Source organism: Rhizobium terrae (assembly GCF_003425685.1).
GTDB lineage: Bacteria > Pseudomonadota > Alphaproteobacteria > Rhizobiales > Rhizobiaceae > Neorhizobium > Neorhizobium terrae.
This window is the reverse complement of the sequence record NZ_QJKM01000021.1, coordinates 1-55112: the sequence shown is the minus strand read 5'-3', so window position 1 is coordinate 55112 and position 55112 is coordinate 1. Positions and strand designations below refer to the sequence as shown.

The following is a 55112-nucleotide window of genomic DNA, read 5'->3' as shown; positions in this document are numbered from 1 at the left end:
AGGATCGCATCGTTGCCGACCAACGTCTTCAAGCCCGCCGCCACCCCGCGGATCAGCTTGTCGCCGGTGCCGTGGCCATAGGCGTCGTTGACCTCCTTGAAGCCGTCGAGATCGAGATAGAGCAATGCCACGTCGGAGCCGCTGCGGCGGCCTTCCGAAACGAGATCCTCGAGCGCCACGAAAAAGCCGGTCCGGTTCAGGAGACCGCTCAGCCGGTCGCTCATGGCGAGGTGCCGGGCGGCGGCCTCGTCTGCCTTCAGGCGATTGAGCGTATTGCTGCCGCTGACGAAAAGCAGCAGGAAGAACAGGCCGACCATCGCAAGCGCGCAATAGACGAGCGGCCGGACTTCGGCATATCCCATATTGCCCGGCAGACGCGAATTCCAGACGAGTCGCCCCAGCAGTTTGCCATGTAGATTGCGGATATCCACGGCGTTCGCCGTCACCTCGCCTTCCCCGGTGAAGCGAAGACCATCGATCACATAGGTCTGGGCGAGCTTCCGGACCTTCGCCTCATCGAGATGATGCGCGAAGATCAGGAAACGCCGGTCCGGCCGCGGCACGTCGAGCGCGCCGGACTTCTGCCGGATCAGGGCGAGGCCGACAGCCGCGATACCTCTTTTCGTCCTCATGAAGCCGGCCGCCTCCGGCACCGCGTCCGGCCCGGCCGAGCCTGCCTTGTCGAACAGCGTCGCAAGCGAGGCGTCGAAATAGTCCCGTGGCGACCAGGAAACCGGTACGCCGTCCTGGTAGGCCATCAATACGTTCTGCCGGCTGTCCATGACGATGGCGGTGTCGAAGAGATCGCTGTTGACGGTCATCTCGCCGTAATTGTCGACGATCCAGTCCTGATCACCCGCATAGACGTATCTCGCCGCATCGTCCCAGGCGGCATAGTCCGTCAGCGTCGCATGCAGTTGCCCCTCGAACATGTGAAGCGAGCCGGTGGTGGTTTCACGCGAGCGCGCGTCATCGAGGCGGTTCGCATATTCGGCAATGCGATCGAGAGCCGTCAGAATGAAGATGGTCACCAGCACGACGACCATCGCGAAGGCAAGCAGCATCGACGTCACGGCAGAGCGACGGCCAAGCGTGGCGGAGCGGCGGATGCGGGACGGAAGAAGCCGCATGGAGTACCTCGTGAAGAATTACATCCTTCGCGGGTATTCCTTCAGATCGGGTTAAAAAAGCGACCCGGACACGCATCAAGGCCTGGATCGCTCGGAATTTTCGAAAATTCGACTGCTCTTGCGACAGTCCCGGACATTACCAGGCGGCGATGACCGCACCCTTGAACTGGGTGTTGACGAAATCCTTGACCGGCGCGCTGTGATAGGCCTCGACCAACGTCTTGACCCAGGCGGCATCCTTGTCCTTGGCGCGCACGGCGATGATGTTGATGTAAGGAGCCTTCTCGCCTTCCTTGGCGATCGGATCGGTCTTCGGGTTGAGGCCGGCTTCCATCGCATAGTTGGTGTTGATGACGGAGGCGTCGACATCGTCCAGCGAGCGCGGCAGCTGGGCGGCGTCGAGCTCGGCGAACTCGATCTTCTTCGGGTTTTCGGTGACATCGGCGGGGCCGATCTTGAGACCTTTGGCAGCGTTCACCTTGATGAGGCCCTGGTCGGCGAGGATCAGCAGCGCGCGGCCGCCATTCGTCGGGTCGTTCGGGATGGCGACCGTGGCGCCCTGCTTGAGGTCGGCGAGGCTCTTCGCTTTTTTCGAATAGACGCCCATCGGGAAGTTGACGGTCTGGGCAACGCTGACGAGGTCGAATTTGCGGTCGGCGACCTGGTTGTCGAGATAGGGCTTGTGCTGGAAGGAATTGGCCTGCAGCTCGCCATCCGCCAGCGCCTGGTTCGGCACAACGTAATCGGAGAATTCGAGGATCTGGATGTTAAGGCCCTTGGTGGCCGCGACGTCCTTCACCTTTTCCATGATCTGGGCATGCGGACCGGGTGTGACGCCGATCTTGATGTCTTCGGCGAGTGCCGAACCGGTGGCGAGAACGGCGAGTGCGGCTGCGAGAATGAGCTTCTTCATAAGTGTCTCCTTGGGTTTCTTTTGTACGCCAGTCTTGGGAGGGCTGGATTTTGGGAATGTGGAAAATCAGGTCTTGCGATTGCGCTTGTCGAACCGGCGGGCGAGCGCATCGCCGGCGCTCTGCACCAGCTGGACGAGCACGATCAGCACCACGACGACCGCGAGCATCACTTCCGGCATGAAACGCTGGTAACCGTAGCGGATGCCGAGATCGCCGAGCCCGCCGCCGCCGACCGCGCCGACCATGGCCGAATAGCCGATGAGGCTGACGATGGTCATGGTGAAGGCGAGCGTGATGCCGGGCCGCGCTTCCGCCAGCAGCACCTTGAAGACGATCTGCAGCGGCGTGGCGCCCATGGCGCGGGCGGCCTCGATCAGCCCCTTGTCGATCTCGCGGATCGCCGCTTCCACCAGACGGGCGAAGAACGGGATGGTCGCGATGGTGAGCGGCACGATCGCCGCATTGGTGCCGATCGACGTGCCGGTGACGAGCCGGGTGAACGGAATGATCGCCACGACAAGGATGATGAAGGGCGTCGAGCGTGTCGCATTGACGATGACGCCGAGGACGCGATTGGTGACCGGCGCCGGAAAGAGTTCGCCCTTGCCGCTCGTCGCCAGAAAGATGCCGATCGGCAGGCCGATCAGCGAGCCGAGCAGACCGGCGATCGCCACCATCTGCAGCGTCTGCCCGAGCGACTTCGTGAGGAGGCCTATGAGCATGTCAAGCGACATAACCGAGCACCTCCGTGGTGAGACCGGTCTCGGCATAGAAGCGGTCGGCGCGTTCCGTGACGGCGGGATCGGCCGGGTAGGCGACGACCAGCGAGCCGTATGGCTCTCCGGCGATCTCCTCAATGCTGCCGGCGAGGATGTTGACGTCGGCTCCGAGTTCGGCGACCAACCGCCCGGTCAAAGGCTTGAACGCCGTATCGCCGAAGAAGATCAGCCGCACGAGAATGCGGTCGCCGACCGACGGCTCCGGCTTCAAGTTCGAGCGGATCCATTCCGGCAGTTGCGTGCCGAGCGCTGCGGACAGAAGCGAACGCGTCGTCTCGTGCTTGGCGCCGGTGAAGACGTCGAACGTGCGGCCCTGCTCGACGATCCGGCCCCGGTCGATCACCGCCACGTCGGAGGCGATGGTCTTCACCACCTCCATCTCGTGAGTGATGAGCAATACGGTGAGGCCGAGCTCGGCATTGATGCGCTTGAGCAGCGCCAGGATCGATTGCGTCGTCTCCGGATCGAGCGCCGAAGTCGCTTCATCCGAGAGCAGCAGTTTCGGCGCGGTGGCCAGCGCGCGGGCAATGCCGACACGCTGCTTCTGGCCGCCGGAAAGTTCGGACGGGTAACGCGCCGCCTTGTCGCCGAGGCCGACCAGATCGAGCAGCGGCGCCACCTTGTCACGGATCGCCTTCCTGTCGAGCCCTGCGATCTCCAGCGGCAGCGCCACATTGTCGAACGCGGTGCGGGACGAGAGCAGGTTGAAATGCTGGAAGATCATGCCGACCTCACGGCGCAGGTTGCGAAGCCCGCCTTCGGAAAGGCCGCCGACTTCGACGCCGTCCACCACAACCCGGCCGGATGTTGCCTTTTCCAGCCCGTTGACGAGGCGGATCAGCGTCGACTTGCCGGCACCGGAACGGCCGATGATACCGGTGATCGCGCCGCGCGCCACGGTGAGATCGACACCATCCAGCGCGGTGAACCGGTTTTCACCGTCACTGCCGAAACGTTTGGTGACCGCTTCGAAAGCGACCATCGGCGCCCGTGCGGCAACAGGCTTTGGGATGGTGTCGGCGGGCGCGGCAAAGCCGCCTGCCGGCACGGAATTCGCGGTCTGGATTGTCGGTCTCATCTTGAAGCTCTTTTCGGCTGCGCGAATGGCGCGCGCCCGGTCGTGGACAACGGATTGCTGTTTCAGCAACACATTCGACGCATTGCCCGTCGATCTACCATTCTCCAGAACCTTCTTTCAACCATCGAGTTGCATGCGAGCCATGCGAGCACTGACAGTCTTATTGCATTGCAGCACGGCCGAAGCCGAGCAACAAAATTTCCGACTTTGGGAAAAGAAGGAAAAATCCCACTCCGGAATGGATCAGGCCGCCGCAGGCAGTTCAGGCGGTAGGAACTGCTCGAAGGCGGGGCGCCCGAACACGTAACCCTGGATGAGGCAGACGCCCATATCCCGCAGGGCGGCGAGTTCGCCGACAGTCTCGATGCCCTCGCAGACAGTCGTGATCGACAGTTCTTCCAGCATGGCGACGGTATGCCTGACGATGGTGCGCTTGGCGCGGTCGGTATCGATGCCGCGGATGAGATCCATATCGAGCTTGACGATATCCGGCTGGAACTGGGCGAGCAGGTTCAATCCGGAATGACCGGCGCCGAAATCGTCGATCGCCGTCTTGAAGCCCATGTCCTTATAGACGTTGAGGATGTTCAGGAGGTGCCTGACATCCACCTTCTCGTTTTCGGTGAATTCGAAAATGATGCGGTTGAGCGGAAAGCCGAAGCGGGAGGCGGTGGCGAGCGTCAGGCGGATGCAGGCGCGCGGCTCGTAGACGGCGTTCGGCATGAAATTGATGGAGAGGTTTGCGTCCGACTGCGGCCTCAGCGTCGCGGCGAGCTCGATCGCCTTGGCCCTACACTGCTGGTCGAAGGCATAACGGTTTTTCTCGGTCACCTTCGACAGGACGCTGCCGGCGCCTTCGCCGCCGCTGCCGCGCACCAGCGCCTCATAGGCGAAAGCGGTGCCCGTATTCAGATCGACGATGGGCTGGAAAGCCATGGAAAAGGGAAGTTCAAAGGCCGCACCGTCGCGGCAGCCCTGGCAGGCGGTGGTCATGGCTTCATCTCCGTCATCGGAGACGACATATATCAGCCATACCTTAACAATCGCCCAAATTCCGTATCAGGCGCACATAGATATGAGATGAGCGGCGCGACAATTCCATACCTCTCGACCGGGCGGGGCATCCGCCGGCAAGCCGATCACTCTCCCGGCTTTGCCGGCGTGAAATTGCCCTTGGGAAACTGCGCGGCGAGCGCCCGATACCACTTGCCGCTTTTCTTGATCGTCCGCTCCTGGGTCTCGTAGTTCACATGCACCAGGCCGAACCGCATGCGATACCCTTCCGCCCACTCGAAATTGTCCATCAGGCTCCAGGCGAAGTAACCTTTCATCGGATAGCCTTGCCCGATCAGGTCTGCGACCACCGAGAGGTGATCGACATAATAGTCGAGACGCGGCTGGTCATCCACCTCGCCGTCTTTCGGCTCCATGTTGTAGCAGGCGCCGTTTTCGGTGATGTAGCAGTCCGGCAGGTCGTAGCGGCGGTAGAGGTCCTCGACGAGCAGTTTCAGGCCTGGCGCATAGACTTCCCAGCCGATATCCGTCTTCACGTCGCTGGCAGGTTTCGCCTCCACGGTCCACGGGAAATCGCCCTTGCGCTCCGCATCGTCATGGACGCGATCCGGCTTGTAGTAGTTGAGGCCCCACCAGTCGAGCTTCTGGCTGATCACCTTCAGGTCGCCCTCTTCCACGGCCGGCATGCGGTCGCCGAGCGCCGCGTGGAATTCCTTGGGATATTCGCCCTTGAAGACCGGCTCGAAGAAGACGCCGTTGTGGAACTGATGGGCGCGTTCGCCGGCCGCAAGATCCGCGGCGCTGTCGGAGCCAGGAATGATCGAGGAGGCGTTGATGACGATGCCGACCGGTACATTCGGGGTGACGTGGCGGATCGCCTCCACGCCGAAACCGTGCGCCAGATTGACATGGTGCATGGCGGCGAGCGCCGCCTGCATGTTGCGCTCACCCGGTGCATGGATGCCGTAGAGATGGCTGAGCCAGACAATGCACCAGGGCTCGTTGAAGGTTGCGACGGCATCCAGCCGGTCGCCGAGCCGTGCCATCACCACCTTGGCATAACGCTGGAAGGCATAGGCCGTCGAGCGTGCCGCCCAGCCGCCGTCGCCCATCAGCGCAAGCGGCAGGTCCCAGTGATAGAGCGTCGCATAGGTCTTGATGCCGCGCGCCTTGCAGCCGTCGATGAGGCGATCGTAGAAATCGAGCCCTTTTTCGTTGATGCGGCCTGTCCCCTCGGGAATGATGCGCGGCCAGGCGATCGAAAACCGGTAGGCCTCGACACCCATCTCCTTGATGAGATCGAGATCCTGTTCCCAGCGATTGTAATGATCGCAGGCGACATCGCCGTTATGCCCCTGATAGACGCGGCCCGGCATGTTGGAAAACGCATCCCAGATGGAAGGCTTGCGCCCATCCGCTCTGGTCGAACCCTCGATCTGGTAGGATGCCGTCGCGACACCCCAGAGAAAATCGCCGGGGAAACGGGAAGCGAAGGTTTTCGGATCGGGCGTTTTATTCATGATAATGCCAGCCTGTCTGGTTCAACCGGCTTCAAAAGCCGTCATTGCGCGGCGGTTTAACGAAGGTCGGCATGGTTGTACAGGGTAAAGGAGGGATTTCTGCAACGTTGCAGGGATGCGGCCCCGGATCTCGGGCCCACCCTCATCCAGCTGCCGCCGCCTTCTCCCGTTTTGACAGGGAGAAAGGCACAAGCTGCAGCCTTTCCGCCCGCACACGGCTGCGCGGAGGCCTATCCTCTCCCCTTCGTCACGAGGAGAGGATAGTGGTAGCGTTACAGCTTTACCCAGGCCCCGTTCTTCTTCGAAGACGCCACGCAGGCTTCCACGAAAGCCACACCCTTCACCCCGTCGTCGACAGTCGGGTAGATGACGTCCTTGCCGATCGCCGCGCCGTTCTTCACCGCGTTGATCGCGTGCGCCGCTTCCGTATAGATCGTCGCGAAGGCTTCGAGATAGCCTTCCGGATGGCCGGACGGGATGCGCGAGACGCGGGCGGCCGCGGGACCGGCGCCGGCGCCGGCACGGGTCAGCAGGCGCTTCGGCTCGCCGAACGGCGTGAACCACAGATAGTTCGGATCGGCCTGTACCCATTCGATGCCGCCCCTGGTGCCGTAGACGCGGATCTTCAGGCCGTTCTCGTGGCCCGGCGCCACCTGACTGCACCACAGCATGCCCTTGGCGCCGCCATCGAAGCGCAGCAGGACATGGGCGTTGTCATCGAGACGGCGGCCTTCGACGAAACTGTCGAGATCGGCGGCGAGGCTTTCGAGCGTCAGGCCAGTAATGAAGGCGGCGAGGTTATAGGCATGCGTGCCGATATCGCCGGTCGAACCGCCGGCACCCGATTGGGCCGGATCGGTACGCCAGACGGCCTGCTTGGCGCCGGTCTGTTCGACGGCTTCCGTCAGCCAGTCCTGCGGATATTCCACCTGTACGACACGGATCTTTCCCAGGTCGCCATTGGCGACCATCTCGCGGGCCTGGCGCACCATCGGATAGCCCGTGTAGTTGTGGGTGAGGATGAAGAGCGCCTTGCTCTCGTCCGCCACCTTCTTCAGTTTCCTGGCGTCGGCGAGGTTGGAGGTGAGCGGCTTGTCGCAGATGACATGGATCCCGCGCCGCAGGAATTCCTTGGCCGCGTCGTAATGCACATGGTTCGGCGTGACGATCGACACCGCCTCGATGCCGTCCTTCAGCCGCGCCTCGCGGATCGCCATTTCCTTGTAGGAGCCGTAATTGCGCGACGGGTCGAGCCCGAGATCGCGGCCTGAAGCGATCGCCTTCTCAGGCGTCGAGGAGAGCGCTCCCGCCACCAGCTCGAACTGATCGTCCAACCGCGCCGCCATGCGGTGCACCGCACCGATGAAGGCGCCCGAGCCGCCCCCCACCATGCCGAGCCGGATGCGCGGCTGCCGCGCCTGTTCGTCCTTACCTTCGATTGCCATATTACCTCTCCTGAACAAATTGGTTTGCGGCCGCCCCTCATCCGGCTGCCGCCACCTTCTCCCCGCAAGCGGGGAGAAGGCATGTGCCGCCCCCTCTCCGCCCATCTCGACCAATGAGCATCGCGGGCCCCCTCTCCTTGCAGGCGGGAAAAGGGATAGGGTGAGGGGCAAACTTGTTATCGGATAGACATCTTAAAGCCCCAGCATCCGCCGGTTGGCCGCTTCGTCCGTACCGCCGGAAGCGAAATCGTCGAAAGCCTTCTCCGTGACCCGGATGATATGCGCCTTGACGAATTCGGCGCCTTCGCGCGCGCCGTCCTCGGAATTTTTGAGCGCGCATTCCCATTCCACGACGGCCCAGCCGTCGAAATCGTTGGCGGCCATCTTGGAGAAGATCGAGCCGAAATCGACCTGGCCGTCACCGGGAGAACGGAAGCGGCCGGCGCGATTGACCCAGCCTTGGTAACCGCCATAGACGCCCTGCCGGCCGGTCGGGTTGAATTCCGCGTCCTTGACGTGGAACATCTTGATCCGGTCCTTGTAGATATCGATGTGGTCGAGATAGTCGAGGCATTGCAGCACGTAGTGCGACGGATCGTAGAGCATGTTGGCGCGCTTATGGTTCTTCACGCGCTCCAGGAACATTTCGAAGGTGACGCCGTCATGCAGGTCCTCGCCCGGATGGATCTCGTAGCAGACGTCGACGCCGCACTCCTCGGCATGGTCGAGGATCGGCGTCCAGCGCTTTGCAAGCTCGTCGAAGGCGGTCTCGACGAGACCGGCCGGACGCTGCGGCCAAGGATAAATGAATGGCCAGGCGAGCGCGCCGGAAAAGGTCGCATGCGCCTTGATGCCGAGGTTCATGGAAGCGCTGAGCGCCATCTTCACCTGCTCGACGGCCCAGGCCTGGCGCGCCTTCGGGTTGCCGCGCACCTCAGGTGCCGCGAAACCGTCGAAAGCCTCGTCATAGGCCGGATGCACCGCGACGAGCTGGCCCTGCAGATGGGTCGAGAGCTCGGTCACCTCGATGCCATTGCCCTTGGCGATGCCGGCGAATTCATCGCAATAATCCTTCGAGGATGCAGCTTTCTTGAGGTCGATGAGCTGGCTGGCCCAGGTCGGCACCTGCACCCCGACATAACCCTTTTCCGCCGCCCATTTGGTGATCGCGTCCCAGGAGTTGAACGGCGCGGCGTCACCCGCGAACTGACCGAGAAAGATGGCCGGGCCCTTGATCGTCTTCATCGTGTTTCCTCTTTGGCTAAGTGCAATCGGACTGCGGATGGTCCCGCATCCGTCATTCCTGTGCTCGTCACAGGCATCCAGCCAAGCGAAGCCCTTCTCGTGAAAGGACTCTCCCACGCCGCAGACGCAGCGCTGCTGGATCCCTGCCTCGAGCACAGGGATGACGGCGGTAGACGTGGTGCCCGCCTGACGAAGACGGGCACCACCTGTCGAAATCAGAACGGAGAATCCGGGAAGTAGAAGTTCTTGGCGTTTTCCTTGGTCACCAGCGTGGCGTCGAGGATGTAGGTGCCGCTGACCGGAACCTGGTCGTAGAAGTTGGCGGCGGTGAGCTGCATGGCGGTCGCCACCATCGCCGGCGGATAGAGCACGTCGACAGGAACCATCTTGTCGCCGTCCATGACCCTCTTCACCATGTCCTTGGAGCCGGCGCCGGCGACGATATACTTGATGTCGGTGCGCTTGGCCTGGGCGATGGCTTCGAGAACGCCGACGGCCATGTCGTCGTCCTGGCACCAGACCACGTCGATCTTCTGGTATTTGGTCAGGTAGTCCTGCATGACCTTGAACGCGTCGTCGCGGCTCCAGTTGCCGAACTGGCGCTCGAGGATCTTCACCTTGGAGCCGGCGATGCCCTTGTCGAAACCATCCTGGCGCTGCTGGTCGATCGGGATCGGCAGGCCGCGGATGACGACGACCTGAGCGTCCGGCGTGGTCTTGGCAATGTATTTGCCGGCGACCTCGCCGAGGGCCGGGTTGTTGCCGGCCACATAGAGGTCGCGGATCGAATTGTCGTTGACCGAAGGCGCGCGGTCGACGAGCGCGACGAACGTGCCCTTGTCCTTGATGTCCTTGATCGAGTTGACGAGCGGATCCGGATCGGTCGGCAGGATGACCAGCGCATTGAGGCCCTGGACGGCGAGGTCCTGCAGCGCGTTCGCCTGGGATGCGGCATCCGGCGAGGTCTTGACGATGACGTTGAGGCCCGGATGCTCCTTCATCAGGAGCTTGGCGACGCGTTCGGCATGGAACACCACGCCGGCGGTCCAGCCATGGTCGGCGGCAGGAATGGAAACGCCGATCGTCACCTTCTTGTCCTGCGCCTGGGCAAAGCCCGGGCCGATTGCGACGGTCGCGGCGAGTGCCGCGACTGCCAGCCCGAAAGTTCTTCTACGCATTTTTCTCTCTCCCACAAGTTATTCCAGGTCTGTTGATCGAAGACCGGACGCGACCCAGAAGCCCGGCCAATTCCTCCCTCGCCTGCCGTCGGCGCAGAAGCCTCCCGCTTTGCCCGGCAGACGTCATTTGCGCATCAGCGACCTCTGCACCAGCATGGCGATGATGATGATCGCGCCCTGCATCGCGCCGATCAGATATTCGCTGACGAAGTTCGAAAGCAGCAGGATGTTGCCGACCACTTCCAGGATGATCGCGCCGGCGACCGTGCCCCAGATGCGCCCCACCCCGCCCCGAAGCGCCGTGCCGCCGACGACCACGGCAGTGATCGCCTGCAGTTCCCAGAAACTGCCGGTCGTCGCAGACGTCGAACCGAGGCGCGGCACGTAGAGCAGCACGGCGACGCCGACGCAGAGCCCCTGGATGACATAGGTGATGGTGCGGACCCGGTTGATCGAGATGCCGGAATAACGTGCCACGTCCTCGTTGGACCCGACGGCCGTCACGTGCCGGCCGTAACGGGTGCGGTAGAGCACGAAGGCGCAGATTGCCGTCGTCACCAGAATGACCAAGATCGGCACCGGCACGCCGAGCACCGAACCGGAATAGAAGGGCCGGTAGAGCGTCAGCAGATCGCGGTCGCGCACGGTGATCGCACCGCCCTGGGATAGCCAATAGGTGAGGCCGCGATAGATGCCCATCGTACCGAGCGTGGCGATGAAGGGCTCGATCTTGCCGAGCGTGGTGATCAGCCCGTTCGCCAGCCCGCAAGCCGCCCCCAGCGCGAGCGCCAGCGCCATGGCGGCGAGCAGCATCGACATCGGATCGGCGATCGATCCCGAATTCATGAACATGATCATCAGGCTCGCCACGAAGGCGAGCATCGAACCAACCGAAAGATCAAGCCCGCCGGCGGTCATCACATAGGTCGCGCCGAGCGCGATGATGGCGATAAAGGCGCTGCGGGTGACGACGTTGCTAAGGTTGGCGATCGAGACGAAATTCGGATTGGCGAAATAGCCGAGCAATAGGAGCAGCGCCAGCGCGATGAACGGCGCGATCGCCGCCATGTCCCAGTCGCGGGAGGTCTTCGGCGCCTTGGCCGTATCGGTAACGGATGTCATGCTCAAGCGGCCTCCCCGGATTTGACGCCCGTCGCCAGCTGGACGATCTCGTTTTCGTTCATGTGTTCTCCCGTCACCTCGCCGACGATCCGGCCGGAGCGCATGACGAGGATACGATCGCAGATGCCGATCAGTTCCGGCATTTCGGAGGAAACGACGATGATCGAACGCCCCTCTTCCGAAAGCGCGGCGATGAATTTGTAGATCTGTTCCTTGTTGCCGATATCGATACCACGCGTCGGTTCGTCGATGATGACGACCTGCGGATCGAGCAGCATCATCTTGGCCAGCAGGAGCTTCTGCTGGTTGCCGCCGGAAAGCTGACCGGCGAGGATGTTCTTGGTGCCGGTGCGGATGTCGAAATCGCGGATCGCCTCGTCGAGCGCCTGGGCTTCCTTCCTGCGATCGATCTGCAAGAAGCCGGTGAACTTGCCGAGCGAGGCGAGCGTCAGGTTGACGAGCAGGTCCTTGGCGAGCAGCAGGCCCTTGCCCTTGCGATCCTCGGAGAGATAGGCGACACCGGCCTTGAGGCTCGAATGCACGTCGGTTAAGCTGACCGGATTGCCGTTGAGACGGACGGAACCGCGGCCGGAGCGCAGGCCCACCATGCCCTCCATCAGCTCCGTGCGCCCTGCGCCGACAAGGCCGGCGAAGCCCAGAATTTCGCCTCTGCGCAGCTTGAACGACGCATCTTGCGCATAACCCGGCACGTTGAAATGCTCGACGTCCAGCACCACCTCGCGGGTTTCCGCGGCATGCCGGTCCGGATAGAGCTTGGCGACGTCGCGGCCGACCATCAGCCGGGCCATGTCCGCCGGCTGCAGTTCGCTCGCCTCGTGGGTGGCGACGAGGCGGCCGTCGCGCAGCACCGTCACCCGGTCGGCGATCTCCTTCACCTCCGGCAGGCGATGGGAAATGTAGAGCACGCCGACGCCCTTGGCGCGGATTTGCCTGATGACCTTCAGCAGCGCCTCGGTCTCGTGCGGCGTGAGCGAGGCTGTCGGCTCGTCGAAGATGACGATGCGGTGTGGAACGAGCAGCACGCGCGCGATCTGCACCAACTGGCGCTGGGCGATGGAAAGGCGCGACACGATGGCGTTCGGATCGAGATCGCCGCCGAGATCGCGGATCGCCTTTGCGGCGCCCTCGTTCATGGTGCGGTCGTCGAGGGTCAAACCTTTGCGGACCTCGCGGCCGAGATAGATGTTCTGGGCGACGGTGAGATCGGGCGCCAGCAGGATTTCCTGGTGCACAAGCACGATGCCGCGATGTTCCGCGTCGACCGGGCCGGAGAACGTCACCACTTCGCCGTCCATGCGCATCTCGCCACGGGTCGGCGGCTGGTTGCCGGCCAGGATCTTCATCAGCGTCGATTTGCCGGCACCGTTTTCGCCAATGATGGCGTGAACTTCTCCTGCCCGCACGGCGATATTGATGTCCTTCAACACCTCGACGATGCCGAATGTCTTGGAAAGGCCGGTCGCTTCGAGGAGCGGCGCGGAGGCCATCGTTCCAGCCGTACTCATCGCCTGCCGCCTGCCAAACGAAGACCGCGCGCCGCCCGACACCGGACCGCCGCAACACCGACAGCGTGTATGAAAACGATAGACTGCACCCGAACTCCTCCCGAAGAGACGCTAGCCTAGATACTGAGGTACGTAAAGCAAATTTGGCGGGCAGATACGAACGGCGTAGCAATCGCTTATCGAAAATTCTTCCCTTGGTTGCCGCAGCGAAAGCCGGCGCCTTGGTGGAGGAAATTATCCTCGCCACCGGCAAGACGAAGGTGGAAATCGCTGAACTGCTCGGCATTTCCCGTCAGCAGCTCTATGACATCATCCGGGAGAGGAAGCCCGTTTCGCCTTCCGTGGCGGCGCGGCTCGGCAAGATGTTCGGCGATGGCGCGGCCATCTGGCTTCGCATGCAGGCCGCCTACGATGCCTGGCATGCGGAGAGAAGAGGACGGATGAGGAAAATCCTCACCCGCCCGAAGCGTCTCAGACGTAGCGGTTGACGACGTTTTCCAGATATTCCTGGCGGCCGGACTTCGGTTCCGGATTGATGTTCTGCTTTTCCACCCAGGAGGCGATGTCGTCGAGCTTGTATTCGCCGCGCAGCATCTTCTGGTATTCCGGGCTGTCCCACTTTTCGTAACGGGCATCGAGCGGGATCTTCAGCGCGCCGTCGTCGATCATCTTCGCGGCAGCCTTCAGGCCGCGGGCGCAGCAATCCATGCCGCCGATATGACCGATCAGCAGGTCCTCGGGGTCCAGCGACTGGCGGCGCAGCTTGGCGTCGAAGTTGGTGCCGCCGTTGACGAAGCCGCCGCCCTGCAGGATGTGATAGTAGGCGAGCGCCATTTCCGGCACATTGTTGGGGAACTGGTCGGTATCCCAGCCGGACTGCATGTCGTTGCGGTTCATGTCGATCGAGCCGAAAATGCCGAACGTGTTCGCCATGGCGATCTCGTGCTCGAAGGAATGGCCGGCAAGGATCGCGTGGCCCTGTTCGATATTGACCTTCACTTCCTTCTCGAGCCCGTTCTTCTGCAGGAAGGCGTAGACAGTCGAGACGTCGTAGTCGTACTGGTGCTTGGTCGGCTCTTGCGGCTTCGGCTCGATCAGGATCGTGCCTTCGAAGCCGATCTTGTACTTGTATTCCACGACAAGGTTCAAAAAGCGGCCGAGCTGGTCGAGCTCGCGAGTGAAGTCGGTGTTGAGGATCGTTTCGTAACCTTCGCGGCCGCCCCACAATACGTAGTTGACGCCGCCGAGGCGCTTGGTAGCGTCGAGGCAGGTTTTTACCGTCGCGGCGGCGAAGGCGAAGACATCCGGATCCGGATTGGTGGCCGCGCCCGCCATGTAACGGCGGTTCGAGAAGAGGTTCGCCGTGCCCCAGAGAAGCTTGGTGCCCGTCTCGGCCTGCTTCTTCTCGAAATAATCGACGATCTCGTTGAGGTTCTTCGTGTTCTCGGCAAAGTTATTGCCTTCCGGGCGCACGTCCGCATCATGGAAGCAATAGAAGGGCGCGCCGAGAAGCTGGAAGAATTCGAATGCGACGTCCGCCTTCATCTTGGCCGCTTCCATGGTATCGGAGAACCACGGCCTTAGGAACGTCTGGCCGCCGAACGGATCGCCGCCCGGCCAAGTGAAGGTGTGCCAATAGGCGATCGCGAAACGCAGATGGTCCTCCATCCGCTTGCCGGCGACGATCTCGTCCGGATTGTAGTGGCGGAAGGCGAGCGGATTGGTGCTCTCGGGGCCTTCGTATTTGATCTTCTGGATATCTCCGAAAAAGCCTGTGCTCATGGTGTTTTCTCCTTGGGAAAGTTCAGTCACTTCGTGGGCGGTTCCGCCCCTCATCCGCCTGCCGGCACCTTCTTCCCGCTTGCTGGGAGAAGGAAATGCACTCCAGCCCCTCCGTCCCTCTCGGATGCCGAGTGTGGCACGTCCCCTCTCCCTGCCGGCGGGGAGAGGGTTAGGGTGAGGGGCAATCCGGGTTCAATGTCCGATCGACCGGACCGCCGGATAGGCGGCGCGGTAGCGGGCATAGGCAGTTTCATAGGCCTCCGTCAGCCATGACACCGGCTCGATCGTCTCCTCCGTCTTCGGTGCCGAGCAGACGGCGACCGGGTCGGCACCCGTCGCGGCGATCAGCCCGAGGCGGGCCGCGCCGAATGCCGCGCCGAAATCGCCGTCGGACGGAATATCGACCGGCACCCCAAGCGCGGTCGCGATCGAGGCCAGCCAGTAGCGCGAGCGCGAGCCGCCGCCGATGGCGGTGACGCGGGAGATCGAGGTGCCGGCGGATTTCAGGGCTTCGAGATTGTCACGGATCGCAAAGGTGACGCCTTCGAGCACCGCCTGGGTCAGCACCGCGCGGCTGCTTTCGTGCCCGAGACCGATGAACGAGCCGCGGATGACGGCGTCGTTATGCGGCGTCCGCTCGCCGGAAAGGTAGGGCAGGAAGGTGACGCCGGCCGGCGCCTTCAGCGTCTCTCCGAGTTCCTGGGTAAGTTCGGCGGCCGTCTTGCCGGCGATATGCGAATACCAGTTGAGCGCATCGGTCGCCGACAGGATGACGCCCATCTGGTGCCAGGTCTTCGGCAGCGCGTGGCAGAAGGCGTGTACGGCGCTTTCCGGCTTCGGCAGATAGGAGGCATTGGCGGCGAAGAGCACGCCCGACGTGCCGAGCGACACGAAGGCATTGCCTTCCGCCACGGTTCCCATGCCGCAGGCAGACGCCGCATTGTCCCCTGCCCCGCCGGCGACGACGACCGTGCCGGACATGCCCCAGGCGGATGCGAGTTCGGACCGCAGCTGCCCCCCCTGTTCCGTACCTTCGACCAGCGACGGCATGTGATTTTCAGACAGACCGGTGGCGGCCAGCAGTTCGGACGACCACTTGCGGGCGCCCGTATCAAGCCAGGACGTGCCGGCCGAATCCGACATTTCGGAAATGTGCTCGCCCGTCAGCCAGAGGCGCAGGTAATCCTTCGGCAGCAGGACCTTGGCGACCTTGACGAAGACCTCCGGCTCGTGCTTCGCGACCCAGACTAGTTTCGGCGCCGTAAATCCGGGAAAGACGATGTTGCCGGTGAGCTTGCGAAAGATCGGATCGGCGTCGAGCGCCGCCGCCTCTTCATGAGAACGGGTGTCGTTCCAGAGAATGCAGGGACGCAGGACCTTGTCGTCGGCGTCGAGCAGCGTCGCACCATGCATCTGACCGGAAAGGCCGATGCCTTTCACGGCCGCAAGTTCCTTCGGAAACTTGGCCTTGAGGCCGGCGACCGCCTCTTCCGTGGCACGGATCCAGTGGGCCGGTTCCTGTTCCGACCAGCCGGAATGCGGACGCGACACGTCCAGCGAACCGCTCGCCGAGCCGATGATCTTCTGATCACCGTCGATCAGCATCGCCTTGACGCCGGACGTGCCGAGATCGAGACCGAGATACATGGGGTTCTCCTAACTCCGCCGCCTTCGCGGCCTTTTTGTTCGCGACGCATCTTTTCCGAAAACCGTTTCGCGTTTTTCGGCATGCGCCGGCACTCAGGGCAGATTGTCCTTCAGAAAGATGTCGATGCGGATGCGCTCCTGCGCGGCGAGAACCGGCAGACCGTCGGCCTTGGCCTTGAGCACCCGAATGGCGCTCCTGACCTCGTGGCCAGCATCTTGGTTGAGCACGGCGTCGATGACGTCGCCGATCAGCGCCGCCCGGGTCGAAGCCGTCAGTTCATGGGCGATGACCAGCGGGCGGCTGGCGATGCCCGCCCTCTGGACGGCACGGATGAGGCCGCGATTGCCCGCCCCGAGACTGTAGATGCCTGCGATATCCTGGTTGCGGCGCAGCGCATCCGCGATCATCGTCTCGGCAAGCACCGGATCGTCGCGGCCTTCCAGAACCGGCAGGATGTGGATATCGGGATAGGCGTCGCCGATGACAGCCGAGAAACCCTCCAGCCGTTCGCGATGGTCGCGCACCAGCATGGAACCGGCGAGCACGGCGACACAGCGCATTTGCCCCGCAGTCGAAGGCGCACTGAGGAAACGCCCCATCAGGCTTCCCGCAGTGCGGCCGGCGGCGATATTGTCGATGCCGGCGTAGTGGTCACGGGTGGAATCTGGCAGGTCCGAGACGAGCGTGACGATCGGAATGCCGGCTCCCGTCAGCCGCCCGGCGGCCTCCCGCACCTCCGGCGCATCGATCGCCACGAAGGCGACGCCGGCCGGCTTTTCCCCGAGCAACTCATTCAACGCGGCAACCAGCGCCCGCGGATCGAAGGGCGGCACGTTGACGATGCGGATGTCGGTCCGCTCCGTGCTCGAACGCACGACCGCGGCTAGGACTTCCTCGCGAAGCCCGATCATGAAGGAATTGTCGTTTTCCGGCAGGATGAACACAAAGGGATAGGTGCGGCTCTTGGCGAGGTTCGCCGCGGCGAGGTCCCGCACGTAACCGAGCGAGGCGATCGCCTCTTCCACCTTGCCCCTGGTGACGGCACGCACGCCCGGCCGCCCGTTGAGGACCCGGTCGACGGTCGCCAGGCTGACGCCTGCGATCTTCGCGATATCGTGGACAGTAGGCTTCATGAACTCCTCCGAGGAAGGTCGTAGCCCAATTTTTGAGGTACGTAAATCAGAATTTGCGGCACGTCACTCAAAACGCATGACAAAAATATTCCAGCGCCGATATCCTGAAAGAAAAAGGCCGCCACTTGCGTGACGGCCCTCTCCCGGCGGTGGAATGCGGAAATTCTAGTGGCCGCCGCCGCCGGCACCTGCGGGGCGGGCCGGCTTGGCGATCAGGAAGACGAAGAAGATCAGGCTGCCGAACAGTGCCGTCAGGATGAAGAAGACATCCATGAAGGACAAAAGCCAGGCCTGCTGGGTGATGATGCCCGAGATCTTCTGGAGCGCCACGGCGCTGCCGTCGAGACCGAAGGAATTGTAGTTGGCACCGACGTTGTCGAGCCAGTTCAAGGCGGCCGGATTGCCGTAGTTCACATGCTCGGCAAGCCGGGCGTAGTGCTCGTCCGAACGCTGGGTCAGCGCCGTGTTGATGAGCGCGAGACCCACCGCGCCGCCGAGGTTGCGGGTCAGGTTGAAGAGCCCCGACGCGCCCTGGATGCGCTGCGGCGCCAGCGTGCCGAGAGCGATATTGCTGATCGGCACCATGCACATCATCATGCCGAACCCGCGCAGGATCTGCGGCAGGAACAGTTCCCAGAAATCCCAGTCCGACGTGATGCCGGTCATCAGCCAGGTGCCCATGGCGAAGGCGCCGAATCCGACCGCCATCATCACCCGCAGGTCCACGCTGTTCGACAGCCGGCCGACGATCGGCGCGGAGACGAACATGGCGATGCCGGAGACGAACATCGTCTCGCCGATCATCAGCGAATCGTAGTGGCGGATGCGGCCGAGATAGAGCGGATAGAGATAGGTGAGGCCGTAAAGACCGACGCCCATGATGAAGGAGAACAACGAGCCGAAGGCGAAATTGGCGTTGCCGAAGGCGCGGAGATCCACGACCGGGAACTCCACCTTGAACGCCCGCCAGAAGAACACCACGGCGCCGACCACGATGAAGACCGTGCCGATGACGATATGCTCGTCGCTGAACCAGTCCTTGTTGTTGCCCTCTTCCAGCACGTATTCCAGCGAACCGAGGAAGACGCCCATGGAGACGAGACCCCACCAGTCGAACTTCTTCATCAGCTGCAGCTGCGGCTTGTCGAAATCGATCATGGTGAAGGTGACGGCCGTCACGATGATGCCCGGGATGATGTTGACCAGGAACAGCCAGTGCCAGGAGAAGGAATTGCTGAGATAGCCGCCGACGGTCGGTCCGATGGTCGGTGCGAGTGTGGCGACGAGGCCGATGATCGGCGAGACGATGCTGCGCTTCGACGGCGGGAAGATGGTGAAGGCCGCCGCAAAGACGGACGGGATCATGCCGCCGCCGATGAAACCCTGCAGCGCGCGGAAGACGATCATTTCCTCGATGCTGGTGGCCGTGGCGCAGAGCGCGCTGGCGATGGTGAACCCGGCCGCACAGATGGCAAAGAGGTAACGCGTCGAGATGATGCGCGCGAGCGTCCCCGACAGCGGGATCATGATCACTTCGGCGATCAGGTAGGAGGTCTGCACCCAGGCGATCTCGTCCGAGCCGGCGGAAAGGCCGGCCTGGATTTCGGCAAGCGAGGCCGAAACGATCTGGATGTCCAGGATCGACATGAACATGCCGAAGACCATCGCGAAGAAGGCGATGATCTTGCGGCGGTCCATGGGCTGGTCCGCGGGCATTGCCAATGGAGCACCCGCGACGGCCGTTGCACCTGCCATGGCCGTTCTCCTCTAACTCTTATCTGGCGGCCAGGGCGTTGCCGGCGGGCGCCGTGCGGGTATCGACATCGACGACGACGGAAAGGCCGGCGCGCAGATGCTGGCGTTCGAGGTCTTCCTTCGGGATCGAGATCCGGACGGGCACGCGCTGCACCACCTTGGTGAAGTTGCCCGTGGCGTTTTCCGGCGGCAGCATCGAGAAGACCGAACCTGAGGCCGGGGCAATCGACTCGACCGTTCCGGTGATGTTGTGGTCCTCATAGGCATCCACGCGCACGCGGACCTTGGAGCCCGGCTCCAGGTGGCCGATCTGGGTTTCCTTGAAATTCGCCTCGATGTAAAGCTCGGTCAGCGGCACGAGCGATGCCAGCCGCTTGCCGGTGGAGACGAGGTCGCCCGTCTGGACGGCGAGATTGCCGATGACGCCGTCATAGGGGGCCTTGAGCACCGTGAAGCTCAGGTCGCGCTGGGCCTGGTCGCGGGCAAGCTCCTGGGTGCGGATGGTGTTGACTGCCTCGTCGCGCTGCGCATGCAGGAGGCCGATATTGGCCTGGGCGGAGGCAACCGCCGCCTGGCCGGCGACGAGGTTGGCGCGGGCCTGCTCGAGCGCGATCTGGGCATTGTCGAGCGATGCGGCGGTGCCGACGGAACTCTGCTGCAGGCTCGATGCGCGCTTCTCGTTGATCTCGGCGCCACGGACGGCTGCTTCCAGCGCGCCCTGCTGGGCCTGCGCCTGCTTGAGCGTCGCCTCGCCGCCGACGATCTGAGCATCGATGCGCGAAACCGCGAGCTTGGCGGATTCGATCGCCGCCAGCGCCTTCCGCAGCGCGAGTTGATAGTCGCCGTCGTCGAGCGTGACGAGCGGATCGCCCGCCTTCACCGACTGGTTCTCGACGACGTTCACCTTGGCGACATAACCGGAAACCTTCGGGGAGATGACCGCGATATCGCCTTCCACATAAGCGTCGTCGGTGGAAACCAGAAACCGGCCGTCGATCCACCAGTTGTAGCCATACCATCCGGCACCGCCCAGAAGGGCAAGCGCGAGGATCGGCAGGAGCAGGCCGCGGCGCTTCTTCTTTTCCGGCGCCTTCTGGGCTGCCGGAGCAGCGATCGCCTCGGCGGCGGCAGGCTGTTCGGCAACCGGAGCGCCCTTGCGGGCTTCGGCCTCGGAAAGGCCGGCGTTTTCCATGGTCACGGCGCGCAGAGCGCCGGCATTTTGAGAGGCCGTCATCTTTGATATACCGTCTTGGGAGCGTCTTATTCCATCGAACCGATCGGTTCAGCGAGCTTGACATAGACCTTTCGATGACACATATCAAGGGCAATCGAACCGAGCGGTTCGAAAAGGTTAAAAAAAGGCATCAAAATGGCCAGGCAGACAAGGAAACTGGAAAAATCCGATCCCGTTCCCGCCGGACGTTTCGCAGCGGGTGAAGACCCGGCGAAACGGGAACAGATCATCGACGGCGCCAAGGCCGTGTTTATGAAACTCGGCTTCGACGCGGCGAGCATGAACGACATTACCCGCGAGGCAGGCGTCTCGAAGGGCACGATCTACGTCTACTTCCAGAACAAGGAAGATCTCTTCGGCGCGATCGTGGCCCGCGAGCGCGAACGCATCACGCTGAGAATGCGCGACATCCTCGCTGGCAGCGAAGAGGTCGAGGATGGCCTCTACCGCTTCGGCATGGGTTTCGCCACCCATATCACCGCTCCACAAGTGATCGAGGCGATGCGAACGGTCATCGGCGTCGTCGACCGCATGCCGAGCGTCTGTCGTCACTTCTTCAATTCGCCGTCGCAGAACGTGCGTACGGTTCTGGAAGATTTCATCAAGCGCCACATCGCGCTCGGCAATCTGAAGGTGGAGGATACCGATCTCGCCGCCCGCCAGTTCATCGACATGTCGAGCGGCACCTTCTTCAAGTACCGCCTGTTCGGCGACCTTGGAGACATTCCCCCGTTCAGCGAACTCGACCGGACCGTCTCGGGCGCGATCCGGGTATTCATGGCCGCCTATGGCGTCCATGACAAAACCGTGACCGAAAAAACCAAAGAACACGCCTGATTTCAGGAGGTTGGGACGCAACCTCCTCTTGTTTTTACCCGGTCGCATCTTAAATGCGGCCCGCAATTGCGCGTGTGGATTGAAAACAGGAGAAATGGATGGACATTGCAGCGCTCATAGCGGACCCGGCGGCCTGGGTGGCGCTTGTGACACTCGTGGTCATGGAAGTCGTGCTCGGCATCGACAACCTGATCTTCATTTCCATCCTGACCAACAAGCTGCCCCCCGAACATCGCGACCGCGCCCGCAAGATCGGCATCGGTCTGGCGCTGATCATGCGGCTCGGCCTGCTCGGCACTGTTGCCTGGATCGTTCAGCTCACCAACCCGATCTTCACGGCCTTCGGCCACGGCTTCTCCTGGAAGGACCTGATCCTGATCGCCGGCGGCCTCTTCCTCGTCTGGAAGGCGACCAAGGAAATCCACCATTCCGTCGATATCGAAGACCACAAGGAAGACCTTGTCGGCGCCGGCAAGGACGTGGTGAAGATGAGCTTCGCCTCGGCGATCGGCCAGATCCTGCTGCTCGACCTCGTCTTTTCGATCGATAGCATCATCACCGCCGTCGGCATGACGCCGCACCTGCCGATCATGGTCGTCGCCGTGCTGGCGGCCGTCACCGTCATGCTGCTCGCCGCGACCCCGCTTGCCAACTTCATCGAGAAGAACCCGACGATCGTCATGCTGGCGCTCGCCTTCCTGCTGATGATCGGCGGCACGCTGATCGTCGAGGGTTTCGGCGTGCACGTGCCGAAGGGCTATATCTACGCCGCCATGGCCTTCTCCGCCGGGGTCGAAGTGCTCAACATGTTCGCCCGCAACGCCCGCAAACGGAAGAAGGGCGGCGGCCAGACGCTGCATTGACAAGGATGAGAAGGGCGCCGCGGAGGCGCCCTTCCATCGGTCAAGGGGCGATCGGGTTGTCTCTGGCCTGGAGCCGGTGTTATTCGTGCTCTTCCGACAGGAATCGACCGCTGAAGGCCGTATTCAGCTCTTCGCCAGTTCCCTCTCGATCGCCTCGACCAGACGGCCATCCTCCGCCGTCACGTCCGGAGCGAAACGGGCCTTGATCTCGCCGTCACGGCCGATCAGGAATTTCTCGAAGTTCCAGAGGATTTCGCCGTCATCCTCGACGGCCATGCCGAAGCCGCGCAGCCGCTCCTTCATCGGGCCGTCCCCGGTGGTCTGCACGCCGGAGCCGGTCAGCGCCTGGTAGAGCGGGTGCTTGTCCTCGCCCTTCACGGAGATCTTCGAAAAGATCGGGAATTTCACGTCGTAGGTCAGCTGGCAGAACTCGACGATCTCGGCATCCGTGCCGGGCTCCTGGCCCTTGAAATCGTTGGCCGGGAAAGCGGTGATGACGAGGCCTGCATCGCGCTTGTCCTCATAGAGCTTTTCCAGCCCCTCATATTGCTTGGTCAGGCCGCATTTCGACGCGACGTTGACGACCAGCATCACCTTGCCCTTGAATTCGTTGAGGGAGGTCTCGCGGCCATCGGCAAGCTTCACCGGAATGTTCAAAACGTCGCTCATCTGGAAATCTCCTCGAACTGAAAATTATTTGGGCTGCCCAAACTATCCCTGCGGCTTCGATTGTCCAGTGGACAGCTGTCCCGTCCCGCACTCCGGAGCACGGAACTTTGGGAAGCGGTCGGGATTGATACACCGCGCGAGAAAGACAATTATTGCGCAAGGCGGATATCCTTCGCCCATTTCTCAGACCCGCCGGAGCCGCATGACCACCCAGCAGATCCTCGCCTTCTCCGTCATCGCCCTGATGATGACGGTCTTCATCTGGGATCGTTTCCGTTATGACGTCGTCGCCTGCTGCGCGCTGGTTCTTTCGGTCGCGGTCGGCATCGTGCCGCCGGACAAGGCGTTTTCCGGCTTTTCGGACGATATCGTCATCATCGTCGGCAGCGCGCTGGTCGTCTCGGCCGGCGTGGCGCGCTCGGGCGTTGTCGACACGGCGATCAAGAAATTCTTCCCGAACCTCAACACGCTGCACACCCAGCTCGCATTGCTGATGATCGTCGTGGCGATGCTCTCCGCCTTCATCAAGAATATCGGGGCGCTGGCGATCATGATGCCGGTCGCTTTCCAGTTCGCCAGGAAATCCGGCGCCTCCCCGTCGAAATACCTGATGCCGATGGCATTCGCCGCCCTGCTCGGCGGGCTGATGACGCAGATCGGCACCTCGCCGAATATCGTCGTCTCCAGGCTCAGGGCCGAATTGACGGGCACCAGCTTCACCATGTTCGACTTTACGCCCATGGGCGGCATATTGACGGTGGTCGGCATAACCTTCCTGCTTTTCTTCCATTGGCTGGTGCCGAGCCGCACGAAGCAGAACAGTTCGATCGAGGAAGCGGTCGAAATCAAGAACTACACGTCCGAAGTGGCGATCACCACCCAGTCGCCCCTCCTGGAAAAGCCGCTCGGCGAACTTCTGAAGCTCGGCGACGGCGAGGCTATCGCCACCGCCGTCCTGCGTGGCACGACCCGCATGTCTCCCTTCCCCGACCTCAGATTGCGCGAAGGCGATATCGTGCTGCTCGAAGGCCCGTCCACCGCGCTCGACCGCATCGTGTCCGCCGGAAAGCTGCAGCTTTCCGGCAAGCCGCTGAAGGAGAACGGCCAGGTGGTGGCGGACGTCATCTCCATCGAAGCGGTCGTCAGCCAGGAATCGCCGCTGAGGGGCCTTTCCGCCAAGGAGATGGCGCTCTCCTATACCCGCGGCGTCAATCTGCTGGCGATCAGCCGCCATGGCGAAAGGGTGAAGGAGCGGCTGGGCGACCTGACGCTGACTGCCGGCGATGTGCTGGTGCTGCAGGGCAGCCGCAAGCGCCTTCCCTTCGTATTGCAGGATTTTTCGCTTCTGCCGCTTGCCCAGCGCGAAGTCCTGCTCGGAACCCGGAGGCGGGCCTTCTTTCCCCTGATTATCCTGGCGCTTGCCATGGCCGCCACCGCGATCGGCATCGCCTCCGTGCCGGTCGCGTTTTTCACCGCCGCGCTCGGCATGGTCGTCTTCCGGGCGATCCCCCTGAACGACTTCTACAAGTCGGTGGACGGGCCGATCCTCGTCATGCTGGCCGCCCTCATCCCCGTGTCGGATTCGCTCAGGACCACCGGCGGCAGCGAGCTGATCGCCGGCTGGCTTGGTCAGGCCGCGGCAAGCCTTCCGGCCTGGGGTGCGCTCGGCCTGATCCTCGTCTCCGCCATGGCGGTAACGCCCTTCCTCAACAACGCCGCGACCGTGCTCGTCATGGGGCCGATCGCCGCGAGTTTTGCCGCCAATCTCGGTTTCCGGCCGGAAGCCTTCCTGATGGCGGTGGCGATCGGCGCCGGCTGCGATTTCCTGACCCCCGTCGGCCACCAGTGCAACACGCTGGTCTTCGGCCCCGGCGGCTACAAATTCTCCGATTACCCGCGCCTCGGCCTGCCGCTTTCCTTCCTGATCATCCTCGTCAGCGTGCCGGCGCTCCTCTATGTCTGGCCGGTAAGGTAGGGTTGATCCCAAAAACCTTGACGCTTGCGGCTGAATATGGCCTAAGCCTGCGCCAATCCGCATTCCTAAAACAGGCTCGGCGCCCATTTGCGTGCCTTGCCGGCCGCCACAGATAGAGCATTCCTCATGATCGCCACCAAGCCCCGCGTCCGCATCGCTCCCTCGCCCACCGGCGAGCCGCATGTCGGCACCGCCTATATCGCGCTCTTCAACTACCTCTTCGCCAAGAAGCACGGCGGCGAATTCATCCTGCGCATCGAGGATACCGATGCGACCCGTTCCACGCTGGAATTCGAGCAGAAGGTGCTGGATGCGTTGAAATGGACCGGGCTCACCTGGGCGGAAGGCCCGGATATCGGCGGCCCCTACGGCCCCTATCGCCAGTCCGACCGCAAGGACATGTACCAGCCCTACGCACGGGAACTGCTGGACAAGGGCCATGCCTTCCGCTGCTTCTGCACGCCGGAACGGCTGGAGCAGATGCGCGAAGGCCAGCGCGCCGCCGGCAAGCCGCCGAAATACGACGGTCTCTGCCTCAATCTGACGGCCGAGGAAGTGACCTCAAAGCTGGCGGCCGGCGAAAGCTCCGTCATCCGCATGAAGATTCCCGCCGAAGGCAATTGCGAATTCCACGACGGCGTCTACGGCGACGTATCGATCCCGTGGGACTCGGTCGACATGCAGGTGCTGATCAAGGGCGACGGCATGCCGACCTATCACATGGCGAACGTCATCGACGACCACCTCATGAAGATCACCCATGTGGCGCGCGGCGAGGAATGGCTGGCTTCGGTGCCGAAGCATATCCTGCTCTACCGCTATTTCGGCTGGGAACAGCCGGTGTTCATGCACCTGTCGCTGATGCGCAATGCCGACAAGTCGAAGCTGTCGAAGCGCAAGAACCCGACCTCGATCTCCTATTATTCCGCGCTGGGCTACCTGCCGGAAGCGCTGATGAACTTTTTGGGCCTGTTCTTCGTCCAGATGGCCGAAGGCGAGGAAATGCTGACCATGGACGAGCTTTGCGAAAAGTTCGACCCGGAAAACCTCTCCAAGGCCGGCGCGATCTTCGATATCCAGAAGCTCGACTGGCTGAACGGCCGCTGGATCCGCGAGAAGCTGACCCCGGAAGAGTTCGTCGCCCGTACGCTCGAATGGGCCTCGGAAAACAGCCGCCTGACGGAAGGCCTGAAGCTTTCGCAGAGCCGCATTTCCAAGCTCGGCGAGCTGCCGAACCTCGCCGGCTTCCTGCTGTCCTCCGACGTCGGCCTGACGCCGGCCTCGTTCGCGGGCCTGAAGACCAGCCCTGCCGAAACGCTGGAGATCATCAACACGGTGCAGGCCGATTTCGAGAAGATGATCGAATGGAACGTCGAATCGATCGACGCGGAACTGCGCGCCATTTCCGACCGGCTCGGCAAGAAGCTGCGCGTCGTCACCCCGCCGCTCTTCGTCGCCATGTCGGGCTCGTCGCGCTCTCTGCCGCTGTTCGACTCGATGGCGCTCCTCGGCCGCTCGGTCGTACGCCAGCGGCTGAAGATCGCCGCGACGGTGGTGGCACAGACGATGGGAAGCGGGAATTGATGCTTGCGGAGGCGGGACACTGCCTCTCCTCCGTCATTCCTGTGCTTGTCACAGGAATCCAGCCACGGTGCGTCTGCGCCGTAAAAGAATGAATTAAGTCTTCCGCGCCCAAAGACTTGGGCGCACTGGATTCCTGTGACAAGCACAGGAATGACGGATACAGAGACGACTGGCCGCGCGGCCACGCCGCTACAGGAATTGAACGATGACCGATACGACCAACGAAACCGCCCTCTCCTCCGACGCCACGCAGGTGCGCGCCCAGAAGCTCGCCATCCTTCGCGAGAAGGTCGGCGACGTCTACCCGGCGCATTTCCACCGCACCATGAACAATGCGGATCTCGCCGAGAAATATAAGAACCTGGAGGCGGACGTCGAGACGCAGGATATCGTGACAGTCGCCGGCCGTGTCTATTCCTCGCGCAATTCCGGCATGTTCATGGATATCCACGACGCCTCGGGCAAGATCCAGATCTTTTCCCACAAGGACGTGACGGGCCTAGAAGCCCGCGACCTGCTGCCCATGATCGACATCGGCGACATCATCGGCGTCACCGGCGTCGTGCGCCGCACCAAGCGCGGCGAGCTGACGATCAATGCCCAGTCGATCACCATGTTGACCAAGTCGCTGCTGCCGATGCCGGAAAAGTGGCACGGACTGTCGGACGTCGAGCTGCGCTACCGCAAGCGCCACCTCGACATCATGACCAACGAGGAATCCAAGCTGCGCTTCCAGCAGAGAAGCCGTATCGTCTCCGGCATCCGCCGGTTCATGGAAAACGACGGCTTCATGGAAGTCGAAACGCCGATGCTGCATTCGGTCTATGGCGGCGCCACCGCCGAGCCGTTCAAGACGCACCACAATACGCTGAAACTCGATATGTTCCTGCGCATCGCACCGGAACTTTACCTGAAGCGCACGCTGGTTTCGGGTCTCACGGACAAGGTGTTCGAGATCAACCGCAACTTCAGGAACGAGGGCGTTTCGACCCGCCACAATCCCGAGTTCACCATGATGGAGTGCTACTGGGCCTATGCCGACTACGAGGACATCATGGACCTCGTCGAACGCATGTTCTCGACGCTCGCCATGACCATCCACGGCTCGACCGAGTTCAAGTTCCAGGACAAGGAACTGTCGTTCAAGGGACCGTTCAAGCGCGTGCCGATGCCCGATGCGGTGAAGGAAGCGACTGGCATAGACTTCCTGGCCATGAAGACCGACGAGGAAGCCCGCACCGCAGCCAAGGCCGCCGGTTTCGAAGTCGAGAAAGACTGGACCTGGGGCGAATGCCTCGCCTTCGTCTTCGAGGAAAAGGTCGAGCCGACGCTGATCCAGCCGAGCCACGTCACCCATTTCCCGAAGGACATCTCGCCCTTCGCCAAGGAAGTGCCGGGCGAACCGCGCCTCGTCGAACGCTTCGAAACCTATTGCAACACATGGGAACTCGGCAACGCATTCTCCGAGCTGAACGATCCGGAAGAACAGCGCCGCCGCATGGTGGAGCAGTTGGACCAGGCCCACGCCCGCGGCGAGAAGGAAAAGCAGCTCGACGACGAATTCTTGGACGCCATGGACCAGGGCATGCCCCCGGCTGGCGGTCTGGGCATCGGCGTCGATCGTCTGGTGATGCTGCTGACGGATTCACCCTCGATCCGCGATGTCATTCTGTTCCCGGCGCGACGCAGCAAGCAGGATTGAGTGAAGCTTGCCCTCACCCTAACCCTTGCCTGGGTTGAGCCGCTTGTCTTAACCCTTCGGACCCCGCTTTAACGGGGAGAGGGACGTGCCATTCGCACCGCTCGCGGAAGGGAAAAGCGGCGCGGCATAGGTCCTTCTCCCCGCAAGCGGGGAGAAGGTGCCGGCAGGCGGATGAGGGGCAATCGACCCTCGCCCTTCAGCGCTCCAACGCAAACACTACCTCGTACAATCCCGGACTGGCCTCCCCATACGCCTTGTTGCCGTCGATCATTCCCGCGGAGCGCAGCCGCTCGATGACGCGCCTCGCCGCCTCCATGTCCTTGCTCTGGGCATAGTTGACGACCTTGGTTCCGTCGAGGCTGCGGTGCAGGCTGGCGGATATCCAGCCGGGCACGTCGCTTGCGATTTTCGCCGCTTCGCCAAGATAGGCGATCAGCGCCTGCTGCCCGCCTTCCGGCACGGTGAACACGTTGATCTGGGTGATGACGCCGCTTTCGGCACGGATGATGGGCATTGCGATCTCCTTCGTTCGGGAAGACGCAAACCCGGCGGATCAAGGAGATGCGGAACGGAGGTCCGATCGCACACCAAGCCGCCGGCGTTTGCGCCGGTTGCTTGCCGCGGGTCCGCTGAAATAGCGGTACGGAGCTTCCCCAAGGGAAGGAAACGGACTGACCGATGCCGTTTCAGGTCCTTTTCGACGATGATATTTCTAGCGCCATTCTCCGAACGCGCAAGCGGCTCCTCGCCGCCGGCGCCGGAAAGGCATCAGTGTACAATCTTTGCCGGCTTGGCGGACGCTTCCTGGTCCGGCTTGGCCGATTTCGCGGGCGCTGCCGGTGCAGGGGCCGCGGCTGCGGGCGCTTCGCCCCTGAGCTTGGCGAGCCAGGCGGCACCTGCGGCATCCGCATCGGTGGAACCATCGGCCGGCGCCGGCGCAGGTTCGGCACGGGCTGCCTCGGCTTTCCCGCCGTCGGAACGGACCGCGTCGGCCTCGGTCTGCTTGGACCACCGCTTGCCGCCTTCGGCTGAGGTGCGGGGTTCCGGCGCAGGTTCCGTTGCCTTCGCCGTCTTGGGGGCGGGCTGGGCTGCCTCCTGGGATGCGGCGGGCTTTTCCGTCTCGCCGCTGCCGAAGATCATGCCGGTGAGCGACGCGAGAAACCCGCCCTCCTCCTTCTTCAGTTCGGCCGCAGCAGCCTGCTCCTTCGCGGGAGCGGGTTTTGCGCCGTGATCATTCGCCGCCTGTTTCGCGGAGGTAGGCTTGTCCACGCCATGCTCGGCGCCTGCGGCCTGCTTCGAGCTGGCGGGTTTCTTGTCGCCATGGCCTTCCGCAACCGCCTTGCCAGGGTCGCCGGCAGGTGCATCATGGCCGGCAGGTGCCGCCGCCTGCGCTTCGCCTTCGCCCGCATGACCTTCCGCCGGCGCTTCTTCCGTCTTGGAACCGAAGATCATCCCCGTGATGGAGCTCAGGAAGCCGCCGCTCTCCTTGGCCGCTACTTCATCGCCATGACCTTCAGCCGGAGCACCGTGACCCTCCGCAGCCGGCGCCGCATCGTGTCCGGAGGGCTCGCCATGGCCGCCGCTTGCTTCGCCATGACCACCGGAAGGCTTGCCGTGATCGCCGCCGCCCTTGGCCTTCTCGCCGTGACCGGCGGCAGGTGCGCCATGCTCGCCCGCCGGCGCCGCCACGACCGGATCGGCGCAATCGGCCTTGTCGGTCAGCCGGGCGGTCAGAGCCTCGATGTCTTCCAGCGGCAGGTCGATGCGCATGCCGTAATATTCGCCGTTCGAATTGGCCGCGCCATCCAGATAATAGGCCGAAAACGGCTGCACGGCCGTCCCTTCCGGAGCCTTCTTGGGGTCGGGAATGTAGACGACCTGCGCGCCGATCGTGCGGCCGCGCATCTGAGCGCGATCCTTGGGACCGGCCTTGTCGAGCATCGCCACCTGGACGAGATCCGCCTTTTCCTTCTCCTGAACGGCTTTGGCGACGCGCAACGCGGTGCGGATGCGCGCCATGCCGTCACCCGGCTCGTCGCTCACCACGTATCTGCGCACCCAATAACGCTGGTCCCGCTTGATCTTGACCGTATCGACCGCCGTGCACTCGAGCCCGTTGATCTCCAGATAGGAAGGGCCGAGAATCTTGTCGGTGCCGATGAAGACCGCCGCCGCGCCGCTACCGCCGCCCAGCACGACGACACTGCCCATCATGATGAAAAGGAGCTTCTTCGAAAGCCGGAACTTCAGACCCTTCACTTGCCGAGCTCCGGCATGATCAACTCCATGAACGCAAAACAACAGGATGGAATATCGGCGGCATAATCCCCTATTCTCCTTGAGGAAGCTTTAACCGGACCCGATTTTTCGCCCGCGGCGGCGATGATGGGCACTCCTGTCGCGTATCATTTCGATGCATGGAATATTGTTGCGAATGAGTTGCAATTGCATTGACAACATCGAAAAGCCCACTAGATTGTGTTGCGAATGAGTTGCAATAAGGAATTTTCGAAACGATGCCGTTCCGTAGACTCGCAAGCCTTGCCGTTCTTCTCGCCATCCCCCTCCTCGCGCTGCCGGTCACGGCCCAGGCACAGGAAAAACCCAAAGTCGTCACGACCTTCACCATTATCGCGGACATGGCGCGCAACGTCGCAGGCGATGCGGCGACGGTCGAGAGCATCACCAAACCGGGTGCCGAAATCCACAATTACCAGCCGACGCCGGGCGATATCCTGCGCGCCCGCGATGCGGATCTCGTGCTGCGCAACGGCCTCAATCTCGAACTCTGGTTCGAGAAATTCCTGGCGAACCTCGGCAAGGTGCCGAGCATCACCGTTTCGGACGGCGTCACGCCGATGGCGATTGCCGGAGGCGCCTACCAGGGCAAGCCGAACCCGCATGCCTGGATGTCGCCGGAAAACGCAGTGATCTATGTGGAGAACATCCGCAAGGGCCTCGCGCAGATCGATCCGGCCCATGCCGATGGCTATGCCGCCAACGCCAAGGCCTATACGGACAAGATCCGCGCGCTGGTGCAGCCGATCCGCGATCAGCTCGGCAAACTGCCGGAAAACCACCGCTGGCTGGTGACGAGCGAGGGCGCCTTTTCCTACCTCGCGCGCGATTTCGGCCTGAAGGAACTCTATCTCTGGCCGGTCAATGCCGACAGCCAGGGCACCCCGCAGCAGGTGCGCGCGGTGATCGATGCCATGCGCGAGCACCAGGTGAAGGTCATCTTCAGCGAAAGCACCGTTTCCGACAAACCGGCCAGGCAGGTCTCCTCCGAAACCGGCGCAAGATACGGCGGCGTGCTTTATGTCGACTCGCTCAGCGAAGCCGACGGCCCGGTGCCGACCTATCTCGACCTGCTTCGCGTGACGAGCGAGACCATCGCCAGGGGTCTGGCGCAATGATGATGGGCAAGACCAAGCCCGTCGGCACGGGCCTGATGCTGGAAAACGTGACCGTTGCCTATCGCAACGGTCATACGGCGTTGCGGCAGGCAAGCTTTGCCGTGCCGAAGGGGACGATCACCGCGCTGGTCGGCGTCAACGGCGCCGGCAAGTCGACCCTCTTCAAGGCGATCATGGGCTTCGTCTCGCTGACGCAAGGCTCGGTCGAGATCCTCGGCATGCCGGCCAGGGAGGCGCTGCGGAAAAACCTCGTCGCCTATGTCCCGCAGGCCGAAGAGGTGGACTGGAACTTCCCGGTCCTCGTCGAGGACGTGGTGATGATGGGCCGCTACGGCCACATGAATTTCCTGCGCATCCCCTCGCGCCGCGACCGCGACATGGTCACGGAAGCACTGAGACGGGTGAACATGGAGGAATACAGGAAGCGGCAGATCGGCGAGCTTTCCGGCGGCCAGCGCAAGCGCGTCTTCCTCGCCCGTGCGCTGGCGCAGGAAGGCCAGGTCATCCTGCTCGACGAACCCTTCACTGGCGTCGACGTGACGACCGAGGAACAGATCATCGCCCTCCTGAAGGCCCTGCGCGACGAAGGCCGGGTCATGCTGGTCTCGACCCACAATCTCGGCAGCGTCCCGGACTTCTGCGACCGCACGGTTTTCGTGAAGGGCACGGTGCTTGCCTATGGCAGGACGGAGGATACGTTCAACGAGACCAATCTGGAAAAGGCCTTCGGCGGCGTGCTGCGTCATTTCATCCTCGGCGGACCGGAGCTGCACGACGATGCCGATACCCGCCGCGTCAAGGTGATCAGCGACGACGAGCGCCCCTTCGTCATCTATGGCGAGAACGGCAAGGAAAAGAGCGGCCCTCGGAAAGAGACCAAGACTGATGCTTCAGACGCTCGTTGAACCCTTCACCTACGGCTACATGCGCAACGCCATCTGGGTCAGTGCGCTGGTCGGCGGCGTCTGCGGTTTCCTTTCCGCCTATCTCATGCTCAAAGGCTGGTCGCTGATCGGCGACGCGCTGTCTCACTCGATCGTGCCGGGCGTAGCCGGCGCCTATATGCTCGGCCTGCCCTTCTCGATCGGCGCCTTCATTTCCGGCGGCCTTGCGGCCGGTGCCATGCTTTTCCTCAACCAGCGAACAAGACTGAAGGAAGACGCCATCATCGGCCTGATCTTCACCTCCTTCTTCGGCCTCGGTCTGTTCATGGTGTCGCTATCGCCGACGTCGGTGAACATCCAGACCATTGTGCTCGGCAACATCCTCGCCATCACGCCCGAGGATACGTTGCAGCTCGCCATCATCGGCGGCGTCAGCCTCCTCATCCTGGCGCTGAAATGGAAGGATCTGATGCTCGCCTTCTTCGACGAGAACCACGCCCGCACCATCGGCCTGAAGCCGGATCTTCTGAAAGTGCTGTTCTTCACCCTGCTCGCCGCCTCGACGGTCGCCGCGCTGCAGACCGTCGGCGCCTTCCTGGTCATCGCCATGGTGGTGACGCCCGGCGCCACCGCCTATCTGCTGACGGACCGGTTCGAACGGCTGATCCTGATGGGGCTGCTGATCGGCGCGGCGACAAGTTTTGTCGGCGCCTATCTGAGCTATTTTCTCGACGGCGCGACCGGCGGCGTCATCGTCGTGCTGCAGACGGCGCTTTTCCTGCTGGCTTTCCTGTTCGCCCCGAAACACGGCATGCTCGCCGCCCGTCGCCGCTTGAAAGCCTCCCTGGAGGAAACCGCATGAGCGAGACCCTGCAGCTGGCGCTCCTGCCCTTCCAGCTTCCCTTCATGCAATCGGCCTTCGCCGTGACCCTGATGATCGCGGTGCCCATGGCCATCCTCTCCTGTTTCCTGGTGCTGAAGGGCTGGTCGCTGATGGGCGACGCGGTCTCCCATGCGGTGCTGCCGGGCGTGGTGATCGCCTATATACTGTCCATTCCTCTGTCGGTCGGCGCCTTCGTGGCCGGCATGGCCTGCGCGCTGATGACCGGCTTCCTGAAGGAGAACAGCCGTATCAAGGAGGACACGGTACTCGGCATCGTCTTCTCCGGCATGTTCGGGCTCGGCCTGGTGCTTTACGTCAAGGTGCAGGCGGATGTGCATCTCGACCACATCCTGTTCGGCGACATGCTCGGCATCGTGCCCGCGGACCTCGTCGAAACCGGCTTGATCGCGCTTGTGTCGACGCTTTTTCTCGTCATTCTCCGCAAGGACCTGCTGGTCCATTCGTTCGACGAACAGCACGCCAAGGCGATCGGCCTGCCGGTGCGGCTCCTGCATTACGGGCAGCTCGCCGTCCTGTCGCTCACTGTCGTCGGCGCGCTGAAGGCGGTCGGCATCATCCTCTCGGTCGCCATGCTGGTGGCTCCGGGCGCCATTGCCTTCTTGCTGACACGCCGCTTCACCGCCATGCTCATCACAGCGGTCGCGATCGCCGCCGGCTCGTCGGTTGCCGGCATCTACCTGAGCTTCCTCCTCGACAGCGCCCCCGCCCCCACGATCGTTCTGCTGATGACGGCGCTCTTCGTCTTCGCCTTCGTCAGGATATCACTCGCCGCCCGCACCACCTCCTGATTTTTCGAAAGCCCCTTGCGCCGATCGAACTGCGGGTATATACCCGCGCCATGCCCAACGACACCTGCCACTGCATCCTGCTGCGCAAAGCCTCCCGAAAGGTCTCGTCCTACTATGACGAGGCGCTGGCGCCGCTTGGCGTTAATATCGGCCAGTTCAGCCTGCTGAGGAATATCAACCGGCTGGCGCCGGTATCGCTGACCGATCTTGCCGTGGAAGTGGATCTGGACCGCTCGACGGTTGGCCGCAATGCCAAGGTGCTGGAGCGCATGGGACTGGTGGCGATCGGCCACGGCGAGGACCAGCGGGAAGCGATGCTGTCCATCACGCCGCAGGGTCATGCGATCCTCAAACAGGGCGCGCCGCTCTGGGATAGCGTCCAGGAGGATATCGAGGCACGGCTGGGACCTGAGAAGACAAGGCAATTGCAGGAGCTGCTCATAGCCCTCTGATTTTTTCGACCAGAAACGGGTATATACCCGAACTCTAACGCTGCCGGTGCGGCAATCACCAGGAAAGGGAATTCCACAATGCTCTCCACCCCCGCCGCCCGCTGGATGGCGACCAGAAACCTGCACTATGGATGGGTGGTCGTCGCGACCACTTTCCTGACCATGCTGGCGACCGCCGGCGCCATGGGTTCGGCCGGCGTGATGATCCAGCCGCTGCACCAGGAATTCGGCTGGGACATCGCCGACATCTCCTCCGCCATGGCCGTGCGCCTCGTGTTGTTCGGCCTGCTTGCGCCCTTTGCCGCCGCCTTCATGAACCATTTCGGCATTCGCCAGGTCGTCACGGCGGCGCTGGTGATGATCCTCGGCGGCATCGTCGTCTCGCTGTTCATGACCGAGGTCTGGCAGCTGGTCGCGCTGTGGGGCGTGGTGATCGGCGTCGGTACCGGCATGACCGCCATGGTGCTCGGCGCCACCGTCGCCTCGCGATGGTTCTCCCAGCGCCGCGGCCTGGTCATGGGCATGCTGAGCGCCAGCAATGCAACGGGCCAGCTGGTCTTCCTGCCGCTGCTGGCACAGCTCAGCGAGAGCTACGGCTGGCGCACGGCGCTCGTCCTGACGGCCGCCGCCATCGCCGCGGCCATGCTGCTCGTGTTTTTCCTGATGCGGGATCATCCCGTCGATGTCGGCCTGCCCGCCTACGGCGAGACGACGGTCTCCAAGCCGCCGAAGCAGGATCACAAGCTGCTGACGACGCTGGTCTCGCCGATCACGACGCTGAGGAGCGCTTCGGCCAGCGGCACGTTCTGGGTCCTGTTCGGCACGTTCTTCGTCTGCGGCCTCTCCACCAACGGACTGATCCAGACCCACTGGATCTCGATCTGCGGCGATTTCGGCCTCGCGCCGGTTGCCGCTGCCGGCACGCTGGCCGTGCTCGGCATCTTCGATTTCTTCGGCACGATCATGTCCGGCTGGCTTTCCGACCGGTATGACAACCGCATCCTGCTCTTCTGGTATTACGGGCTGCGCGGCCTGTCGCTGATCTACCTCTCCTTCTCCGGCTTCAGCTTCTACGAACTCTCGGCCTTCGCCGTCTTCTATGGTCTGGACTGGATCGCCACGGTGCCGCCGACCGTGAAGCTCGCCGCCGACAAGTTCGGCCGCGAGAAGGCCGGCATGGTCTTCGGCTGGGTCTTCACCGGACACCAGCTGGGCGCGGCGACCGCAGCTTACGGGGCGGGTTATTTCAAGAGCGGTTTCGACACCTATATGCCCGCCCTGCAGATCGCCGGCGTGATGTGCATGATCGCCGCCGTCTCCGTCCTGCTCCTGAGGAAGCCGGGTTCGGCGACAGCGGTTCCGCAGCCGGCCTGATCCGCAAACACGATCCTTCCGCGCTCCTGCCCTGGAGCTATCGTCCCGGCGGCCATCACGGTCGCCGGGATTTTGCATTGCAAAAGTGCGGGATTGGCGGAGTATGACACGGCACGGCGTTCCGCCCCGGGAAAAGAGCCGCCCCTCACAGGAGCAATCATGTCGTCGATCACCTCGGGAAATGCCCAGCAATATGCGGATAGCGGCAAGCTCGCCGCCCGGGCGCGCCTCAACAGGCAATATACGATTGCCGAAACCGGCTGGTTTCCCTGGGTCGCAAGACGGCTGCCGCTGAAGCCGGGCGACAGGGTCCTCGACATCGGCTGCGGCCCGGCCTGGTTCTGGGCTTCGGTGATGAAGGACGCGCCCGAAGGTCTGCACCTGACATTGGCCGATCAATCATCCGGCATGGTCGCCGAGGCCGTGGAACGTTGCCGGGCGCTGCCCTTCGCATCGGTGACGGGGCGCGAGGCCGACGCCACCGCCCTTCCCCTCGATGACGGCTCGTTCGAGGCCGTCATCGCCATGCACATGCTCTATCACGTCGCCGACCAGCCCGCGGCCCTCGCCGAAATGTCCCGCGTCCTGAAGCCCGGCGGTACCCTTGCCGTCACGACCAACGGCGCCGGAAATATGCGGGAAATCTACCAACTGACGACGGTCTTCGGCAGTCCGCCCGCCGATCCCGCCGGCGAGGCCTTCGGTTACGACAAGGCCGAGGCGCTGATGCGCGCCGTATTTGGCAACGTCGCCTTCTTCCAGCATCCGGCGATGATGAAGATCACCGAACCGGAGGATGTGTTCCTGGCACTCACCTCCTATCCGCCGGGCGACAGGGCGGGCGAGCCTGAACTTGCCGCCTTCCGCGAGGCGATCGCCCGGGCCTTCGAACGCGGCGGCGGCGTGCTTGAAGCCGCAAAGGAAACCGGCCTCTTCCTCAGCAGGAAAGAAACCTGAACGCATGAAGGCCCGTCGCGGGACGGGCCTTCATGTCGGCGGTGGATCGCGATATCAGGCAGCCAGGTCCTTGCGGACGAGGTCGCGAAGGGCGCCAAGATCCTTGGCGAAGGCGCGGATGCCTTCCGAGAGCTTTTCGGTCGCCATCGCATCTTCATTGAGCATCCAGCGGAACTGCTTTTCGTCGAGCGCCCGCAGCGGTTCCGCCTTGAAGGTTTCCGGCGACAGCTTGCGCTCCAGCTTGCCGCTGTCCTTGTCGAGTTCATCGAGCAGCGCCGGGCTGATCGTCAGGCGGTCGCAGCCCGCCAGTGCCTCGATTTCGCCGGCATTGCGGAAGGAAGCGCCCATGACGATCGTCTTGATGCCGTTCGCCTTGTAGTAGTTGTAGATCTGGCGCACCGAGACGACGCCCGGATCGGTTTCGGCCGTATAGTCCTGACCGGTCGACTTCTTGTACCAGTCGAGGATGCGGCCGACGAACGGCGAGATCAGGAAGACCTTGGCCTCGGCGCAGGCGATCGCCTGCGCCTGGGAGAAGAGGAGCGTCAGGTTGCAGTCGATGCCTTCCGTCTGCAGCACTTCGGCCGCGCGGATGCCCTCCCAGGTGGAGGCGAGCTTGATCAGGATGCGGTCGCGCTCGATGCCGCGCTCCTTGTAAGCGGCGATGATCTGGTGGGCCTTGGCGATCGAGGCTTCCGTATCGAAGGAAAGGTCGGCATCGACTTCTGTCGAGACGCGGCCGGGGACGAGCTCGGACAGGGCTGCGCCGACGGAGATCGCCAGGCGGTCGGCCACGGCGGAAACGACGGCATCCTGCTGACCACCCTGCTTCCTGCCCCAGGCGATCGCCTCCTTGACCTTGTCGGCAAAGACCGGCGTACCGATGGCTTTGAGGACGATCGAAGGATTGGTGGTGCAATCCACCGGCTTCAAGCGGGCGACCGCCTCGATGTCGCCGGTATCGGCGACGACCGTGGTCATGGAACGAAGTTGCTCAAGTTTCGACGTCATCCGAATATTCCTCGATATCACCTTAAAACGCCCATCGTGCGCTTCGGCTCCCAAGTCACCCTGGACAACCCGTTTGCGCTTGAGGGGACTATCCCCCGCTGATGGTTAAGAAGTCAAGACATTTGTCCTCGTGAATTGACATATGTTTCAATTGGGCCAAATATCAAGGGGACCTGTTCACCACGCCCGTTCAGCAGACCCTGGAGACATCTTGGCAAGGCTCAGACGCGAGACCCATACCGCCTATTCCGATGCTGCTTCGATGCGGCTGCGCGCGGCGTGGCTTTATTATAACCAGGGATTGACGCAAAAAGATGTCGCCGAGCGGCTGGGCCTCAGCCGCTCCACGGTGATCCGTCTGCTCGACGAGGCGATGAAGCGTTCCGAGGTGCAGATCTGGATCAGCGAGGGCATCGACAGCTGCGTGGAACTGGCGATCCAGCTCGAGAAAGCCTATGGCCTCGACGAGGCGCTCGTGGTGCCCGCACCGCGCGACGGCAGCGCCACGGCGCTGGCAAGCGCGGTCGGCCTGGCGCTTGGGCAATTCCTCTCCGAAGTGGTGCAGGACGACATGACGATCGGGGTCGGCTGGGGCCGCACCATGACCGCCTCGCTGTCCAGTTTCCGCCCGCCGCGGCGGGAAAACTGCAAGGTCGTGTCGCTGCTCGGCGGCATCGTCGCCGTGCACCAGACGAACCCGATAGACTACACATGGCGCTTCGCCGGCCAGCTCGGCGCCGAATGCTACATGTTCCTGGCGCCGCTTCTGGTGGACTCGGTCAAGACCAAGCGGGCGCTGATTGAACAGTGCGGCCTGAAAGCAATCTACGACCTCGCCGAGAACCTCGACCTCGCAGTGGTAAGCTGTGGCGATATCGGCCCGCATTCCACCTCGCTGTCGGAAGGCTTCATTTCCAAGGCCGAGCTGGACCGCCTGATCGCCGCCGGCTGCGTCTGCGACACGATGTTCAACTTCCTCGATGAAGAGGGCCGCTCGGTGGATCACGCGTTGAACGAGCGGGTGATGTCGATCGACCTCGATACCCTGAAGAAGGCGAAGCACATCGTACTTTCCTCCGGCGGCGCCCACCGCGCCGTCGCGATCCGCGCCACGATCCGCCGGGTCGGCTGCAATACGCTGATCACCGACGAAACGGCGGCGCGGGAATTGTTACGCCTGACGGCAGCCGTTTAATTGTGGCGACCGCCCCTCGTCCGCCTGCGTCCTGCGGGTCCTCTCCCCATTCCCCGCCTGCGAGGAGAGGGCGAAGGGCAAACGCAAAACCTGAATAAATCACGCGTTCCCCGCTTCCCACCCTAGGATCGCCCGCTTGCGCGTCAGACCCCAGTGATAACCTGTCAGCGCCCCGCTCTTGCCGAGCGCGCGGTGGCAAGGCACCACGAAGGAGATCGGGTTCGCCCCGACTGCCGCACCGACGGCGCGGCTGGCGGTCGGCTGGCCGATGTCGTTCGCCACGTCGGAATAGGTGACCGCCTTGCCGAACGGGATCTTCAGCAGGCTCTGCCACACCCGTACCTGAAAGTCGGTGCCGATCAGCACGACCTTGAGGGGCTGGTCGCAGGACCATTGCGACCGGTCGAAGATGCGCTTGATGTAAGGAGCGGTCGCTTCCTGGTCGAGCACGTATTCGGCATTCGGCCAGCGGCGCGCCATGTCCTCGAAAGCGGACTCTTCGCAGCCGGGATCGGCGAAGGCGAGGCCCGAAAGGCCGCGGTCGGTCGCCATGACCAGCGCCTGGCCGAAGGGCGAGGGATGAAAACCGTAACGGATCGTCAGCCCGCCGCCGCGCGCCTTCCACTCGCCGGGCGACATGGCCTCATGGGTGACGAAGAGATCGTGCAGCCGGCCCGGACCCGACAGGCCGAGTTCGCAGGAGGCTTCGAGCAGCGGCAGCTCCTCCTTGCCGAGCAGGCGCTTGGCATGGTCGAGCGTGACCGCCTGCAGGAACCCCTTGGGCGACAATCCCGCCCACCGGGTGAAAACCTTCTGGAGCTGGGTCGGCGACTGGCCGAGTTCTGCGGCGATGGTTTCGAGCGAGGGCTGGTCGCGGTAGTCGAGCGTGATCATTTCGATGACGCGGCGAACGGTTTCGTAGTCCGAACCTTCCGGCGTGATGTCGAGCGCTGGCGCATCGATCTGTGCGAGAGCATTCATGGCGTGTCTCCTCTGCAGCGTGGCGCACCGGTCGATGGAACATCGGCGCGCAAAAACCGCTGTGCAATTGATATGCTCCGTAAATGCCCCTTCGGCTTCGCCGAAACCACCCGTTTCTTGTCGGGCCGAGTGTTTCTTCGACGAAATTTCCGCCGGGAATTCAGATGCGCCGCTTCACCGTCGCCAGCGCGCTCCGGAAGGCCTTGGCAAAACTTTCGCGATCGTCCGGATTGAGGAAGGAGCCGATATCCGTTCCCCGTCCCTCGCCCGTCACATACATGCCGGTAATGCCGAACTCCTCGTGGCGGTGCACGTCGAACCGTGCCCGGAACGGATTGAACCGGTGCTCGACCATGCGCCCCGCCGGCGAAAACTTCCGGATCGAAAGATTGGTGCGCGACACGCTCACCTCTTCCCGCTGCCGGCCGGAACGATAGCTCATCTTCAGCGCGATATAGAGGCCCAGGAAATCCAGCCCGAAGAACAGGCCGATCGGGTAGGCGCCGGTCAACAGGAAGAAACCGCCGTAGACGGCGCAGATCGCCCCGGTCAGCGCCAGCACGACCCGGAAGCCCGTCTTGCCGAGCGATCGGTAAGGCGTCAGTTCGGCCGCGAAAACAGGCTGATCGTTGAAAACGTCCACGTTGCTTTCCTTCATGCGGAATGCCTATACAGGCATATGGCGACTCCCAAATCCAAATCCAGCACAGGCACTTTGCAAAAGTCAAATCGCGCAACCGACCCCGGGGGCGCGAAAAAAACGAAGCGCTTCAAATCCGCCTATTCGAAGGCCGAATTGGAGGAGATCTTCCGCCGGTTTTCGATCCAGCGGCCCGAGCCGAAGGGCGAGCTGGAGCATGTGAACCCGTTCACGCTCGTCGTCGCCGTGGCGCTCTCGGCGCAGGCGACGGATGCCGGCGTTAACAAGGCGACGCGCGCTCTTTTCAAGGTGGCCGACACGCCGGAAAAGATGCTCGCTCTCGGCGAGGAGGGCGTCACCCGATATATCAAGACGATCGGGCTCTACCGCAACAAGGCGAAGAACGTCATCGCGCTCTGTCGCATGCTGATCGACGAATTCGGCTCCGAGGTTCCGAAAACCCGCGAGGAACTGATGCGCCTGCCGGGCGTCGGCCGCAAGACCGCGAATGTCGTCATGTCGATGGCTTTCGGCATTCCCACGCTGGCGGTCGACACCCACGTCTTCCGCATCGCCAACCGGCTGCTGCTCGCGCCTGGCAAGACGCCGGACGAGGTTGAGGAGAACCTGTTGAAGGTGATTCCCGACCAGTATCTCTTCCATGCGCATCACTGGCTGATCCTGCACGGGCGCTATTGCTGCAAGGCGCGCAAGCCGGAATGCGAGCGCTGCGTGATCGCCGATCTCTGCCGCTCGCCGGAAAAGACCTGCGATGTGCCGGCCGCCCTCGTCGAACTGCCGCAGCAGCTAATCGGCGAGGCCGCCGAGACCGTCTAGGAGGATGTCGATGCGGTCTACGAGCGCCTCAAGGCCGCTGGCCTGCCGATCCGCCGTGATATCCGCGGCGAGGATTTTGGCCAGCGGCACCTCATCACGTCGGACCCGAACGGCATCCTGATCGAGGTCGTCAAGCCGATCCCGCCGTGCGCCGAATTCACGGCGCTGCACGATGGCTCGGCACTGCCCGCCTAAATCCTGAAACCCGGATCGCGCTTCGAAATGGCCTTGTGCAGATGCACCATCAGGCCGGCGGCGAAGAGCGGCGTCAGAAGGTTGACGATCGGGACCGCCAGGAAACAGGCGATCAAAAGCCCGGCGATGAATACCGTCGAGGAATGTTTGGAGCGGAAGGCGCGGGCTTCCGCCGGCGGGCGGAATCGCATGGCCGCGAACTCGAAGAACTCCCGGCCGAGCAGATAGCCGTTCACCAGGAAGAAGGCGATCAGGTTGATGCCGGGAATGAACAGCAGGAAAAGCGCGATGACGTTGCCGACGATGACGACGCCGAGGAACTGGATCGAGCCAAGGATCGCCTGGCCGAGCGGCATCGCCTTGCCGGGGGGATCGTTGGGATAGTCGCGCTTTTCGACCACCTCGGCGACGTCGTCGAGGAAAAGGCCGGCGATCAGTGCCGTGATTGGCGCGATCAGAAGCGCGAGCCCCAAGGCCAGGCCGATGCCGGCGGCGATGGCGGCCAGAAAGGTGAGCCAACCGGCCCAGTCCGGCAAATCGGGGAAGAAGGCGGCGAACCACGGCCAGGCGAAGAGAACGAAAACCTCGCGCAATCCGAACCAGAGGCCGACGAGGACGAGGATCGTCAGCCCCAGCGTCTTCCAGAAGACGGCGCGCGTCTCGGGCGCGAAGAGATTGGTGAGCGAAAGGCGTGCGGCGTCGAGGATCATCGGCGTCTCCAGTTGTGCCGCACAGATGTAGGTTTGCGCACGCGCCGGAGCAAGCGGCACCGTAAGGCGTGAACCCATCCGTATTCCTGCTTGACTCATTCATAGCCCGCTGGCTATACGTCGATTCATAGCCATTGAGGTATGAATCGACGTGACGAACGCGCGTGACGAGATTTTCAGGACGCTTGCCGACCCGACCCGGCGGGCCATTTTCGAACGGCTGTGCCGCGAAGGCGAAAAGACGGTCGGCGCGCTGACCGTCCATGCCGGCGTCTCGCAGCCGGTCGTCTCGAAGCATCTGGCGACGCTGAAACGCGCCGGCCTGGTGCGCGACCGCCACGAGGGCCGACAGACGCATTACAGCGCCGAATTTGCCGCGCTCGCGCCCCTGGTCGATTGGGCGAATGAGATGACCGGCTTCTGGGAGAAGAAGTTCGACGCATTGGAAGACTTGCTGAAAAGGATGGATCAATGAACGAAACAACGGCTGAAACGCGTACCGTCGTGGTCGAACGGGAGATGTCCCATCCTCCGGAAAAAATCTGGCGGGCGCTGACCCAGCCGCACCTGATCCAGGAATGGCTGATGAAGAACGATTTCGCACCGACTGTCGGCCACCGCTTCAACCTCCGCGGCGAATGGGGCGGCGTGCTGGATTGCGAAGTGCTGGTCGTCGAACCGAATGAAAAGCTCTCCTACACCTGGAATCATGCGCATGAGGACTCGGCCTACGACCTGAAGAGCGTCGTGACCCTGACGCTCACCCCGACGGGCAAGGGCACTCACCTGCGCATGGAGCAGACCGGCTTCCGCCCCGAACAGAAACAGGCCTTCCACGGCGCCCGTCACGGCTGGCAGGGCTTCCTGGAGAAGCTGGAAACGATTCTGGGCGAATAAGGAGAGAAAACAATGAAGAAAGCAGCGACCGCCGCGAACGGCAGTAGCCCGGAAAGCCCCTCTCCTTCCGAATTGATCGATGGCCGCATCAGGGAACTGACCGACTGGCGGGGAGAGATCCTAGCCAGGGTCCGCGCCTTGATCAGGGAGGCCGACCCGGATGTGGTCGAGGAATGGAAGTGGCGCGGCGTCCCGGTCTGGGAACATGCCGGCATTCTCTGCACCGGCGAGACCTACAAGGCCGCCGTCAAGCTGACCTTCGCCAAAGGTGCTTCGCTGGAAGACCCGAAAGGCCTCTTCAACTCCAGCCTCGAAGGCAATACCCGCCGTGCGATCGACATCCACGAAGGCGAAATGATCGACGCGGAGGCACTGAAGGCGCTGATCCGCGCCGCGGTCGCGCTCAACCTTTCGACAAGGCGGCCGGGCAAGAAATCCACTCCGGCCCACACCGGCGATTGAGCGCTGTAACCGACAACAGCCATTTTCGGAGTGAACACCCATGACCTGGAACAAATCCATCCGGCAGGTCCACCGCTGGATCTCGATCGTCTTCACCCTCACCGTCCTTGCCAACTTCGCGACGATGGCAATCGGCGAACCGCCCGTCTGGGTGGTCTACTCCCCGCTACTGCCGCTGTTTTTGCTGCTTTTCACCGGGCTTTACCTGTTCGCACTGCCTTATGCGACCAGACGCGTGCAGGTGGATGGAATGGTCGTGGACGAACAGCGCCGGCGCGTACCCTAAGCTATCGTTCGAGCTGGGTTTCGATGGCAGCCTTGTCAATGATCGACCATACTTCCACGATTTTTCCCGCCTGAAACCGGTAGAAAACATTCTCGGCGAAGGACACCCGCCTTCCATTGACGCCGAGACCGAGAAACGTGTCCTTCGGCGTGCAATCGAAGGCAAGCCTCGCCGCCACATGGGGCGGCTCGCAGACAAGCAGCTGGATGGAGAAATGCAGATCCGGAATCTGCTCCAAGTCTTCGATGAGCATGTCCAGGTAGCCCGACAGGCCAAACCGTCGGCCGTTGTGGACAACCTCTTCACTGACGAAGCGAGCCAGGTTCTGCCAGTCCCGGCGGTTCAGGCATGCAATGTAGTCGCGATAAATTCCGGAAAGACCCGGATTATTCATGGTCCATCCCCCGCAATTCCTCCCGATGCCGCACCATTGCAAGGAACCGCCGGTAATCGCGTCCGTATTGTCCAGCCCGCGCCGCATCCGGCAGCCGCTCCGTGCCGCCGCCATCCATTGCCTGTCCCGCCACGAACAGCGAGCCATGCACGCCGCCCGCGACCGCCGCCGCCATGGCCGTGCCGAGCAGAACGGCGTCGCGCGTTTCCGGGATCACCACGCGGCAGCCGGTGACGTCGGCATAGAGTTCGATCAGGAGCGGGTTGTTCACGTGACCGCCCGTCACATGCAGCGTCTCGAAACGGTAGCCGTAGCCGGAAAGCGCGTCGAGGATGTGGCGGATGCCGAGCGCGATCGAAACGCACGTGCGCCAGTAGAGCCGGCAGAGGCCGTCGAAGGACGTGTCGAGCGTCAGCCCGCTGATGACGCCGGTGGCGTGCGGATCGGCGAGCGGCGAACGGTTGCCGTGGAAATCCGGCAGGATGTGGAGGTCGGGCGCAATGTCGCCCTCGGTTCCGGCACGCAGTTCACCGATGCGGGCGATGATGCGGCCATGCAGTTCGCCGGTCGGTTCGCCGCCGCTCGCATGCATCTGCACGATATGATCGAGCAATGCGCCGGCCGCCGACTGGCCGCCCTCGACCAGCCAGTGGCCGGGCAGGACCGCCTCGTAATAAGGCCCCCAGAGGCTGCGGCCGGGCTTCGCATCCCTGGTGAAGGCGACGATGCAGCTCGATGTGCCGCCGATCAGCGCCACGCTGGTTTCAAGCTTTTCTCCACCCGATGCGCCGCCGGACACGCCGCCAAGAACTCCGAAAGCGCCGGCATAGGCGTCGATCATCCCGGGCGCCACCTGAGCGCCCGTGTCGAGCCCCAGTTGCTCGGCAGCCTGCGCGCTCAAGGTGCCTATGCTGGCGCCGGAACCGACCGTCTCTTCCGGCAGGTCGCCCTTTTCCAGAAGGTCTTCCAGGCCGGCGAGCGCAAGGTAGTCGGCGCTCCAGCCGGGCGTCTCATGGGCGAGATAGTTCCACTTGGCCGTCAGCGTGCAGCGGGAGCGCGCCGCAGAACCGGTTGCCTTCCAGGTCAGGAAATCGGCGAGATCGAAGAAATAACCGGCCCTCGCCCAGCTCTGCGGCAGGTGTGTCTTCAACCACATCAGCTTCGGCATTTCCATCTCAGGCGACAGCGAGCCGCCGGAAAATTGAAGCACCCTGTGGCCGGTCGCCGAAAGCCGGTCGGCCTCCCCGATCGCCCGGTGGTCGAGCCAGACGATGGTGTCCTGATTGTCCTTGCCCGTGGTGGAGACGGTCAGCGGCCTGCCTTCCCGGTCGCGGGCGACGAGCGAACAGGTCGCGTCGAAACCGATCGCCGCGACCTGCGATGCCGGAACGCCGGCCTCGGCCATGGCGTCTTTCACGCAACGGCAGGTGGCGGCCCAGATATTCTCCGAATCGTGCTCGGCATGGTTTTCCTTCGGACGGAACATCGCGATCGGATGCTTCGCCTTGGCAAGCAGCCGCCCACCGCGGTCAAAGACACCGGCGCGGGCGCTGCCCGTGCCGATATCGACCGCAACGAGGTAATCACGCATTCGGTTCTGTTTCCTGTCCCTCAAGTCCGCTTCGATCCCCGCCTTCGCTCCCCCCGGGACCTCAGGCCTGACGCGACTCGGGGCCGTTGCGGCCCTCTATATGTTTTCGGACAAGGTGGAGCAAATCCGGCATGGCGTCAAACACGACTTGAGGCGAAAGCGCATCGATCCGCTCTCGATATCCGGGCACCGCGGCGTGCGAGCCGCCAACGAAGGCGAAAACCGCCATACCGGCCCGGTGGCCGGCCTCGATGCCGGCCGGGCTGTCTTCGATGACGATGCAATCGGCCGGCTCGGCGCCCATTTCCTTCGCCGCATGCAGGAAGAGATCCGGTGCCGGCTTGCCCTTTTCCACCATCGTGGCACTGAAGATATTGGGCTCCAGCCTGTCGATGAGCCCGGTCACGGAAAGCGAGAGGCGGATGCGCTCGGGCTGGCTGGAGGAGGCGACGCAGCGGCGGAGATCCAAGCCGTCCAGGGCATCGGCAATGCCCGGCATCGGCTGCAGTTCGCGGCGGAAGCGTGCATAGAGGTCATGCCGCATGTCTTCGAGGAAACCGTCGTCGGCCTCGATGCCGAACTCCTCGCGCATCGTCTTCGTCACGGTGCCGAGGCTGCGGCCGAGGAAGCGGCGATAGGCCTCTCCCTCGTCCATTTCGAGACCCTTGCGGTGGAGCGCATCCACCAGCACGCGGACCGATACGGGCTCGCTGTCGACGAGGACCCCGTCGCAATCGAAGATCACCAGTGGTCCCGTCGCCTCAAGCACCTGCCCGCCCCGCTACTTGACGAGTTGATCGCTCAGATAAAGCTCGAGCGTCTTCTTCGTCCCCTCGGTCCAGAGCGTCTTCAGGGCATGTGCAAAGCGCCGCCGGAAAAGCTCGGATTTAGAAACCTCGCCGAAGATCTCGTCGAAGACAAGGAAGGCCTCCGGATTATCCTTGGCTTTCAGCGCCGCCGCGTGCAGCTTGTCGGCGCTTGCATCGTTGAAGACGATTTGCCTGCCGCTGTCGGTGGTGCCGGCGAAATAGCGGCACCAGAGCGCCGAGACGAGCGACAGGCCGACGATGTCCTTGCCCTGGGCAAGCCGATCGAGGGTGGACGGCAGGATGAATTTCGGCTGGCGGTTCGAGCCGTCCTGCGCGAGCCGCGGAATGGTATCGCCGATCTTCGGGTTCAGGAAGCGACGCTCGATCAGTGCGAAATACTCGTTGAGATCGGTCTTCGGCACCGGCGGGACGATCGGGATGATCTCGGTCTTTTCGAGCTTCGCCAAGAAGGCGCGGATCAGCTTGTGCTCCATCGCCTCGTGCACGAAATGGATGTCGAGCAGCGCTGCCGGATAGGCGATGGCCGCATGACCGCCGTTCAGGATGCGGATCTTCATCAACTCGTAGGGCGCGACATCGGGCACGAACTGGACACCGACCTCCTCCAGCCGCGGCCGGCCGGCGGGGAACTTGTCCTCCATCACCCACTGCTTGAACTCTTCGCAGAAGACGGGCCAATTGTCGTCGATATCGAAATCGTTTTTCAGGATGTCGATCTCGCGCTGGCCGGTAGCAGGCGTGATGCGGTCCACCATCGAGTTGGGGAAGGCCACGTTCCGGTGGATCCAGTCCGCAAAGGCCGGATCGGACAGCTTCGCCAGGCCGATGACGGTATTTTCCGTCACGTGACCGTTTCCGGGAATGTTGTCGCAGGACATGATGGTGAAGGGCGGAATACCGCGCTCGCGGCGAACCTTGAGGCCGGCGAGGATCAGGCCGAAAACGGTCTTCGGGCTGGCCGGGTTCTTCGCATCTTCGGCAATCGCCGGATGGGCCGGGTTGAACCTGCCGGCGGCGTCGATGAAATAGCCGCCCTCGGTGATCGTCATCGAGACGATGCGGATCATCGGATCGGCGAGCTTTTCGGTAAGAGCCGCGACATCGCCGGGCGCGATGACGTCGATCATCGGCGCGGTGATGCGGGCAGCGGTCCTGTTATTGTCCTGCTCGACGACGGTGGTGAGGAAATCCTGGCTCCTCAGCTTGTCGCGCATGGCGGCATCGGAGGGCATGACACCGGCGCCGATGATCGCCCAGTCATGCCCCTTGCCGGTGTTGAACAGGTCGTCGAGATAGATCGCCTGATGGGCGCGGTGGAAATTGCCGACGCCGAAATGCACGATGCCGGGTGTCAGGCTCCTGGGATCATAGGCCGGCACGGCGGCGGTGGCCGCGGCGTCTTTCAAGCTCGCCAGCGAAAGCTTCACAGTCATTGCCTCATACTCCAGTGTGGCCGCCCTTCCGGGGTCGGCCTGTCGGGCTCAACCCTTGATGGCCAGCCCCTTTTCGTCAAAACGATGCAGCTTGGACTCGTCCGGGGTCATATAGACCGTATCGCCGTGATAGGCGCCGAACTCGCCGTCGCAGCGCGCGGTGATGGGACCGATGCCGTCCACATCGAGGTGCAGGAACGTGTCGGCGCCGAGATGCTCGGCGACCTTCACGATGCCGCGCCAGGTACCGTTGTCCTTCGACAGGCCGAGATGCTCCGGCCGGATGCCGGCGGTCTTGGCATTCTTCGACTGGGCATAGGCGCCGTCGACGAAGTTCATGCGCGGCGAACCGATAAAGCCGGCCACGAAGAGGTTGCGCGGGCTGCGGTAAAGCTCCAGCGGCGAACCGACCTGCTCGATATTGCCGCGGTTCAAGACAACGATCTTGTCGGCCATCGTCATGGCCTCCACCTGATCGTGGGTGACGTAGATCATCGTCGTCTTGAGCTGGTTGTGCAGGTCGCTGATCTCAAGCCGCATCGTGCCGCGCAATGCCGCATCGAGGTTCGAAAGCGGTTCGTCGAACAGGAAGGCGGACGGTTCGCGGACGATGGCGCGGCCGATCGCGACACGCTGCCGCTGACCGCCGGAAAGCTGCGAGGGCCGGCGTTCCAGATAGTCGGTGAGGTTCAGCACCTTGGCGGCCGCCTCCACCTTCCTGTCGATCGCCGACTGCTCCATCCTCGCCATCTTCAAGGGAAAGGCGATATTCTTCCGCACGCTCATATGCGGATAGAGCGCATAGGACTGGAACACCATGGCCAGCCCCCGCGCCGCCGGCGCCGCCTGGGTGACATCCTTGCCGTCGATCATGATCTTGCCGCCGGAGACATCTTCCAGGCCGGCGATGAGACGCAGGAGCGTGGATTTGCCGCAACCGGACGGCCCGACGAAGACGACGAATTCGCCGTCGTTGATTTCAAGGTCGATGGACGGGATGACTTTTGCCTCGCCGAAGACCTTCGACACTTTGTTGAGGGTGATGCTGCCCATGATCGTGTCCTTATTTCACCGCGCCGAATGTCAGGCCGCGAACGAGTTGTTTCTGTGAGAACCAGCCGAGGATGAGGATCGGCGCGATCGCCATGGTGGAGGCCGCCGAGAGCTTGGCCCAGAACAGGCCCTGAGGGCTGGAGAACGAGGCGATGAAGGCCGTCAGCGGCGCCGCGTTGGTGGTCGACAGTCGGATCGTCCAGAAGGCTTCGTTCCAGGCAAGGATGATGTTGAGAAGCAGCGTCGAGGCGATGCCCGGCACAGCCATCGGCGTCAGCACGTAGACGATCTCCTGCCACAGCCCCGCGCCGTCCATCCGCGCCGCCTCCAGGATCTCGCCCGGGATTTCGCGGAAATAGGTATAGAGCATCCACACCACGATCGGCAGGTTGATCAGCGTCAGCATGACGGTCAGCCCGATGCGGCTGTCGAGGAGGCCGAAATCGCGGAACATCAGGTAGATCGGCACCAGAACCGCGACCGCCGGCATCATCTTGGTGGAGAGCATCCACATCAGCACGTCCTTGGTGCGTCTGGTCGGCGAAAACGCCATGGCCCAGGCGGACGGGATCGCGATGATCAGCGCCAGGATGGTCGAGCCGACCGAAATCACCACCGAGTTCATGAACGGCTTGAAGTAATCGCGCTGCGTCTGCACCGTGATGTAGTTTTCGAACGTGCCGGATGGAATGAGGCTGAAGCCGGCGATCGCCTCCGGTTCGGTCTTCAGGCTGGTGATGATCGTGTAGAGGATCGGGAAGAAGATGATCAATGCGACGATCCAGGCGGCGATCGTGGCGGTGACCTTGTGTCTTGTGGTGACGGAACGAGCCATTGTCCTCTCCTATCGATCCAGGTTCTTGCCGACGGCGCGCATCAGGAAGAAGGCGACGATATTGGCGAGCACGACTGCGATGATGCCGCCTGCCGAGGCGCCGCCGACGTCGTAGCCGAGAAGCGCTGTGCGGTAGATCAGGAAGGCGAGGTTGGTGGAGGCATAACCGGGGCCGCCATTGGTGGTGACCAGGATTTCCGCATAGACGCCGAGCAGGAAGATCGTCTGGATGAGGATGACGACCGTGATGGCGCGTGCGAGATGCGGCAACACCAAATAGATGAAGCGATTGAAGAAGTTGGCTCCGTCCATCTCCGCCGCCTCCTTCTGCTCGCCGTCGAGCGATTGCAGCGCGGTGAGCAGGATGAGCGTCGCGAACGGCAGCCACTGCCAGGCGACGATCAAAACGATCGAGAAGAGCGGATACCGCGCGAACCAGTCGACCGGCTGGAAGCCGAAGAATTTGTTGATGTCCGCCAGCACCCCGTAACCGGGATGCATGATCATGTTCTTCCAGATCAGCGCCGCGACAGGCGGCATGACGAAGAAGGGCGAGATGATCAGGATACGGACGATCCCTTGCCCGAAGATCGGCTGGTCGAGCAGAAGCGCGATCGCGATGCCGCCGATGACGGTGATCAAAAGCACGCCGCCGACGATGACCAGCGTGTTCCAGATCGACTGGAAGAAGGCCCGATCGGTGTAGAAGAACTGGTAGTTGAAGAGACCCGTGAAGCTGACATTGGACGGATCGAGCAGATTGTAGTTCTGGAACGAGAACCACAGGGTCATCGCCAGAGGCACGATCATCCAGACCAGAAGAAGCAGAACGGAGGGCGCCATCATCAGGCGCGCCAACGTCTTGGTGTTTTGCGTTGCCATATCGACGCCCTCCCTTTGGCCGCCTTGATGCGGCTCTTACGCTTTTGGATATGCCATGAGACCGCGGAACCGTAAGCCCCTCACCCCGCCTCCGCTTTGCTCGGCGCACCCTCTCCCCGCAAGCGGGGCGAGGGGAACCACCACCGGAGCGGCATGTCCCTTCTCCCCGTCAAAACGGGGAGAAGGTGCCGGCAGGCGGATGAGGGGCACTCACCATCTGCCGGCGCAAACTCGGGAGGCTTACTTCGGATAACCGGCGCGCTTCATTTCGCGCGTGGTCGCCGTCTGTGCCTGCGCAAGCGCATCTGCGACGGTCGACTGGCCGGCGACAACGGCCGAGAAGAGCTGACCGACATTCGTGCCGATCGCCTGGAACTCGGGGATCGCGACGAACTGGCCGCCCGTGTAGGGAACCGGCTTGACGGTCGGCTTGGTGATGTCGGCGGCGTTCATCGCAGCAAGCGTCGGAACCGCGAAGGCTGCCGCCTTCTTGTATTCCTCGTTGTTGTAGAGCGAGGTGCGCGTGCCCGGAGGAACGTTCGCCCAGCCTTCCTTGGAAGCGACGAGCTGGGTATATTCCTTGCTGGTCGCCCAGGAGATGAACTTCTGCGCCGCATCGCCCTTCTTGGAGGAGGCCGGAACGGCGAGGTTCCACGACCACAGCCAGTTGCCATGGTTGGTCATGGAGCCCTTCACAGGGAAGAGCGCGTAGCCGACCTTGTCGGCAACCTTGGAATCCTTGGGGTTGGAAACGAAGGAGGCAGCCACGGTGGCGTCCATCCACATGCCGCACTTGCCCTGCTGGAAGAGCGTCAGGTTTTCGTTGAAACCGTTCGAGGAAGCCCCGGACGGGCCGGCATCCTTCATCAGGTCGACGTAGAACGTCAGCGCGTCCTTCCATTCCGGCTGGTCGAACTGCGCATTCCACTTTTCATCGAACCAGCGGCCGCCGAAGGAGTTGGTCAGCGCCGTGATGAAGGCCATGTTCTCGCCCCAGCCGGCCTTGCCGCGCAGGCAGATGCCGTTCACGTCCGCCTTGCGGTCGGTGATCTTGCGGGCCGCGTCGCCAATGAATTCCCAGGTCGGATTTTCCGGCATCTTCAGGCCGGCCTTCTCGAACAGGTCCTTGCGATACATGATCATCGCCGACTCGCCGTAGAACGGCGCGGCATAAAGCTTGCCGTTGACCGTCAGACCGCCCTTGATCGCCGGCAGAATGTCGTTGGTGTCGTATTTGTCGCCGAGCTTGCTCAGCTCTAGCAGCCAGCCCTGCTTCGCCCAGATCGGGACTTCATAATTGCCGATGGTCAGAATGTCGTACTGACCGCCCTTCGTGGCGATGTCGGTGGTTACGCGCTCGCGCAGCACGTTTTCTTCGAGCGTGACCCAGTTGATCTGGATGTCCGGATTGGCCTTGGTGAACTCGGAGGTCAGGCCCTGCATGCGGACCATGTCGCCGTTGTTGACCGTCGCGATGGTAAGGGTTTCGGCCGCGGCCGCGGTGGAGAAAAGGCCGGCAAACGCCAGCGCCGAGCATGCGCCCAGCAAAACCGTCTTCAATGTCATATCTTCCTCCCAGAAGATGAGTAACGAGCATTCGCTTTGCTCATGGGCAATTACTCACAACATGGCATGCAAAGTCAATCGTCATTCGTCGCTGCAATGCAACGGACATAGGTCATGTGCTTGATTTGGCTATGTGAATTTTTTGCTCAAGCCGAGAGCAATTGCCCTGCAGTAACCTCATCGGTAATGACGCCATTGATGAGATTGCCCTTGAGAGCCGCCGAGAGCGCAGTGATTTTCTTCCGTCCCTGGGCGATTCCGATCACCGACGACGTCTCCCGCGGCGGGATCGGTACGCTCGCAACCCGGTCGTTGATGGAATTGGCGAGCAGCCTGCCATCGTGATCGTAGACCCAGCCGCAGATCTCGCCGGCCGCGCCAGTTTCCATGAGGCGCAGCATTTCCTGCTTATCGAGGAAGCCGTCGACGCAGAGCGGACCATCGACCCCGAGTTCGCCGATGCCGACGAAGGTGACGTCCGCCTGTGCGCCGAGCGCCAGTGTGGAGCGCACCAGCGCCTGATCGTGCAGGGTCTCCCGCTCTTCGGCCGACGTACAGAGCACCGGCAGCGGCATCGGGAAATGCCGCGCCTTGATCGCGTCGGCCATCGAGAAGATGACGTTGTAGAAGGCGGCCGATCCGTCCGGGCCGATATTGCCTGTGAGCGACACGATGCGGTGCTGCGGGCATTCCATCGGCGGCAGCTGGTCGACGGCCGCCTTCAGCGTTCTTCCGGTTCCGACGGCAATCACGATCGGGTCCGGCCGCTTCAGCCAACGCTCGATCTCGGCGGCCCCGGCCTCGGCGATGCCGACCGTGGTCGATACGCCGGCCGGGTCGCTCGGCACCACTTCCACGTGGCGAAGGTCGTATTTCTTGCGCAGCGCTTCGGCAAGCTCGAGACAGGCGGCGATCGGATGGTCGAGCCTGACCTTGATCAACCGCTCGGCAACCGCCAGCGACACCAGCCGCTGCGCCGACTGCCGGGAAATGCTCATGGCCGCGGCGATCTCGTCCTGGGTGCGCCCGGCGACATAATAGAGCCAGCCGGCCCTTGCCGCATCGTCGAGCCGCCCCTGCGTATCAGACCGTTTTGCCATGGCAGAAATTCTCCTCCGCCTGTTGCTGCCACGATTTCCGACATCGTGTCAAACGGCTGAAACATTTGAGAGGAGATCAGTCCTCGGATGGCATAGCGTCATCGCGGTTGACGACTCTTGCTTGCCCTTCCCGCGCGCGTTCACGAACATTAGCGATGATGTCCTCGGTCATGTTCTTCGGCAAAAAGCCGTAGATGAAACCTCGACCGCGTCCTATGGGTCGCACATCCGGTCCTGGCCATGTGAATACGTTGAGGTCGTCCGTCTTCACCCAGGACCGCTGCTGGTCCAGCCCGAGACGCCGCTTGGTTTCAGGGGGTACCTCGATAGCATATTTTGGATCATTCGGAGGGCTGTGTGTAATCGGAGCGATATAGACGCGGCTTCGACCCGCTTCCGTCTTGACCGCCAGCACGACGGCGCAGGGCCGGTCCTTTCCCTCTTCCAGCCCACGTACAGCGTCATCACGCCAGAGATAAGCATATCGGATCACAAGGCCTGGAGTCGGCTCTTGCAACATTCCTTTCATCTGTATTCGTGATTGAACTGGGCAGCCTCCGCCGGAACCTCGGCAGCCTCAAGGGCTCCTAGGATGTCGTCGGGCAATTCCCACGGATAAAGCGCCTGCCTATCATCGTAAGATTTCAATCGCTTGTATTCATCCGCCGACAACAGCACGACACTTTCGCGGCCGTGATGGGTCACCGACACCGCCTCTTTCTGGGCGAGATCGCGATAACGTCCAAAATGATTCTGCAACTCAGCGGCTGTGATCGTAACCATGTGTCATTCCCTACTTTTCGCCAAAATAGCGATTTTAGCCAAAAATGCAATCAGCGGCGACGGAAGGGTCAAGCATAATGATGGCCCCAAAGTCGAGGCCGATCCTCCTCTCACACGACCTGCACCACGTGCCCCGCGCTCACCTCGCGGTATTCCCGCTTCGGCGGCACGTAACCGACCGGCCGGATGGGGCTCTTGATCTCGTCGGTGGACATGTTGCGCTTGATCCGCCGGCGCGACGGGTCGGGAACCGGCACGGCCGACATCAGCTTCCTCGTATAGGGATGCTGCGGGTTTTCGAACACCGCCGCGCGCGGGCCGATCTCGACGATTTCGCCGAGATACATCACCGCCACCCGGTGGCTCACCCGCTCGACCACCGCCATGTCGTGGCTGATGAACAGGAAGGCGAGGTTCAAACTCTGCTGCAGGTCGAGCAAGAGGTTGCAGACCTGCGCCTTGATCGACACGTCGAGCGCCGACACCGCCTCGTCGGCGACGATCACCTTGGGATCGAGCATCA

General features: G+C 62.8%; 54 protein-coding genes and 1 pseudogene (1 of these 55 running past the window's edge). 20 read left to right on the top strand and 35 right to left on the bottom strand.

All coding sequences use genetic code 11. The features are described 5' to 3' along the window. The 11 genes from DMO26_RS28700 to DMO26_RS28645 all read right to left on the bottom strand — a co-directional run. Positions 1-1130 carry the 5' portion of a putative bifunctional diguanylate cyclase/phosphodiesterase gene (locus DMO26_RS28700; protein WP_117195743.1) on the bottom strand. It extends 1063 nt beyond the left edge of the window, so only the first 1130 of its 2193 coding nucleotides appear in the window; its start codon is at positions 1128-1130; its stop codon lies beyond the left edge, outside the window. Between the two features lie 136 nt (positions 1131-1266). Continuing rightward, positions 1267-2043, bottom strand: a complete 777-nt coding sequence (locus tag DMO26_RS28695) for a MetQ/NlpA family ABC transporter substrate-binding protein (protein WP_117195742.1) — start codon at positions 2041-2043, stop codon at positions 1267-1269. Between the two features lie 66 nt (positions 2044-2109). After that, the gene (locus DMO26_RS28690; protein WP_117195741.1) at positions 2110-2778 is read right to left on the bottom strand and encodes a methionine ABC transporter permease; all 669 of its coding nucleotides are present in this window, start codon (positions 2776-2778) and stop codon (positions 2110-2112) included. Then, positions 2768-3805 carry a methionine ABC transporter ATP-binding protein gene (locus tag DMO26_RS28685; protein ID WP_117195782.1) on the bottom strand — a complete coding sequence of 346 codons (1038 nt, stop codon included), beginning with the start codon at positions 3803-3805 and terminating at the stop codon, positions 2768-2770. The genes DMO26_RS28690 and DMO26_RS28685 overlap by 11 nt, the downstream gene beginning before the upstream one ends. 339 nt (positions 3806-4144) lie before the next feature. Beyond that, on the bottom strand, positions 4145-4894 hold the full coding sequence (locus DMO26_RS28680; protein WP_117195740.1) for an EAL domain-containing protein: 750 nt from the start codon (positions 4892-4894) through the stop codon (positions 4145-4147). A 146-nt stretch (positions 4895-5040) separates the two neighbouring features. After that, complete coding sequence (locus DMO26_RS28675) at positions 5041-6435, bottom strand: GH1 family beta-glucosidase (RefSeq protein WP_117195739.1); 1395 nt, start codon at positions 6433-6435, stop codon at positions 5041-5043. A gap of 272 nt (positions 6436-6707) precedes the next feature. Further along, positions 6708-7880: a Gfo/Idh/MocA family protein gene (locus tag DMO26_RS28670; RefSeq protein WP_117195737.1), complete on the bottom strand. Its 1173-nt coding sequence runs from the start codon at positions 7878-7880 to the stop codon at positions 6708-6710. A 192-nt stretch (positions 7881-8072) separates the two neighbouring features. Continuing rightward, positions 8073-9125, bottom strand: coding sequence for a sugar phosphate isomerase/epimerase family protein (locus tag DMO26_RS28665; protein ID WP_117195736.1), 1053 nt, complete (start codon positions 9123-9125; stop codon positions 8073-8075). A 215-nt stretch (positions 9126-9340) separates the two neighbouring features. Continuing rightward, positions 9341-10303: a substrate-binding domain-containing protein gene (locus DMO26_RS28655; protein WP_117195734.1), complete on the bottom strand. Its 963-nt coding sequence runs from the start codon at positions 10301-10303 to the stop codon at positions 9341-9343. Between the two features lie 123 nt (positions 10304-10426). Further along, positions 10427-11425: an ABC transporter permease gene (locus DMO26_RS28650; RefSeq protein ID WP_117195733.1), complete on the bottom strand. Its 999-nt coding sequence runs from the start codon at positions 11423-11425 to the stop codon at positions 10427-10429. Between the two features lie 2 nt (positions 11426-11427). Continuing rightward, the gene (locus DMO26_RS28645) at positions 11428-12951 is read right to left on the bottom strand and encodes a sugar ABC transporter ATP-binding protein (RefSeq protein WP_117195732.1); all 1524 of its coding nucleotides are present in this window, start codon (positions 12949-12951) and stop codon (positions 11428-11430) included. Positions 12952-13145: 194 nt separating this feature from the next. Between DMO26_RS28645 and DMO26_RS28640 the strand changes: the two genes are divergently transcribed. After that, complete coding sequence (locus DMO26_RS28640) at positions 13146-13439, top strand: HigA family addiction module antitoxin (RefSeq protein WP_226951451.1); 294 nt, start codon at positions 13146-13148, stop codon at positions 13437-13439. Here DMO26_RS28640 and xylA read toward each other — a convergent pair. The 5 genes from xylA to DMO26_RS28615 form a co-directional block, all read right to left on the bottom strand. Continuing rightward, positions 13423-14733: a xylose isomerase gene (gene xylA, locus DMO26_RS28635; RefSeq protein ID WP_117195731.1), complete on the bottom strand. Its 1311-nt coding sequence runs from the start codon at positions 14731-14733 to the stop codon at positions 13423-13425. The genes DMO26_RS28640 and xylA overlap by 17 nt on opposite strands. Before the next feature lie 192 nt (positions 14734-14925). After that, positions 14926-16380 (bottom strand): xylulokinase, encoded by a 1455-nt coding sequence (xylB, locus tag DMO26_RS28630; protein ID WP_117195729.1) that lies wholly within the window; start codon positions 16378-16380, stop codon positions 14926-14928. 93 nt (positions 16381-16473) lie between these two features. Beyond that, positions 16474-17514, bottom strand: a complete 1041-nt coding sequence (locus DMO26_RS28625) for a LacI family DNA-binding transcriptional regulator (RefSeq protein ID WP_117195728.1) — start codon at positions 17512-17514, stop codon at positions 16474-16476. 165 nt (positions 17515-17679) lie between these two features. Further along, on the bottom strand, positions 17680-19269 hold the full coding sequence (locus DMO26_RS28620) for a DHA2 family efflux MFS transporter permease subunit (protein ID WP_162895097.1): 1590 nt from the start codon (positions 19267-19269) through the stop codon (positions 17680-17682). 19 nt (positions 19270-19288) lie between these two features. Then, the gene (locus DMO26_RS28615) at positions 19289-20503 is read right to left on the bottom strand and encodes an HlyD family secretion protein (RefSeq protein ID WP_117195727.1); all 1215 of its coding nucleotides are present in this window, start codon (positions 20501-20503) and stop codon (positions 19289-19291) included. Between the two features lie 135 nt (positions 20504-20638). On the opposite strand from DMO26_RS28615, the gene DMO26_RS28610 reads away from it, so the two are divergent. Next, positions 20639-21340 (top strand): TetR/AcrR family transcriptional regulator, encoded by a 702-nt coding sequence (locus DMO26_RS28610; protein ID WP_117195726.1) that lies wholly within the window; start codon positions 20639-20641, stop codon positions 21338-21340. A gap of 98 nt (positions 21341-21438) precedes the next feature. Then, positions 21439-22203, top strand: a complete 765-nt coding sequence (locus tag DMO26_RS28605) for a TerC family protein (protein ID WP_117195725.1) — start codon at positions 21439-21441, stop codon at positions 22201-22203. Between the two features lie 123 nt (positions 22204-22326). Here the strand turns inward: DMO26_RS28605 and DMO26_RS28600 are convergent, their stop codons facing one another. After that, positions 22327-22872: a glutathione peroxidase gene (locus DMO26_RS28600; RefSeq protein WP_117195724.1), complete on the bottom strand. Its 546-nt coding sequence runs from the start codon at positions 22870-22872 to the stop codon at positions 22327-22329. A 202-nt stretch (positions 22873-23074) separates the two neighbouring features. Here DMO26_RS28600 and DMO26_RS28595 point away from each other — a divergent pair, with 202 nt between their 5' ends. The 3 genes from DMO26_RS28595 (at position 23075) to lysS (ending at position 28133) form a co-directional block, all read left to right on the top strand. Next, positions 23075-24847, top strand: a complete 1773-nt coding sequence (locus DMO26_RS28595) for an SLC13 family permease (protein ID WP_117195723.1) — start codon at positions 23075-23077, stop codon at positions 24845-24847. A 126-nt stretch (positions 24848-24973) separates the two neighbouring features. Beyond that, the gene (gene gltX / locus DMO26_RS28590; protein ID WP_117195722.1) at positions 24974-26431 is read left to right on the top strand and encodes a glutamate--tRNA ligase; all 1458 of its coding nucleotides are present in this window, start codon (positions 24974-24976) and stop codon (positions 26429-26431) included. A gap of 205 nt (positions 26432-26636) precedes the next feature. Further along, positions 26637-28133 (top strand): lysine--tRNA ligase, encoded by a 1497-nt coding sequence (lysS, locus tag DMO26_RS28585; protein ID WP_117195721.1) that lies wholly within the window; start codon positions 26637-26639, stop codon positions 28131-28133. Positions 28134-28329: 196 nt separating this feature from the next. On the opposite strand, the gene DMO26_RS28580 is transcribed toward lysS, so the two are convergent. After that, positions 28330-28647, bottom strand: coding sequence for an antibiotic biosynthesis monooxygenase family protein (locus tag DMO26_RS28580; protein WP_117195720.1), 318 nt, complete (start codon positions 28645-28647; stop codon positions 28330-28332). A 254-nt stretch (positions 28648-28901) separates the two neighbouring features. Continuing rightward, positions 28902-30392: a hypothetical protein gene (locus DMO26_RS34985; protein ID WP_117195719.1), complete on the bottom strand. Its 1491-nt coding sequence runs from the start codon at positions 30390-30392 to the stop codon at positions 28902-28904. A gap of 257 nt (positions 30393-30649) precedes the next feature. Here DMO26_RS34985 and DMO26_RS28570 point away from each other — a divergent pair, with 257 nt between their 5' ends. The 7 genes from DMO26_RS28570 to DMO26_RS28540 all read left to right on the top strand — a co-directional run bounded on the left by DMO26_RS28570 (position 30650) and on the right by DMO26_RS28540 (position 36908). Continuing rightward, a complete protein-coding gene (locus DMO26_RS28570) occupies positions 30650-31549 on the top strand; it encodes a metal ABC transporter substrate-binding protein (protein ID WP_117195717.1) in 900 nt (299 codons plus the stop codon). After that, positions 31546-32454, top strand: coding sequence for a manganese/iron ABC transporter ATP-binding protein (locus tag DMO26_RS28565; protein ID WP_162895096.1), 909 nt, complete (start codon positions 31546-31548; stop codon positions 32452-32454). Before DMO26_RS28570 ends, DMO26_RS28565 begins: the two co-directional genes overlap by 4 nt. Beyond that, positions 32435-33295, top strand: coding sequence for a metal ABC transporter permease (locus DMO26_RS28560; protein ID WP_117195716.1), 861 nt, complete (start codon positions 32435-32437; stop codon positions 33293-33295). Before DMO26_RS28565 ends, DMO26_RS28560 begins: the two co-directional genes overlap by 20 nt. Continuing rightward, positions 33292-34125: a metal ABC transporter permease gene (locus DMO26_RS28555; RefSeq protein ID WP_117195715.1), complete on the top strand. Its 834-nt coding sequence runs from the start codon at positions 33292-33294 to the stop codon at positions 34123-34125. The genes DMO26_RS28560 and DMO26_RS28555 overlap by 4 nt, the downstream gene beginning before the upstream one ends. 50 nt (positions 34126-34175) lie before the next feature. Beyond that, positions 34176-34577, top strand: a complete 402-nt coding sequence (locus DMO26_RS28550) for a MarR family winged helix-turn-helix transcriptional regulator (protein ID WP_117195714.1) — start codon at positions 34176-34178, stop codon at positions 34575-34577. 78 nt (positions 34578-34655) lie between these two features. Beyond that, positions 34656-35951 (top strand): MFS transporter, encoded by a 1296-nt coding sequence (locus tag DMO26_RS28545; protein WP_117195713.1) that lies wholly within the window; start codon positions 34656-34658, stop codon positions 35949-35951. Positions 35952-36110: 159 nt separating this feature from the next. Further along, positions 36111-36908, top strand: a complete 798-nt coding sequence (locus DMO26_RS28540; protein WP_117195712.1) for a class I SAM-dependent methyltransferase — start codon at positions 36111-36113, stop codon at positions 36906-36908. Positions 36909-36962: 54 nt separating this feature from the next. Here the strand turns inward: DMO26_RS28540 and tal are convergent, their stop codons facing one another. After that, positions 36963-37919, bottom strand: a complete 957-nt coding sequence (gene tal, locus DMO26_RS28535) for a transaldolase (protein ID WP_117195711.1) — start codon at positions 37917-37919, stop codon at positions 36963-36965. Between the two features lie 262 nt (positions 37920-38181). Between tal and DMO26_RS28530 the strand changes: the two genes are divergently transcribed. Continuing rightward, entirely contained in the window at positions 38182-39114 is a 933-nt protein-coding gene (locus DMO26_RS28530) for a sugar-binding transcriptional regulator (RefSeq protein ID WP_404947094.1), read from the top strand. A gap of 99 nt (positions 39115-39213) precedes the next feature. On the opposite strand, the gene DMO26_RS28525 is transcribed toward DMO26_RS28530, so the two are convergent. Beyond that, a complete protein-coding gene (locus DMO26_RS28525) occupies positions 39214-40095 on the bottom strand; it encodes a methylated-DNA--[protein]-cysteine S-methyltransferase (protein ID WP_117195708.1) in 882 nt (293 codons plus the stop codon). A 160-nt stretch (positions 40096-40255) separates the two neighbouring features. Then, entirely contained in the window at positions 40256-40753 is a 498-nt protein-coding gene (locus DMO26_RS28520) for a DUF2244 domain-containing protein (protein ID WP_162895095.1), read from the bottom strand. A 21-nt stretch (positions 40754-40774) separates the two neighbouring features. Between DMO26_RS28520 and nth the strand changes: the two genes are divergently transcribed. Continuing rightward, positions 40775-41572 (top strand): endonuclease III, encoded by a 798-nt coding sequence (gene nth / locus DMO26_RS28515; protein ID WP_117195707.1) that lies wholly within the window; start codon positions 40775-40777, stop codon positions 41570-41572. 3 nt (positions 41573-41575) lie between these two features. Then, positions 41576-41767 (top strand): annotated as a pseudogene (locus DMO26_RS34575) (VOC family protein); the annotation flags it as partial. Here the strand turns inward: DMO26_RS34575 and DMO26_RS28505 are convergent. Next, complete coding sequence (locus DMO26_RS28505; protein ID WP_117195777.1) at positions 41764-42477, bottom strand: sulfate transporter family protein; 714 nt, start codon at positions 42475-42477, stop codon at positions 41764-41766. The pseudogene DMO26_RS34575 and the gene DMO26_RS28505 sit on opposite strands and share 4 nt — an antisense overlap. Positions 42478-42628: 151 nt before the next feature. On the opposite strand from DMO26_RS28505, the gene DMO26_RS28500 reads away from it, so the two are divergent. The 4 genes from DMO26_RS28500 to DMO26_RS28485 are packed head-to-tail and all read left to right on the top strand — an operon-like array spanning position 42629 to position 44122. Continuing rightward, positions 42629-42952: an ArsR/SmtB family transcription factor gene (locus tag DMO26_RS28500; RefSeq protein WP_117195706.1), complete on the top strand. Its 324-nt coding sequence runs from the start codon at positions 42629-42631 to the stop codon at positions 42950-42952. Continuing rightward, positions 42949-43374: an SRPBCC family protein gene (locus DMO26_RS28495; RefSeq protein ID WP_117195705.1), complete on the top strand. Its 426-nt coding sequence runs from the start codon at positions 42949-42951 to the stop codon at positions 43372-43374. The genes DMO26_RS28500 and DMO26_RS28495 overlap by 4 nt, the downstream gene beginning before the upstream one ends. A 12-nt stretch (positions 43375-43386) precedes the next feature. Then, on the top strand, positions 43387-43836 hold the full coding sequence (locus DMO26_RS28490) for a DUF1801 domain-containing protein (protein ID WP_117195704.1): 450 nt from the start codon (positions 43387-43389) through the stop codon (positions 43834-43836). A gap of 40 nt (positions 43837-43876) precedes the next feature. Next, positions 43877-44122, top strand: coding sequence for a hypothetical protein (locus tag DMO26_RS28485; protein ID WP_117195703.1), 246 nt, complete (start codon positions 43877-43879; stop codon positions 44120-44122). A 1-nt stretch (position 44123) separates the two neighbouring features. On the opposite strand, the gene DMO26_RS28480 is transcribed toward DMO26_RS28485, so the two are convergent. From DMO26_RS28480 to DMO26_RS28425, 12 genes are all read right to left on the bottom strand, one after another. Continuing rightward, positions 44124-44516: an ester cyclase gene (locus tag DMO26_RS28480; protein ID WP_117195702.1), complete on the bottom strand. Its 393-nt coding sequence runs from the start codon at positions 44514-44516 to the stop codon at positions 44124-44126. After that, positions 44509-46107, bottom strand: coding sequence for an FGGY-family carbohydrate kinase (locus DMO26_RS28475; protein ID WP_117195701.1), 1599 nt, complete (start codon positions 46105-46107; stop codon positions 44509-44511). Before DMO26_RS28475 ends, DMO26_RS28480 begins: the two co-directional genes overlap by 8 nt. 61 nt (positions 46108-46168) lie before the next feature. Further along, a complete protein-coding gene (locus DMO26_RS28470) occupies positions 46169-46876 on the bottom strand; it encodes an HAD family hydrolase (protein ID WP_162895093.1) in 708 nt (235 codons plus the stop codon). Positions 46877-46888: 12 nt separating this feature from the next. Continuing rightward, complete coding sequence (locus DMO26_RS28465) at positions 46889-48370, bottom strand: mannitol dehydrogenase family protein (protein ID WP_117195699.1); 1482 nt, start codon at positions 48368-48370, stop codon at positions 46889-46891. A gap of 48 nt (positions 48371-48418) precedes the next feature. Then, complete coding sequence (locus DMO26_RS28460; RefSeq protein WP_117195698.1) at positions 48419-49423, bottom strand: ABC transporter ATP-binding protein; 1005 nt, start codon at positions 49421-49423, stop codon at positions 48419-48421. Positions 49424-49433: 10 nt separating this feature from the next. Next, positions 49434-50258: a carbohydrate ABC transporter permease gene (locus DMO26_RS28455; RefSeq protein WP_117195697.1), complete on the bottom strand. Its 825-nt coding sequence runs from the start codon at positions 50256-50258 to the stop codon at positions 49434-49436. A 9-nt stretch (positions 50259-50267) separates the two neighbouring features. Next, on the bottom strand, positions 50268-51140 hold the full coding sequence (locus DMO26_RS28450; protein ID WP_117195696.1) for a carbohydrate ABC transporter permease: 873 nt from the start codon (positions 51138-51140) through the stop codon (positions 50268-50270). Between the two features lie 240 nt (positions 51141-51380). Continuing rightward, positions 51381-52706, bottom strand: a complete 1326-nt coding sequence (locus DMO26_RS28445; protein WP_117195695.1) for an ABC transporter substrate-binding protein — start codon at positions 52704-52706, stop codon at positions 51381-51383. A gap of 146 nt (positions 52707-52852) precedes the next feature. Continuing rightward, the gene (locus tag DMO26_RS28440) at positions 52853-53806 is read right to left on the bottom strand and encodes a sugar-binding transcriptional regulator (RefSeq protein ID WP_117195694.1); all 954 of its coding nucleotides are present in this window, start codon (positions 53804-53806) and stop codon (positions 52853-52855) included. A gap of 76 nt (positions 53807-53882) precedes the next feature. Further along, the gene (locus DMO26_RS28435; RefSeq protein WP_205421272.1) at positions 53883-54335 is read right to left on the bottom strand and encodes a type II toxin-antitoxin system PemK/MazF family toxin; all 453 of its coding nucleotides are present in this window, start codon (positions 54333-54335) and stop codon (positions 53883-53885) included. Further along, entirely contained in the window at positions 54332-54589 is a 258-nt protein-coding gene (locus tag DMO26_RS28430; RefSeq protein ID WP_117195693.1) for a type II toxin-antitoxin system Phd/YefM family antitoxin, read from the bottom strand. Before DMO26_RS28430 ends, DMO26_RS28435 begins: the two co-directional genes overlap by 4 nt. A gap of 110 nt (positions 54590-54699) precedes the next feature. Further along, the coding region (locus DMO26_RS28425) for an oligopeptide/dipeptide ABC transporter ATP-binding protein (protein ID WP_319025414.1) at positions 54700-55112 on the bottom strand (413 nt) is incomplete at its 5' end.

What these genes read in the sequence shown, in the direction of transcription:
- DMO26_RS28580 (WP_117195720.1), bottom strand. Translation starts at nt 28,647, where the DNA reads ATGCCCATCATCCGTGCCGAAAGCGGCGTCATCACCCAGATCAACGTG.
- DMO26_RS28540 (WP_117195712.1), top strand. Translation starts at nt 36,111, where the DNA reads ATGTCGTCGATCACCTCGGGAAATGCCCAGCAATATGCGGATAGCGGC.
- DMO26_RS28570 (WP_117195717.1), top strand. Translation starts at nt 30,650, where the DNA reads ATGCCGTTCCGTAGACTCGCAAGCCTTGCCGTTCTTCTCGCCATCCCC.
- gltX (WP_117195722.1), top strand. Translation starts at nt 24,974, where the DNA reads ATGATCGCCACCAAGCCCCGCGTCCGCATCGCTCCCTCGCCCACCGGC.
- DMO26_RS28545 (WP_117195713.1), top strand. Translation starts at nt 34,656, where the DNA reads ATGCTCTCCACCCCCGCCGCCCGCTGGATGGCGACCAGAAACCTGCAC.
- DMO26_RS28665 (WP_117195736.1), bottom strand. Translation starts at nt 9,125, where the DNA reads ATGAAGACGATCAAGGGCCCGGCCATCTTTCTCGGTCAGTTCGCGGGT.
- DMO26_RS28695 (WP_117195742.1), bottom strand. Translation starts at nt 2,043, where the DNA reads ATGAAGAAGCTCATTCTCGCAGCCGCACTCGCCGTTCTCGCCACCGGT.
- DMO26_RS28555 (WP_117195715.1), top strand. Translation starts at nt 33,292, where the DNA reads ATGAGCGAGACCCTGCAGCTGGCGCTCCTGCCCTTCCAGCTTCCCTTC.
- DMO26_RS28430 (WP_117195693.1), bottom strand. Translation starts at nt 54,589, where the DNA reads ATGGTTACGATCACAGCCGCTGAGTTGCAGAATCATTTTGGACGTTAT.
- DMO26_RS28520 (WP_162895095.1), bottom strand. Translation starts at nt 40,753, where the DNA reads ATGAAGGAAAGCAACGTGGACGTTTTCAACGATCAGCCTGTTTTCGCG.
- DMO26_RS28625 (WP_117195728.1), bottom strand. Translation starts at nt 17,514, where the DNA reads ATGAAGCCTACTGTCCACGATATCGCGAAGATCGCAGGCGTCAGCCTG.
- DMO26_RS28680 (WP_117195740.1), bottom strand. Translation starts at nt 4,894, where the DNA reads ATGACCACCGCCTGCCAGGGCTGCCGCGACGGTGCGGCCTTTGAACTT.
- DMO26_RS28435 (WP_205421272.1), bottom strand. Translation starts at nt 54,335, where the DNA reads ATGAAAGGAATGTTGCAAGAGCCGACTCCAGGCCTTGTGATCCGATAT.
- DMO26_RS28605 (WP_117195725.1), top strand. Translation starts at nt 21,439, where the DNA reads ATGGACATTGCAGCGCTCATAGCGGACCCGGCGGCCTGGGTGGCGCTT.
- DMO26_RS28530 (WP_404947094.1), top strand. Translation starts at nt 38,182, where the DNA reads ATGCGGCTGCGCGCGGCGTGGCTTTATTATAACCAGGGATTGACGCAA.
- xylB (WP_117195729.1), bottom strand. Translation starts at nt 16,380, where the DNA reads ATGTATCTCGGTCTCGATCTCGGCACGTCCGGCGTCAAGGCGATGCTG.
- DMO26_RS28670 (WP_117195737.1), bottom strand. Translation starts at nt 7,880, where the DNA reads ATGGCAATCGAAGGTAAGGACGAACAGGCGCGGCAGCCGCGCATCCGG.
- DMO26_RS28480 (WP_117195702.1), bottom strand. Translation starts at nt 44,516, where the DNA reads ATGAATAATCCGGGTCTTTCCGGAATTTATCGCGACTACATTGCATGC.
- xylA (WP_117195731.1), bottom strand. Translation starts at nt 14,733, where the DNA reads ATGAGCACAGGCTTTTTCGGAGATATCCAGAAGATCAAATACGAAGGC.
- DMO26_RS28595 (WP_117195723.1), top strand. Translation starts at nt 23,075, where the DNA reads ATGACCACCCAGCAGATCCTCGCCTTCTCCGTCATCGCCCTGATGATG.
- DMO26_RS28550 (WP_117195714.1), top strand. Translation starts at nt 34,176, where the DNA reads ATGCCCAACGACACCTGCCACTGCATCCTGCTGCGCAAAGCCTCCCGA.
- lysS (WP_117195721.1), top strand. Translation starts at nt 26,637, where the DNA reads ATGACCGATACGACCAACGAAACCGCCCTCTCCTCCGACGCCACGCAG.
- DMO26_RS28645 (WP_117195732.1), bottom strand. Translation starts at nt 12,951, where the DNA reads ATGAGTACGGCTGGAACGATGGCCTCCGCGCCGCTCCTCGAAGCGACC.
- DMO26_RS28465 (WP_117195699.1), bottom strand. Translation starts at nt 48,370, where the DNA reads ATGACTGTGAAGCTTTCGCTGGCGAGCTTGAAAGACGCCGCGGCCACC.
- DMO26_RS28615 (WP_117195727.1), bottom strand. Translation starts at nt 20,503, where the DNA reads ATGACGGCCTCTCAAAATGCCGGCGCTCTGCGCGCCGTGACCATGGAA.
- DMO26_RS28525 (WP_117195708.1), bottom strand. Translation starts at nt 40,095, where the DNA reads ATGAATGCTCTCGCACAGATCGATGCGCCAGCGCTCGACATCACGCCG.
- DMO26_RS28450 (WP_117195696.1), bottom strand. Translation starts at nt 51,140, where the DNA reads ATGGCAACGCAAAACACCAAGACGTTGGCGCGCCTGATGATGGCGCCC.
- nth (WP_117195707.1), top strand. Translation starts at nt 40,775, where the DNA reads ATGGCGACTCCCAAATCCAAATCCAGCACAGGCACTTTGCAAAAGTCA.
- DMO26_RS28475 (WP_117195701.1), bottom strand. Translation starts at nt 46,107, where the DNA reads ATGCGTGATTACCTCGTTGCGGTCGATATCGGCACGGGCAGCGCCCGC.
- DMO26_RS28495 (WP_117195705.1), top strand. Translation starts at nt 42,949, where the DNA reads ATGAACGAAACAACGGCTGAAACGCGTACCGTCGTGGTCGAACGGGAG.
- DMO26_RS28685 (WP_117195782.1), bottom strand. Translation starts at nt 3,805, where the DNA reads ATGGTCGCTTTCGAAGCGGTCACCAAACGTTTCGGCAGTGACGGTGAA.
- DMO26_RS28610 (WP_117195726.1), top strand. Translation starts at nt 20,639, where the DNA reads ATGGCCAGGCAGACAAGGAAACTGGAAAAATCCGATCCCGTTCCCGCC.
- DMO26_RS28650 (WP_117195733.1), bottom strand. Translation starts at nt 11,425, where the DNA reads ATGACATCCGTTACCGATACGGCCAAGGCGCCGAAGACCTCCCGCGAC.
- DMO26_RS28460 (WP_117195698.1), bottom strand. Translation starts at nt 49,423, where the DNA reads ATGGGCAGCATCACCCTCAACAAAGTGTCGAAGGTCTTCGGCGAGGCA.
- DMO26_RS28445 (WP_117195695.1), bottom strand. Translation starts at nt 52,706, where the DNA reads ATGACATTGAAGACGGTTTTGCTGGGCGCATGCTCGGCGCTGGCGTTT.
- DMO26_RS28620 (WP_162895097.1), bottom strand. Translation starts at nt 19,269, where the DNA reads ATGGCAGGTGCAACGGCCGTCGCGGGTGCTCCATTGGCAATGCCCGCG.
- DMO26_RS28485 (WP_117195703.1), top strand. Translation starts at nt 43,877, where the DNA reads ATGACCTGGAACAAATCCATCCGGCAGGTCCACCGCTGGATCTCGATC.
- tal (WP_117195711.1), bottom strand. Translation starts at nt 37,919, where the DNA reads ATGACGTCGAAACTTGAGCAACTTCGTTCCATGACCACGGTCGTCGCC.
- DMO26_RS28490 (WP_117195704.1), top strand. Translation starts at nt 43,387, where the DNA reads ATGAAGAAAGCAGCGACCGCCGCGAACGGCAGTAGCCCGGAAAGCCCC.
- DMO26_RS28505 (WP_117195777.1), bottom strand. Translation starts at nt 42,477, where the DNA reads ATGATCCTCGACGCCGCACGCCTTTCGCTCACCAATCTCTTCGCGCCC.
- DMO26_RS28440 (WP_117195694.1), bottom strand. Translation starts at nt 53,806, where the DNA reads ATGGCAAAACGGTCTGATACGCAGGGGCGGCTCGACGATGCGGCAAGG.
- DMO26_RS28600 (WP_117195724.1), bottom strand. Translation starts at nt 22,872, where the DNA reads ATGAGCGACGTTTTGAACATTCCGGTGAAGCTTGCCGATGGCCGCGAG.
- DMO26_RS28655 (WP_117195734.1), bottom strand. Translation starts at nt 10,303, where the DNA reads ATGCGTAGAAGAACTTTCGGGCTGGCAGTCGCGGCACTCGCCGCGACC.
- DMO26_RS28455 (WP_117195697.1), bottom strand. Translation starts at nt 50,258, where the DNA reads ATGGCTCGTTCCGTCACCACAAGACACAAGGTCACCGCCACGATCGCC.
- DMO26_RS28675 (WP_117195739.1), bottom strand. Translation starts at nt 6,435, where the DNA reads ATGAATAAAACGCCCGATCCGAAAACCTTCGCTTCCCGTTTCCCCGGC.
- DMO26_RS28690 (WP_117195741.1), bottom strand. Translation starts at nt 2,778, where the DNA reads ATGTCGCTTGACATGCTCATAGGCCTCCTCACGAAGTCGCTCGGGCAG.
- DMO26_RS28560 (WP_117195716.1), top strand. Translation starts at nt 32,435, where the DNA reads ATGCTTCAGACGCTCGTTGAACCCTTCACCTACGGCTACATGCGCAAC.
- DMO26_RS28565 (WP_162895096.1), top strand. Translation starts at nt 31,546, where the DNA reads ATGATGATGGGCAAGACCAAGCCCGTCGGCACGGGCCTGATGCTGGAA.